Annotated in this window: 54 protein-coding genes, 4 pseudogenes and 5 riboswitches (1 of these 63 running past the window's edge); of the genes and pseudogenes, 45 read left to right on the plus strand and 13 right to left on the minus strand. The window is 29.8% G+C overall.

The genetic code is table 11. From position 1 onward, the window contains the following. The first annotated feature begins 112 nt into the window (after window positions 1-112). The 9 genes and pseudogenes from COL3_RS09645 (at window position 113) to COL3_RS09685 (ending at window position 7,441) form a co-directional block, all read left to right on the plus strand. Window positions 113-367, plus strand: a complete 255-nt coding sequence (locus COL3_RS09645) for an FMN-binding protein (protein ID WP_008424287.1) — start codon at window positions 113-115, stop codon at window positions 365-367. 156 nt (window positions 368-523) lie between these two features. Beyond that, a complete protein-coding gene (locus tag COL3_RS09650; RefSeq protein ID WP_008424289.1) occupies window positions 524-892 on the plus strand; it encodes a metalloregulator ArsR/SmtB family transcription factor in 369 nt (122 codons plus the stop codon). A gap of 297 nt (window positions 893-1,189) precedes the next feature. Then, window positions 1,190-1,342: pseudogene (locus COL3_RS09655) on the plus strand (transcriptional regulator); the annotation flags it as partial. Window positions 1,343-1,357: 15 nt separating this feature from the next. Further along, complete coding sequence (locus COL3_RS09660) at window positions 1,358-3,787, plus strand: heavy metal translocating P-type ATPase (RefSeq protein ID WP_008424294.1); 2,430 nt, start codon at window positions 1,358-1,360, stop codon at window positions 3,785-3,787. 454 nt (window positions 3,788-4,241) lie between these two features. Further along, entirely contained in the window at window positions 4,242-4,451 is a 210-nt protein-coding gene (locus tag COL3_RS09665; protein WP_008424296.1) for a FeoA family protein, read from the plus strand. A 13-nt stretch (window positions 4,452-4,464) separates the two neighbouring features. Then, complete coding sequence (locus COL3_RS09670; protein WP_008424298.1) at window positions 4,465-4,686, plus strand: ferrous iron transport protein A; 222 nt, start codon at window positions 4,465-4,467, stop codon at window positions 4,684-4,686. Between the two features lie 72 nt (window positions 4,687-4,758). Then, the gene (feoB, locus tag COL3_RS09675; RefSeq protein ID WP_008424300.1) at window positions 4,759-6,909 is read left to right on the plus strand and encodes a ferrous iron transport protein B; all 2,151 of its coding nucleotides are present in this window, start codon (window positions 4,759-4,761) and stop codon (window positions 6,907-6,909) included. A gap of 71 nt (window positions 6,910-6,980) precedes the next feature. After that, the gene (locus COL3_RS09680) at window positions 6,981-7,145 is read left to right on the plus strand and encodes a FeoB-associated Cys-rich membrane protein (RefSeq protein WP_008424302.1); all 165 of its coding nucleotides are present in this window, start codon (window positions 6,981-6,983) and stop codon (window positions 7,143-7,145) included. Between the two features lie 95 nt (window positions 7,146-7,240). Continuing rightward, the gene (locus COL3_RS09685) at window positions 7,241-7,441 is read left to right on the plus strand and encodes a hypothetical protein (protein ID WP_008424304.1); all 201 of its coding nucleotides are present in this window, start codon (window positions 7,241-7,243) and stop codon (window positions 7,439-7,441) included. A 25-nt stretch (window positions 7,442-7,466) separates the two neighbouring features. On the opposite strand, the gene COL3_RS09690 is transcribed toward COL3_RS09685, so the two are convergent. The 3 genes from COL3_RS09690 to COL3_RS09700 all read right to left on the minus strand — a co-directional run bounded on the left by COL3_RS09690 (window position 7,467) and on the right by COL3_RS09700 (window position 9,661). Further along, entirely contained in the window at window positions 7,467-7,871 is a 405-nt protein-coding gene (locus COL3_RS09690; protein ID WP_008424307.1) for a YkvA family protein, read from the minus strand. 66 nt (window positions 7,872-7,937) lie between these two features. Then, entirely contained in the window at window positions 7,938-9,134 is a 1,197-nt protein-coding gene (locus COL3_RS09695; protein WP_008424309.1) for an MFS transporter, read from the minus strand. Beyond that, window positions 9,134-9,661: a Chromate resistance protein ChrB gene (locus tag COL3_RS09700; RefSeq protein ID WP_008424311.1), complete on the minus strand. Its 528-nt coding sequence runs from the start codon at window positions 9,659-9,661 to the stop codon at window positions 9,134-9,136. The genes COL3_RS09695 and COL3_RS09700 overlap by 1 nt, the downstream gene beginning before the upstream one ends. 447 nt (window positions 9,662-10,108) lie before the next feature. After that, window positions 10,109-10,173, plus strand: a riboswitch (Fluoride riboswitch). Window positions 10,174-10,421: 248 nt separating this feature from the next. On the opposite strand from COL3_RS09700, the gene eno reads away from it, so the two are divergent. From eno to crcB, 5 genes are all read left to right on the plus strand, one after another. Then, window positions 10,422-11,687 (plus strand): phosphopyruvate hydratase, encoded by a 1,266-nt coding sequence (gene eno, locus COL3_RS09705; protein ID WP_008424314.1) that lies wholly within the window; start codon window positions 10,422-10,424, stop codon window positions 11,685-11,687. 98 nt (window positions 11,688-11,785) lie between these two features. Further along, a complete protein-coding gene (locus tag COL3_RS09710) occupies window positions 11,786-12,421 on the plus strand; it encodes a DUF190 domain-containing protein (RefSeq protein ID WP_008424315.1) in 636 nt (211 codons plus the stop codon). Between the two features lie 58 nt (window positions 12,422-12,479). Continuing rightward, on the plus strand, window positions 12,480-13,685 hold the full coding sequence (locus COL3_RS09715) for an MFS transporter (RefSeq protein ID WP_008424317.1): 1,206 nt from the start codon (window positions 12,480-12,482) through the stop codon (window positions 13,683-13,685). Between the two features lie 65 nt (window positions 13,686-13,750). Continuing rightward, window positions 13,751-14,842: a hypothetical protein gene (locus COL3_RS09720; protein ID WP_099716607.1), complete on the plus strand. Its 1,092-nt coding sequence runs from the start codon at window positions 13,751-13,753 to the stop codon at window positions 14,840-14,842. A gap of 632 nt (window positions 14,843-15,474) precedes the next feature. Then, window positions 15,475-15,852, plus strand: coding sequence for a fluoride efflux transporter CrcB (gene crcB, locus COL3_RS09725; protein WP_008424322.1), 378 nt, complete (start codon window positions 15,475-15,477; stop codon window positions 15,850-15,852). A gap of 865 nt (window positions 15,853-16,717) precedes the next feature. Here the strand turns inward: crcB and COL3_RS29260 are convergent. Then, window positions 16,718-18,010, minus strand: a pseudogene (locus COL3_RS29260) (voltage-gated chloride channel family protein); the annotation flags it as partial. Between the two features lie 107 nt (window positions 18,011-18,117). Next, a riboswitch (Fluoride riboswitch) is annotated at window positions 18,118-18,177 on the minus strand. 221 nt (window positions 18,178-18,398) lie between these two features. Next, window positions 18,399-18,471: riboswitch (Fluoride riboswitch) on the plus strand. A gap of 84 nt (window positions 18,472-18,555) precedes the next feature. Between COL3_RS29260 and COL3_RS09735 the strand changes: the two are divergent. Both COL3_RS09735 and COL3_RS09740 read left to right on the plus strand, forming a co-directional pair. Next, window positions 18,556-20,082: a mismatch repair ATPase (MutS family) gene (locus tag COL3_RS09735; RefSeq protein WP_008424325.1), complete on the plus strand. Its 1,527-nt coding sequence runs from the start codon at window positions 18,556-18,558 to the stop codon at window positions 20,080-20,082. Then, the gene (locus COL3_RS09740; RefSeq protein WP_008424327.1) at window positions 20,079-21,578 is read left to right on the plus strand and encodes a mismatch repair ATPase (MutS family); all 1,500 of its coding nucleotides are present in this window, start codon (window positions 20,079-20,081) and stop codon (window positions 21,576-21,578) included. Before COL3_RS09735 ends, COL3_RS09740 begins: the two co-directional genes overlap by 4 nt. A 122-nt stretch (window positions 21,579-21,700) precedes the next feature. Here the strand turns inward: COL3_RS09740 and COL3_RS09745 are convergent, their stop codons facing one another. Then, on the minus strand, window positions 21,701-22,309 hold the full coding sequence (locus COL3_RS09745) for a hypothetical protein (RefSeq protein ID WP_008424329.1): 609 nt from the start codon (window positions 22,307-22,309) through the stop codon (window positions 21,701-21,703). Window positions 22,310-22,575: 266 nt separating this feature from the next. Here COL3_RS09745 and COL3_RS09750 point away from each other — a divergent pair, with 266 nt between their 5' ends. The 6 genes and pseudogenes from COL3_RS09750 to COL3_RS29270 all read left to right on the plus strand — a co-directional run bounded on the left by COL3_RS09750 (window position 22,576) and on the right by COL3_RS29270 (window position 28,206). After that, a complete protein-coding gene (locus COL3_RS09750) occupies window positions 22,576-23,034 on the plus strand; it encodes a helix-turn-helix domain-containing protein (protein WP_008424332.1) in 459 nt (152 codons plus the stop codon). Between the two features lie 21 nt (window positions 23,035-23,055). After that, window positions 23,056-24,255: an MFS transporter gene (locus tag COL3_RS09755; protein ID WP_008424334.1), complete on the plus strand. Its 1,200-nt coding sequence runs from the start codon at window positions 23,056-23,058 to the stop codon at window positions 24,253-24,255. 317 nt (window positions 24,256-24,572) lie between these two features. Then, window positions 24,573-25,409: pseudogene (locus tag COL3_RS09760) on the plus strand (ABC transporter substrate-binding protein). 550 nt (window positions 25,410-25,959) lie between these two features. Continuing rightward, the gene (hcp, locus tag COL3_RS09765; protein ID WP_207655443.1) at window positions 25,960-27,615 is read left to right on the plus strand and encodes a hydroxylamine reductase; all 1,656 of its coding nucleotides are present in this window, start codon (window positions 25,960-25,962) and stop codon (window positions 27,613-27,615) included. Window positions 27,616-27,759: 144 nt separating this feature from the next. Further along, window positions 27,760-27,969: a substrate-binding domain-containing protein gene (locus tag COL3_RS29265; protein WP_242982119.1), complete on the plus strand. Its 210-nt coding sequence runs from the start codon at window positions 27,760-27,762 to the stop codon at window positions 27,967-27,969. Between the two features lie 9 nt (window positions 27,970-27,978). Then, a complete protein-coding gene (locus COL3_RS29270) occupies window positions 27,979-28,206 on the plus strand; it encodes a hypothetical protein (protein ID WP_008424340.1) in 228 nt (75 codons plus the stop codon). Window positions 28,207-28,270: 64 nt separating this feature from the next. Here COL3_RS29270 and pgaD read toward each other — a convergent pair whose 3' ends face one another. Continuing rightward, entirely contained in the window at window positions 28,271-28,699 is a 429-nt protein-coding gene (pgaD, locus tag COL3_RS09775; RefSeq protein ID WP_008424341.1) for a poly-beta-1,6-N-acetyl-D-glucosamine biosynthesis protein PgaD, read from the minus strand. A 2-nt stretch (window positions 28,700-28,701) separates the two neighbouring features. Further along, complete coding sequence (pgaC, locus tag COL3_RS09780) at window positions 28,702-29,925, minus strand: poly-beta-1,6-N-acetyl-D-glucosamine synthase (RefSeq protein WP_008424342.1); 1,224 nt, start codon at window positions 29,923-29,925, stop codon at window positions 28,702-28,704. Between the two features lie 501 nt (window positions 29,926-30,426). Then, window positions 30,427-30,509: riboswitch (cyclic di-GMP riboswitch) on the plus strand. A 277-nt stretch (window positions 30,510-30,786) separates the two neighbouring features. Between pgaC and COL3_RS28670 the strand changes: the two genes are divergently transcribed. The 4 genes from COL3_RS28670 (at window position 30,787) to COL3_RS09800 (ending at window position 36,344) form a co-directional block, all read left to right on the plus strand. Further along, the gene (locus COL3_RS28670; protein WP_207655444.1) at window positions 30,787-33,858 is read left to right on the plus strand and encodes a hypothetical protein; all 3,072 of its coding nucleotides are present in this window, start codon (window positions 30,787-30,789) and stop codon (window positions 33,856-33,858) included. A 27-nt stretch (window positions 33,859-33,885) separates the two neighbouring features. After that, a complete protein-coding gene (locus tag COL3_RS09790) occupies window positions 33,886-34,371 on the plus strand; it encodes a hypothetical protein (protein ID WP_008424344.1) in 486 nt (161 codons plus the stop codon). A gap of 293 nt (window positions 34,372-34,664) precedes the next feature. Beyond that, window positions 34,665-35,507: a tyrosine-type recombinase/integrase gene (locus COL3_RS09795; protein WP_008424345.1), complete on the plus strand. Its 843-nt coding sequence runs from the start codon at window positions 34,665-34,667 to the stop codon at window positions 35,505-35,507. Between the two features lie 384 nt (window positions 35,508-35,891). Further along, complete coding sequence (locus COL3_RS09800) at window positions 35,892-36,344, plus strand: hypothetical protein (RefSeq protein ID WP_008424346.1); 453 nt, start codon at window positions 35,892-35,894, stop codon at window positions 36,342-36,344. Window positions 36,345-36,894: 550 nt separating this feature from the next. Here COL3_RS09800 and COL3_RS09805 read toward each other — a convergent pair. Both COL3_RS09805 and COL3_RS09810 read right to left on the minus strand, forming a co-directional pair. Then, window positions 36,895-37,212, minus strand: a complete 318-nt coding sequence (locus tag COL3_RS09805) for a hypothetical protein (RefSeq protein ID WP_008424348.1) — start codon at window positions 37,210-37,212, stop codon at window positions 36,895-36,897. A 99-nt stretch (window positions 37,213-37,311) separates the two neighbouring features. After that, complete coding sequence (locus COL3_RS09810) at window positions 37,312-37,629, minus strand: hypothetical protein (RefSeq protein ID WP_008424349.1); 318 nt, start codon at window positions 37,627-37,629, stop codon at window positions 37,312-37,314. A 169-nt stretch (window positions 37,630-37,798) separates the two neighbouring features. Here COL3_RS09810 and COL3_RS09815 point away from each other — a divergent pair, with 169 nt between their 5' ends. From COL3_RS09815 to COL3_RS09845, 6 genes and pseudogenes are all read left to right on the plus strand, one after another. Then, window positions 37,799-38,866: a galactose ABC transporter substrate-binding protein gene (locus tag COL3_RS09815; RefSeq protein WP_008424351.1), complete on the plus strand. Its 1,068-nt coding sequence runs from the start codon at window positions 37,799-37,801 to the stop codon at window positions 38,864-38,866. 345 nt (window positions 38,867-39,211) lie between these two features. Next, a complete protein-coding gene (locus tag COL3_RS09820) occupies window positions 39,212-40,459 on the plus strand; it encodes an ATP-binding protein (RefSeq protein WP_008424353.1) in 1,248 nt (415 codons plus the stop codon). A gap of 291 nt (window positions 40,460-40,750) precedes the next feature. Beyond that, a complete protein-coding gene (locus tag COL3_RS09825; RefSeq protein ID WP_008424354.1) occupies window positions 40,751-41,794 on the plus strand; it encodes a galactose ABC transporter substrate-binding protein in 1,044 nt (347 codons plus the stop codon). A gap of 528 nt (window positions 41,795-42,322) precedes the next feature. Then, a pseudogene (locus COL3_RS09835) lies at window positions 42,323-42,511 on the plus strand (hypothetical protein); the annotation flags it as partial. A gap of 76 nt (window positions 42,512-42,587) precedes the next feature. Beyond that, window positions 42,588-43,061 (plus strand): flavodoxin, encoded by a 474-nt coding sequence (locus COL3_RS09840; protein ID WP_008424356.1) that lies wholly within the window; start codon window positions 42,588-42,590, stop codon window positions 43,059-43,061. A 75-nt stretch (window positions 43,062-43,136) separates the two neighbouring features. Then, entirely contained in the window at window positions 43,137-43,679 is a 543-nt protein-coding gene (locus COL3_RS09845) for an SMI1/KNR4 family protein (protein ID WP_207655445.1), read from the plus strand. Window positions 43,680-43,939: 260 nt separating this feature from the next. Here COL3_RS09845 and COL3_RS09850 read toward each other — a convergent pair whose 3' ends face one another. Further along, window positions 43,940-44,599 (minus strand): GGDEF domain-containing protein, encoded by a 660-nt coding sequence (locus COL3_RS09850; protein ID WP_008424358.1) that lies wholly within the window; start codon window positions 44,597-44,599, stop codon window positions 43,940-43,942. Between the two features lie 192 nt (window positions 44,600-44,791). Between COL3_RS09850 and COL3_RS09855 the strand changes: the two genes are divergently transcribed. Beyond that, window positions 44,792-45,130, plus strand: coding sequence for a helix-turn-helix transcriptional regulator (locus COL3_RS09855; protein ID WP_035283497.1), 339 nt, complete (start codon window positions 44,792-44,794; stop codon window positions 45,128-45,130). 103 nt (window positions 45,131-45,233) lie between these two features. Here COL3_RS09855 and spo0A read toward each other — a convergent pair whose 3' ends face one another. From spo0A to COL3_RS09870, 3 genes are all read right to left on the minus strand, one after another. Next, window positions 45,234-46,046 carry a sporulation transcription factor Spo0A gene (spo0A, locus tag COL3_RS09860; RefSeq protein ID WP_008424360.1) on the minus strand — a complete coding sequence of 271 codons (813 nt, stop codon included), beginning with the start codon at window positions 46,044-46,046 and terminating at the stop codon, window positions 45,234-45,236. A 598-nt stretch (window positions 46,047-46,644) separates the two neighbouring features. Beyond that, the gene (locus COL3_RS09865; protein ID WP_008424362.1) at window positions 46,645-46,896 is read right to left on the minus strand and encodes a hypothetical protein; all 252 of its coding nucleotides are present in this window, start codon (window positions 46,894-46,896) and stop codon (window positions 46,645-46,647) included. A gap of 553 nt (window positions 46,897-47,449) precedes the next feature. Then, window positions 47,450-48,322, minus strand: a complete 873-nt coding sequence (locus COL3_RS09870) for a LysR family transcriptional regulator (protein WP_008424363.1) — start codon at window positions 48,320-48,322, stop codon at window positions 47,450-47,452. A 287-nt stretch (window positions 48,323-48,609) separates the two neighbouring features. Here COL3_RS09870 and COL3_RS09875 point away from each other — a divergent pair, with 287 nt between their 5' ends. The 12 genes from COL3_RS09875 to COL3_RS09925 form a co-directional block, all read left to right on the plus strand. Beyond that, window positions 48,610-49,059 carry a pyridoxamine 5'-phosphate oxidase family protein gene (locus COL3_RS09875; protein WP_008424365.1) on the plus strand — a complete coding sequence of 150 codons (450 nt, stop codon included), beginning with the start codon at window positions 48,610-48,612 and terminating at the stop codon, window positions 49,057-49,059. Window positions 49,060-49,198: 139 nt separating this feature from the next. After that, a complete protein-coding gene (locus tag COL3_RS29275; RefSeq protein ID WP_008424368.1) occupies window positions 49,199-49,510 on the plus strand; it encodes a hypothetical protein in 312 nt (103 codons plus the stop codon). A gap of 226 nt (window positions 49,511-49,736) precedes the next feature. After that, window positions 49,737-49,922, plus strand: a complete 186-nt coding sequence (locus COL3_RS29280) for a hypothetical protein (RefSeq protein WP_242982120.1) — start codon at window positions 49,737-49,739, stop codon at window positions 49,920-49,922. Between the two features lie 204 nt (window positions 49,923-50,126). Then, complete coding sequence (locus COL3_RS09885; protein ID WP_008424370.1) at window positions 50,127-50,624, plus strand: HD domain-containing protein; 498 nt, start codon at window positions 50,127-50,129, stop codon at window positions 50,622-50,624. 91 nt (window positions 50,625-50,715) lie between these two features. After that, the gene (locus COL3_RS09890; RefSeq protein WP_008424372.1) at window positions 50,716-51,567 is read left to right on the plus strand and encodes an alpha/beta hydrolase; all 852 of its coding nucleotides are present in this window, start codon (window positions 50,716-50,718) and stop codon (window positions 51,565-51,567) included. A gap of 36 nt (window positions 51,568-51,603) precedes the next feature. Continuing rightward, complete coding sequence (locus COL3_RS09895) at window positions 51,604-51,921, plus strand: hypothetical protein (protein WP_008424374.1); 318 nt, start codon at window positions 51,604-51,606, stop codon at window positions 51,919-51,921. A 118-nt stretch (window positions 51,922-52,039) separates the two neighbouring features. Further along, on the plus strand, window positions 52,040-52,942 hold the full coding sequence (gene rarD, locus COL3_RS09900; protein WP_008424376.1) for an EamA family transporter RarD: 903 nt from the start codon (window positions 52,040-52,042) through the stop codon (window positions 52,940-52,942). Window positions 52,943-53,057: 115 nt separating this feature from the next. After that, window positions 53,058-53,153, plus strand: a riboswitch (guanidine-I (ykkC/yxkD leader). An 85-nt stretch (window positions 53,154-53,238) separates the two neighbouring features. Beyond that, window positions 53,239-53,667, plus strand: a complete 429-nt coding sequence (locus tag COL3_RS09905; RefSeq protein WP_008424378.1) for an EamA family transporter — start codon at window positions 53,239-53,241, stop codon at window positions 53,665-53,667. A 237-nt stretch (window positions 53,668-53,904) separates the two neighbouring features. Then, window positions 53,905-54,612, plus strand: a complete 708-nt coding sequence (locus COL3_RS09910; RefSeq protein WP_008424380.1) for a B3/4 domain-containing protein — start codon at window positions 53,905-53,907, stop codon at window positions 54,610-54,612. 15 nt (window positions 54,613-54,627) lie between these two features. Next, window positions 54,628-55,284, plus strand: a complete 657-nt coding sequence (locus COL3_RS09915; RefSeq protein ID WP_008424382.1) for a radical SAM protein — start codon at window positions 54,628-54,630, stop codon at window positions 55,282-55,284. A gap of 952 nt (window positions 55,285-56,236) precedes the next feature. Then, on the plus strand, window positions 56,237-57,223 hold the full coding sequence (locus COL3_RS09920) for a LacI family DNA-binding transcriptional regulator (RefSeq protein WP_008424384.1): 987 nt from the start codon (window positions 56,237-56,239) through the stop codon (window positions 57,221-57,223). Between the two features lie 174 nt (window positions 57,224-57,397). After that, window positions 57,398-57,671 carry the 5' portion of a PTS transporter subunit EIIC gene (locus tag COL3_RS09925; protein WP_008424385.1) on the plus strand. Its footprint extends 1,142 nt past the window's final position, so 274 of the gene's 1,416 nt are visible here — the first part of the coding sequence; it begins with the start codon at window positions 57,398-57,400; its stop codon lies beyond the right edge, outside the window.

The following is a 57,671-nucleotide window of genomic DNA, read 5'->3' on the forward strand; positions in this document are numbered from 1 at the left end:
CGACTCGCATACGCTCGCTGAGTAAGCGATTCACACCAAATCATAGATTTGGGTTCACTGCTCATGTCGCCCAATTGACCTAATAGGCCCACTATGAGGGCAATTTGCCTCCTTGCCTGATGAAAAAATTAAAAAGATTACTTTAAAGAGACTTGATACCAATGGTCAAGAAGTAGACTATGATCAGTGGACAGGTGCAGAAGTAGACGGAAAGAAGAGACCAAATCTTAAGCAGTTCAGAGTCGATATGGCTAAGACAATGGTAGACAAACAGACTGCAGAGGTTGATACAATTACTGGAGCAACTACAACTACTAAAGGGTGGGTGCAGTCAGTTGAAAGAGCTTTAGAGAAAGCAAAAAATTAAATAAGAAAGTATAAAGACTGTTATGAAACTGCTGGCAAATATATTTTGTCAGCAGTTGTTTTACTGATTATAGGTGTATAGTTTTATTGACAGTACAATCTGAATTAAATACAATGAATATATGAATGAATGTTCAGAAAAAGAGGTGAAGCAATTATGGAAGAAAAAAATGATATAGAAAATTGTAGATGTACGATTATACATGAAGATGTAGTTAATAAAGTTAAAGAATGCATACCACAAGAGGAAGCACTTTATGATTTGGCTGATTTATTTAAAGTTCTTGGAGATAGTACAAGGATTAAAGTATTATGTGTATTGTTTCAAGCTGAAATGTGTGTTTGCGATATAGCAGCACTTTTAAGTATGACTCACTCAGCTATTTCACATCAGCTAAGAGTTTTAAAACAAGCGAGACTCGTAAAGTATAGAAAGGAAGGTAAAGTAGTTTATTATTCCTTAGATGATGAGCATGTTAAGAGTATCTTTGATCAAGGTATGATTCACATAGCCGAAAATCAATAATATTATCTCAATAGTTATTATTATACTTATATTCTGTCTAGTTAAAAACTTTAAAATAACAATTCACCATTAGATCTATCTTACATTTTTATTACTGCACCTTTACATGCAGGTATTGAAGCCTTAGCAGTAATACCATAAATCATTAATATAATTCATAAGAAACTGCTTAATTAGTTAAAGCAGTTTTTTATTTTGAAAAAATATTTATATAAGTTGGTTGACAAACTAGGCTAATCTGCATACAATGAACGTATGAAAAGTTATTCATATATTCACGTAAAGAGGAATGATATTATGGAAGAAAAAATAAATATTGATAATTGCAATTGTACAATTATACACCAGGATGTAGTTAATAGAGTAAATGAAAATATACCACAAGATGAAACTCTTTACGATTTAGCAGATTTATTTAAAGTGCTTGGAGATGCAACGAGAATAAAAATTTAAGGAGGGAAAACTATGGCAAATAATATAAAGATAGTTAACAGTTCTGCTGAAGCCAAATTATCAAATAAAAACAGTAGGAAAAAAGTAAAAAAAGAATTTATTTTAGAAGGACTTGGATGTGCTAACTGCGCAGCTAAAATGGAGCAAAAGATAAACGAATTAGATGGAATTCATTCTGCTAATGTAAATTTTGTTACTAAAACTTTAGCATTAGAAATAGAAGAAATTAATAGGCTAGATGAACTAATAGGAGCAGTGATTAATATTGTAACCAATATAGAAGCACATGTAAAGGTTAAAGAAAAACAATCAAACAAAGTGATGAAAAAAGAAATTTTGCTTGAAGGGTTATGCTGTGGTAACTGTGCTGCAAAGATAGAAAGAGAATCTAATAATATTGATGGTGTAAAATCTGCTACTGTTGATTTTGTATCTACAAAGCTTATTATGGAAATAGATAGTCCATCTAAAGAAAATACTATTATTGAGAAGGTTAAAGAAATAGTTAAAAGAATTGAGCCAGATGTTAATGTAATTGTATCTGAAGGTAAAGATAAATTATTAAAAAATAAAAATCAAGAATCAGAAGAGGAAAGTAATAAAGGTGAAATAATTAAGCTGGCTGTTAGTGCGGGGATATTCAGTATTGCTACTGCTTTTAAATTTTCATTTGGATTAGAACTTGTTCTTTACCTAATAAGTTATATACTTGTTGGTGGGAAAGTAGTGTTAAGAGCATTAAAAAATATAAGAAGAGGTCAAGTATTTGATGAAAACTTTCTTATGAGTGTAGCAACTATTGGCGCTTTTACTATCGGTCAGTATCCAGAAGGTGTAGCAGTTATGCTGTTCTATCAACTAGGAGAAATTTTCCAAGGTATGGCTGTTAATCGTTCAAGAAAATCTATTTCAGCCCTTATGGATATAAGACCTGATTTCGCTAATTTGAAAATAGGACATGACATTAAAAAAGTATCACCAGAAGAAGTTAGTATAGGTGATATTATAGTAGTAAAACCAGGTGAGAAAGTTCCACTAGATGGTAAAGTAATTGATGGTAGATCTATGGTAGATACATCTGCTTTAACTGGTGAATCTGTTCCTAGAGAAGTAGAGGTAGGAGATAATGTCCTAGGTGGAGTTATTAATAAAAATGGTCTTTTAACAATTGAAGTAGAAAAAGAATTTGGTGATTCTACTATTGCAAAGATACTTGATTTAGTTCAAAATGCAAGTAGTAAAAAGGCTCCTACAGAGAACTTTATAACAAAGTTTGCTAGATATTATACCCCTATTGTTGTATTTTCAGCATTAGCTTTAGCTGTAATACCACCTCTTGTTATAGACGGAGCAACATTTTCTGAGTGGATATATAGAGCATTAGCATTTTTAGTAGTATCTTGTCCTTGTGCTTTAGTTGTATCTATACCTCTTGGTTTCTTTGGTGGAATAGGTGGAGCTTCAAAGAATGGAATACTTGTTAAAGGTGGAAACTATCTTGAGGCATTAAATGATGTTGAAGTTGTAGTGTTTGATAAAACTGGAACACTTACAAAAGGTGTTTTTAAGGTAACAGTAGTTAAGGCACAAAACAATATTTCAAAAGATGAACTTATATCTTATGCAGCTCATGCAGAAAGTTATTCTAATCATCCAATTGCAACGTCTATAAGAAATACCTATGGTAAAGAAATAGCTAAAGAGGAACTAGAGAACTATGAAGAAATATCAGGGCTTGGTGTTAAGGTTGTGTTTGAAGGAAAGGAAGTATTAGCAGGTAACTATAAATTAATGGAAAAAGAGAATATATCTTATGAGAAAGTAGAAACAATAGGCACAGTAGTTCATGTTGCGGTAGATAAAAAATATGCAGGATATATAGTAATATCTGATGAAGTAAAAGAAGATTCTGCAAAAGCTATAAAAGCTTTAAAATCAATTGGTATTAAAAAGACAGTAATGCTAACAGGGGATAATAAAACAGTTGGAAATAAAATCGCTAATGAACTAGGATTAGATGAAGTTCATGCTGAATTATTACCAGATCAAAAAGTCGAAAAGCTAGAATTGTTATTTAAAGAAAAGTCAGCTAAAGGCAAGGTGGTATTTGTAGGAGATGGAATAAACGATGCTCCGGTTTTAGCTAGAGCTGATATAGGAATAGCAATGGGTGGTGTTGGTTCAGATGCTGCAATTGAAGCTGCTGACGTAGTTGTAATGACAGACGAACCTTCAAAGATTGCTTCAGCTATAAAAATAGCAAGGAAAACAAGAAGTATAGTAATGCAAAATATAGTCTTTGCTTTAGGTGTTAAACTTATAATATTAATTCTTGTAGCTTTTGGTATGGGGACTATGTGGGAAGCAGTATTTGGTGATGTTGGAGTAGCGCTTGTTGCAGTTTTAAATGCTATGAGAGCTATGAAAGTAGAAAATATGTAGAATATATTAAGTGTGGTCATAATGTTATGGCCACACTTTTTTATTATAGATATATAGACTTCACGAAGAAGATAGTAAATGTAGTGGTTAAAAAAATGTTAAAAATTATTAAATAAATTATCTAAATAAAATTAATAAGGAAAAACAAAACGTTATCATTGATAAAGTGATATTTATTTCAAGAAACAATGAAAATCATTTTCAATAAGTGAAAAAAGTGTTATTATATTTTATATAAAATAGTTAATTAAAAATCATTATCAATTGAGTGCTGTTTTTATTAGTATTTATATAATAGAGATAGTTAAATTAGTTAGTAAATGATTTTTAGTGAGTTTATACCTATTTCGCTAATATAGTTTTAAAGAAATTATAAACGACAGTAATTTAGAAACATTAATATATCAGGGAATGGGCGTATCAATTTATGCAATTAAATATAAGGAGGATATATATGCCATTAATATTAGCAACTAAAGGAAGCGAAATAAATATTAAAAAGATAATTGGGAATGATGAAACAAAAAGGTTTCTAAATAGTTTAGGTTTTGTAGTTGGGGAAACAATTAAAATTATTTCTGAACTTGGAGGAAATCTCATAATAAACGTTAAGGACAGTAGAGTCGCATTAGATAAAGGGATGGCAAGTAGAATAATAGTTTAGGAGGAGTATCAAAATGAGCACATTAAAAGAAATAAAATGCGGACAAACTGTTAAAGTTAAAAAGGTTGAAGGCCTTGGAGCTGTTCGCAGACGTATTATGGATATGGGAATTACAAGAGGGTGTGAGGTTTATGTTCGTAAGGTGGCACCGTTGGGAGATCCAATAGAGGTAACAGTTCGTGGATATGAATTAACACTTCGTAAAGCTGATGCAGAAATGATAGTTATAGAGTAATTTATTGGAAAACATATATACTATAAATCTGTTTAATTGAAAAGTATATAGTAGTGACAAGGAGGAATAAAAATGTCAATTAAAATAGGTCTTGCAGGAAATCCTAACTGCGGAAAGACGACTATGTTTAATGAACTTACAGGGTCATCTCAATATGTTGGGAATTGGCCAGGGGTTACAGTTGAAAAAAAGGGTGGTAAGTTAAAAGGAAGTAAAGATGTTGAAATAGTTGATTTACCAGGGGTGTATTCTTTATCACCATATACTCTTGAAGAAGTTGTAACACGTAATTTTATGATAAATGACAAACCAGACGCAGTAATTAATATAGTTGATGCGTCAAATATTGAAAGAAATTTATATTTAACTACTCAAATTTTAGAATTAGGAATTCCAACAGTTATAGCACTTAATATGATGGATATTGTAGAAAAGAATGGTGATAAAATAGATATTAAGAAGTTATCAAAAAGCTTGGGGTGTCCGGTAGTTGAAACAACAGCGCTAAAAGGTAATGGAATTAAAGCAGCAGCAGAAAAGGCAATAGAAGCTGCAAAATCAAAAAATAAACCTAATTTTATATTGCAATATTCTGATGAAGCAAAAAAAGCATTTGAAGAAATTGAAAAAGTAATAATTAAAAGTATTCAAACTGAATATATAGAAAAGTCTTGGCTTGCAATTAAACTTTTTGAGCGAGATGAAAACATCATTGAAAAGCTAAATGTTACCCAAATAGCTTTAGATGAAATAGAAATAATAATAAAAAAATATGAAGATGAAGTTGATGATGATAGTGAAAGTATTGTTACAGGCGATAGATATGCATTTATAGGTGACGTTGTTTCAAGTGCTGTTAAGAGAATTAATAATGGAAAAGAAACAACTTCAGATAAAATTGATAAAATTGTTACAAATCGTTTTTTAGCACTTCCAATTTTTGCGACTATTATGTTTAGCGTATATTACATAGCAATAAGTTCGATTGGAACTATAGTAACTGACTGGACAAACAATGTGCTATTCGGAACGATAATACAAGGAACTGTTTCAAATTGGTTAGTATCAGCAAATGTTGCTGATTGGTTACAAGGATTAATAATGAATGGAATTATTGGAGGTGTTGGAGCAGTACTTGGATTTGTTCCACAGATTATGGTTTTATTCTTCTTATTATCAATTCTTGAAGATTGCGGATATATGGCTCGTGTAGCTTTTATTATGGATAGAATTTTCCGTAAATTTGGTCTTTCAGGTAAATCATTTATACCAATGCTAATTAGTTCAGGTTGTGGTGTACCAGGTATTATGTCAACTCGTACTATGGAAAATGATAGAGATAGAAAAATGACAATTATGTTAACTACATTTATTCCATGTAGTGCTAAATTGCCAGTTATTGCATTAATAGCAGGGGTATTTTTTAGTGGAGCAGTTTGGGTAGCGCCAGCAGCTTATTTTCTAGGAATAACTATGATTATTGTTTGTGGTATTATCTTAAAGAAAACTAAATTATTTTCTGGAGATCCTTCACCATTTGTTATGGAACTTCCTCAATATCATGTTCCAAGTTTAAAAGGTGTTTTAATGCATATGTGGGAAAGAGCAAAATCATTTATTATTAAGGCAGGTACAATTATATTTGCTTCTTGTACAACAATATGGTTTTTACAATCATTTAACTGGTCACTTGAAATGGTAGATGCTGGAGAAAGTATATTAGCAAGCATAGGTAATGTAATAGCACCTATTTTTGCACCTCTTGGTTTTGGAAATTGGCAATCAGCTGTTGCAACAGTTACTGGACTTATTGCGAAAGAAAATCTTGTTGGAACATTTGGAGTTCTCTATGGAATAGCTGGTGCAAATGAAACAGATCCAACACTTATTCAAAATATTTCAGTAATGTTCACAGCAGCGAGTGGATTCTCATTTATGGTATTTAATCTGCTTTGTGCTCCTTGTGTTGCAGCAATTGGCACAATGCGACGTGAGATGGGATCATGGAAATGGACATGCATTACTTTAGGATTCCAAACAGTTACTGCTTATATAGTTGCACTTGTTATTAATCAGGTTGGTAGTTTTTTGTTAGGTAATGGAAGTTTAATTGGAGCTGTAACTTCTGTAGCAATAGCTATAATAGTTGTAGCAATAGTTATATTAACAGGAAGAAGTTCAAAAGAAAAACAAGTTGGCGGGAAACTAAGTTATACAAAATAGCAATATGAAAATTAAGTAGGTAAACTTAAATATAATTACCTACTTAAATTCAAAAATAGGGAGTGATATTTATGATAGCAACAATTGTTTTAGGTGGTATTATATTTGGTTTAATGGCACTTGTAATAGTAAATCAAATAAAAAAAGCTAAAAATGGAGAGAGTGGTTGTGGCTGCGGTTGCTCTGGATGCTCTTCAAATAATGCATGCCACGGAACAGAAGCGCAAAAGAAGTAAATCAACTAAAATAAAAATGAGAACTTTGATGTACAATACTCATAATTTGCGTAAAAAATAAAAAGTATCAGGACAATATATAAGTATATTCTTAAATGAGCAGAGATTTAGATAAATTGAATCATGAAATTATTGCATACATAACTATTGATAAGGATAGGGTACAAAATGGAAATCCATTGATACTTATTGCAAAAAATATCGAAGAACAAAAGCAGTTATCACTGGAGATAGCAAGAACAATTAAAGCAGATGTAGTTGAGCTCAGTAATGGTGATTATATGGTTGTAAGATGATACCGAAGCATAAAGAACATCAAATTTAAATTATCTTTATTAAAATATAGCTAATTATTATAAGCCAAATACATATTATAATACCTCCAGCAACCCAGTTTTTAGGCTTACCTTCTTTAAAAATATTTTCTGATTGTTGTCTACATTCATTCATAATATTTGCTGGTATTAGTTTTATAGCAAATGCAATGCCAAGTGGCAGTAAAACCAAATCATCAAGGTATCCAAAGACAGGTATAAAATCAGGTATTAAGTCAATAGGACTTAAAGCATAAGCTACTACTAATATTGAAACTAATTTTGCATAAAAGGGTACATCAGGTCGTTTGTATGCTAAATATAATGCTCCAATATCCTTTTTTATTTTTTTTATTTTTTGCTTAATCGTTGAAAACCAAATTTTCAATCTTTCGCTTAATTTATTTTCCATAAAACACCTCAAATTTAACTGACTTCTGTCGTAACATCTTACTAAATCCAAATTAACATTATAAATTTATTTATTTATATTATTTTTAAATATAATATAAATTACAAGAGCAAGTATTTCTATTATAACTACATAAATAAGAATAGAGTGTGGTGAATACTCGTATAAGTATCCCATAATCGTGCTCCCTAAAAGCATTGCAATACCATAAATAGTATTGAAAAGACCATATGCTTTACCTCTACTTGAAATGGTTGTTATGTCAGCAATAGCAGCTTTCATTATAGTTTCATGTATACTCATCACACAACCCCATAATATTATGGCAATAATTGCAAAGACAGAGTTCATGGAGAATCCTAAAATCGCTACAGGAACACTTAAGATAGGTATTAACATTAAAGAAAATAATCCTTTTTCATCATAATATTTACCTATGAAAATAGCAAACACTCCATCTACTGCCATTGCTATTGCGTATAAAGTAGGGATTAGCGCTTCACTTAATACTTTTTGTGACATAAGGTGATAAGATATTATAGGAAAGTTAGCAAAGCCAAGTACGCTAAAGAAAATAAATAGTGAATAATACAAAAAGTTTTTAGAGAAATGTTTTTTAGAAATATTTTTTTCTTCATTTGCCTTTATGCTGCTTTCTATATTTTCCTCTAACATAGATGGTTTTGGAACTTTATATCTTGTATATGATACCACCATTACAGCTAAAATTGCTGGAATCCACATAATTTTAAATCCTTGTTTATATCCACCCATATATGAAAGGGACATAGTAAATATTAACGGTCCGATAAATCCTCCGATTTGATCGAGAGCTTCACTTATTCCAAAACCAATCCCTGTACCAAGATGTTTTGTTGCATGAGAAAGCATAGTATCTTTTCCCGGACTTCGTATTGCCTTACCTATTCTTTCAAGAATAATAAATAACGCTGCTATTTGCCAATTACCTGCTAGTGCCAATAGTGGAACTGAAATAAGCATAGCATAACCTAAAATAGTTACTAGCCAACTATCACCAGTTTTATCAATAAAGTAACCAGATATAAGTCGCAGAGCATAACCTAAAAATTCCCCAAACCCTGTTACAAAGCCAATGGTAATTGCGCTTGCTCCTAAAAATCCTAAATAATCTCCATAAACACTTCTTGCTCCCTCATAGGTTATATCTCCTAAGGCACTAATTAATCCAAATAAAAGTATAAATTCAAGTGCAATTTTTTTTTTATTTACATTTTGATTCATTATATATCATTCCTTTCATACACTTGATTACTAAATTCATTTAACATGTTTTGGCACTTTTCTAAATTTTTAATAATAGTATTCTTAAATTCACAATGAAAATAATCTTTTTTTTCAATCTTCTTTAGCCAGTTATAAAGTTTTTCAAGTTCTTGTTCATTTTCTTCAAATTCAGCAAATATGAAGTTTTCATTTTCAGTTTCTCTATTTATTTCGTCTACAAAATCTCTACATTTGCCAAGAAGTTCCCTATAATCTAATTCTCTTTCTTTATTAAAATTAGATATTAAGGTACTATTTTCTTGTTCGTCATCAATTACCATAATACAAGTAAAAGCGTGACCTCCAATATTGTTAACTTGGCTTGTAAGTTTCATAAATTCTTCTTGACATTCGTTTGTATCCGGTAGTATCCAAATAGATTGGAGTACATTTAGAGAGCCAATTGATTTTAATTTTCTCCATACGGACATTCTATTTTTTTGTGGTTCTCTTGGAATTTGATATATGAGAGTTCTCCAATTCAAATGATCATCTCCTTTACATTATATGTTATACTGGTTACATGTTATACTGGTTACAAAAATTATAAAGTAATAAAAATATTTTGTAAAGTAAATTCATAGTATTCTTAGATTGCGTAAAAGTATAAGTAATTAAAATTAAGTATGAAAAATAATCAAGTGTAATATACTATTACTACATATTAACAATGGAATTTTGATGAAGAATTTAGTGGAATGAACGATATTGTAGTAATATAACTTAGAAGAATACATAAAATGAAAAAATAGATTTCAGCATTTTTCGAATTTATCTTTTAGAGCATATATAATAACTTAGTCATAATAGTTGAAGAAGTAAGGTATGTCAGGTTAAAATAATTAAGAATAGTATTTAATGCTTGAAAGTTATTGGAATTTAAATTATAATTACAATAAATAGAAAATATATCTATAACAGTGTAAAAAAGAAATTTCATAGGTGATGAAGTTCGCCTTTAAACATCTCTTTGGAGATTAATGACTTCTACTATAATAAAAATATAGTAGGGGTCTTTTTGTTTTTTTAGATTATTTCTCCAATAAGTGTATAAATTATAGTTTTGAACTGATAGTGTTTTACAAAAATATTTTTGATTGCCTTTTATATAAATTAGGATTGTGAATTATATTAGTACTTAAGTTATGAAAAAGTATTAGAGCATAATAAATAAAAATTTAGGGTAAACTGCACTTATAGTATGTCAAAAATTCTTATTATAATTTACTTTTAGGAGGATAAGTTATGAGTAAAAAAATTCAAATGGTCACTGCAAGAGAAATCTTTGATTCAAGAGGGAATCCTACAATTGAAGTTGATGTTGTATTAGAAGATGGAAGCTTAGGCAGAGCAAGTGTTCCATCAGGTGCATCAACTGGTGATAAAGAAGCAGTTGAACTTCGTGATGGGGGAAAAAGATTAAATGGTAAGGGGGTTTCAAAAGTCATCGAAAATGTAAATGGTCCTATAAGAGAAGCATTAATTGGTTTATTACCTTTTAATCAAGAGCTTATAGATAAAATACTTATTGATTTAGATGGAACAACTACTAAAATGAAATTAGGTGCAAATGCTATTTTAGGTACATCTATGGCTGTTTGTCGTGCAGCCGCTCAATCAGAAAAAATTCCGATTTATCGTTACCTTGGTGGTATTGATATTGAATTGCCACTTCCATTTTTTAATGTTATTAATGGGGGGAAGCATGCTGACTCTGGAATTAATATTCAAGAATTTTTAATTACGCCTATAGGATTTTCACATTTTCGTGAAGGAATGGAAAGTATTTCTGAAGTATATCATATGCTAAAACGTTTGTTAGGAGAAAGAGGATTAGTGACTTCTGTTGGGGATGAAGGAGGATTTGCGCCTCATCTAAAATCTAGTGAAGAAGCCATAGAATTACTTATTCAGGCAATTGAAAAGGCAGGATATATTCCACAAAAAGATATTGCTATTGCTTTAGATCCAGCTGCTAGTGAGTTCTATGAAAATGGAGTATATGACTTTGAAGGAAAAAAACTAACATCTGAAGAAATGACTCAATATTATAAAAAGCTAGTAGATAATTATCCTATTATTTCAATAGAAGACGGACTATCTGAACATGATTGGGATGGTTGGGATGTATTAACTAAAGAGTTAGGAAATAGAATTCAGTTAGTAGGTGATGATATATTTGTTACTAACCCATCAATTTTACAACAAGGTATTGAAAAACAAATTGCAAATTCAGTTTTAATTAAATTAAATCAGATTGGAACTATTACAGAAACAATTGAAACAATAAGATTAGCACGTAAAGCAGGCTATACAACTATGATTTCTCATAGATCTGGAGAAACAGAAGATACATTCATTGCAGATTTTGCAGTAGGATTATGTGCAGGTCAAATTAAAACTGGTTCAATGGCTAGGTCAGAACGTGTATCTAAATATAATCAATTTTTAAGAATTCAAGAGGAATTAGGAAAAGACGCAATTATGACACCATTTAAATTAAAAAAATAAGACTTATTATGGGAGATGCGCTGATTATGATAATGAGTATGTAATTATAATTTATATACTCATTATTTAAATATAAATGGCGAGGGGGAATTAATAAAATGAATAGTTTATTAAGAATAATTGTTGGAGAACAGGAATTTAATTCTAATTCACGTAATGTTTATAAAGATATAAGAGAATTTCTATGGAAAGAAGGTTTTCCAGGGGTCACAGTTAGACGAGGAGAGTTAAGTCTTGATCATAAAAGTGCTATTCACTCAATTGTCCTTGAAGATATACAATTTAATGATTTAGCGATTATCATAGAAACAGTTGCTGATAACAACCAAATAGAAAAAGTTAAACAAGATATTATTAAAAAGATACCGCATGGACAAGTAAGTGTTATTAGGGGGATGGAGGAAAAAGATATGGAAATGCATAAATATTTTGTGGTTAAAGTTTATACCAAAGAAGATAATTCATGGTTTAAAAAGGAAGAGTATGAAAAAGTTTTAGAATTTCTTCGAAAGAAAAAGGTTATATGGGCTACTGTAACTAAAGGAATTGTTGGATATGGTAAAGATAGAGTTGTTCATAAACAAAAGATATTTTCTTTTAGTGAAAAAATGCCGATTGTAGTAGAATGTATTGTTCCATCTGAAAATCTACAAGATTTATTGGACGAACTTAAAAATATTGTTGAGGAGGGTGCCGTATTTACAACACCAATAGATTTAATAATTAATAAATAGAAAGAAATGATGAAATAATTAAAGATTTAATTTATATGAAAAAAAGGAGATGATGATTTTGTCTAAGAATAATATTGAAAATGATCTTACTAATAAAAATATTGTGAGATTAGGTTGGGTAGCATTTTTTGGTGGCTTAAGCCAAGATATGATTTCACCTGTTTTACCAACATTTTATTCTCAAGTTTTAGGGCTAAATAAAAGTACTATAGGACTTATTGAAGGCTCAGTTACTACTATAGTAAGTATTTTCAAAATTTTATCTGGAATTATTTCAGATAAAATAGGAAAAAGAAAGTCAATAGTTTTTATAGGATATTTACTTTCAGCAATAGGAAGATTAATTTTGTTTTTAGCAACGGGTACTTTTAGTGTTCTAGGATTAAGATTACTAGATGGTGTAGGTAAAGGATTAAAAGATGCACCAAGAGATGCACTTGTAGCAAAATCATCTGAAAAGAATAAGACAGGCTTTGCCTTTGGGTTGCAAAGAACATTGGATACGTTGGGTTCCTTTATAGGACCATTAATTACAACATATTTGCTTTTAAAATTTGCGGTATATGGAGACATAAAAAAATATCAATATTTGTTTATAGTTGCAGGAATTATCGCATTTATGACAATCGTTATAATTGGAATATTTGTTAAAGAAAGAGTCGGTGAAGATGTAGGAACAAAGTTCAAATTTGATGATTCTATACTAAAAGGTAAATTCATGTTATTACTTATTATTATGTTTATATTTACATTAGGAAATAGTAGTGATGCATTTTTAATTTTAAGAGCTGAAAATTTAGGTATATCTCCTTTTGAAATTCCAATAATTATAGCTGTATTTAATTTGTTTTATGCCTTGCTTTCTATACCAAGTGGAATTCTTTCAGACAAGATTGGAAGAATTAATGTTATGAGATTAGGATGGTTTTTATATGCATTAACTTATATAGGTTTTGCTATTGCTAAATTACCTTGGCATATATGGGTATTATATATCATATATGGAGTATATTATTCAACTACAGAAGGTATAGCAAAATCTCTTATAGTTCACTTAGTAGATGAAAAAATGAGAGGAACAGCCTTTGGACTATATAATGCTTCTGTTGGATTATTAGCTATTCCGGCAAGTGCTATTGCTGGTTTGTTATGGGATAAAGTATCTCCATCAGCACCATTTTATTTTGGGGCAATATGCTCAATTATGGCAATAATATTAACTATGATGTTTAACATTGAAACAACTTATAGTAAAGAGAGTTAATATTAATACTTAAAAAGTTGGAATTAGTCTATAAAATGTATATTTTCATAGGGGGTATTGACTAAATGAATACAGTAAAAAAAATAAGAATAATAATCAATAATCCTGATGATGAAATAAGAAAAAGTCAGTATAGATTTATTCGTGATAGTCAATATGCACAATATCAAGGTCTTAATAGGTGTATGGGCTATTTAATTAGTGGATATTATTCAAATAATATGGATTTAAGTTGTGAAAAATTTAAGGAACATCAAAGGAGAATTACTAATTCTTCTAGCATTTTTCAGGGAATTAATTTTGGAATTGGTATAGATAGTAAGTCTAACATAATTCAAAGGGTTAAAAAAGATTTTAAAAGTGCAATTAAAAATGGTATGGCTCGTGGAGAAAGAAATGTGAATAATTATAGAAGAACATTTCCACTTATGACAAGAGGACGAAACTTAAAATTTATATATGATGAAAATAAAAAAGATATATTAATTAACTGGGTAAATAAAATTCAATTTAAATGCATATTGGGTGAGAATAAAAATTTAAAAGAAGTTAAAAATATTTTAGATAAAGTAATTAATAAAGAATATAGTGTTTCACAAAGTTTAATGTATTTTAATAATAAAAATGAATTAATATTGATTCTTACACTGAATATCCCGATGAAAAAAGAAAAATATACACCTATAAAAGATCGAGTATTAGAAATTGATTTTGGAAAGGAAGTTCCTGTTTATATGTCTATAAATGACAAGCCTTATATAAAAAAATCATTAGGTGATTTTTCGGAATTTAATAGAATGAAATTACAATTTAAAGCTAGAAGTAAAAGATTATATGAACAATTAAAATTTTCAAAAGGTGGGAGGGGGAAAAAAGATAAATTTAAATCTATTGAAGGATTTAGAGAGAAACAAAGAAATTTTATAAAAACATATAATCATTTTTTATCTAAGAATATAGTTGAATTTGCATTAAAACATAGATGTGAATACATATGTTTGAAAAAGTTAGATAAAAGCAGGGAAAATAATAGTTGGAGCTATTACGAGCTGGAAGAAAAAATAATATATAAGGCTGAAAGAAAAGGCATAATAGTAAAGAAGATAGACTCTTCAGATATGTGCGATAAATTTAATGAAAATGAATATGTTAATTAAATATTTATCTGATGTCTAGCCACTGTAACACTCCCATCCGACCAAAAGGAGAAAGTGAATCACACAAAATCAAAGATTGCACTGTGTGAAAGTTCTGCTAACCAAATACAAGATGCCCACAAGGGGAAAGTTCGAGAACCTAAATGTAAAAATTTGGACTCTCACTTTTGGAGCATCACTTTTGGTTCTCTACTTTTCTATTAAGGTGAGAGATAACAGTGGCACGACCCTAGATAAGTTCAACTAAGATTCAGATGGAGATCAAACTTCACCTGAATCAAGTTTCACTTGATACGGCTGATTCAATCTATTAGAAAATAGGTATACTTTTAAGTATATAAGCCGAATGATGAGGGGATTTAGAAAAATATATTAGGCGATAGAGTGCCAAGAATATAAAATAGCCACTCATTAAGGGTTAGTCTAGATGTTGTGTTACCATCTAGCGTATTATATAGTGCTTTATTAAATTAACTATATAATGTGTGAATGCGTTGACCAATTGCGCATATATAAATAATTTTGGTATTGAAGATTAATTTGATAATATATGCTCTAATTGATGCTTGAAATCATAGCATTAGATTTACTATTGATAATTATGATGATTCATTTTTATGGGAGGGATTAATTTGCAAAGAATTATTTATGTCGGTATTGGAGGATGTATAGGAGCATCAATTAGGTATTTAATTACTAAACATTCAGCAAATTTATTTAATTCCAGCATTCCATTTGGGACATTAATTGTAAATGTAGTTGGTGGATTTCTTATAGGGATGATAATGGAATTAAGTGTGTCTACAGAATTTATATCACCAAATTTAAGGCTTTTCTTAACTACAGGAGTTATGGGGGGACTTACAACATTCTCCACATTTAGTTATGAAACAATAGGCTTAATAAGTGACGGAAAATATTTTCTTGGAGCAGTAAATGTTCTTCTAAATGTTTTTTTGAGTTTAGGAGGAGTTGTTTTGGCTACATCAGTAAGTAAGGTTATTGTTTAATATTTACTATATTAAAAACTCAAGTAATTTATTTTCATAATTACTTGAGTTTTTAATTCTCTCTTTTTAATTTATTAGTATTATTGTTTGTTTAGCTAAGGTTTTCTAAACTGTAATCATCAGCTGTTTTACTAACATTATAGGCTATATCAACGCTATTTTTAAAACTAGTATTAACTAAAGTGATTTTATCTTTTCGCCCAAAATGTTCTTCAACAGATAATTTTATTGTATGCTCACCTTCATATAAATCTATATGTTGTTCTTGATCTCTACTTGGAGGAGCTGACCATGTACATCCATCAGGATTATATGATTTATGGTTTAGTCTAACTTTATCACCCTTAACTGAAATTTTATAAATATTTTCTCCCTTAGGGTTTGGAAGTTCAATGCTAGATTTTAAAAGTTTAAATTGATTTTGCAGTGTAACTTGATTAGATTCACTATTATATTCAGTATAGTCATCGTCTTCAATATTATTATATTGGTAATTATTTTTATCATGATGCTTTTGAACTGCATATTGAATTTCAATACTGTTAAATAAATTGGTGTTTATTAAAAATAGCTTATCTTTTTGTCCATGAGATTTAGCCACATTAATAGCATGGATTTCCTCAGTGTTATCTTTTAAATGAATATGTTTTAGCTGTCCTTTAGTTGGATTTGCAGACCATGCACCGCCATCAGGATTAAATGATCGATGAACTAGTCTAATACCTTTTTCACTACATTTTATCTTATAAATATTTAGTCCTTCAACACTAGGCAATTCTATACTTGAAATTCCAAATTTAAATTGACCTACAAGAATTTGATTATCTTTAGATTTTTTTTCTTCGATTTTCTTTTTTCTATAGTAAGCAAGAGTAGATTCTTGAGGGACTTTAATTAATCTACTTTTGCTTATACCAATCTTTTGAGAGGTATAAATACCAGAATGGCCAGAGAATAAATAGCTTATAGCACAAGTCATAAACATAAATTCCATACCTGCTGAACCAAACATTTCTAAGCCTAAAACAAAAGAAGTTATAGGTGCATTTGTAGCACCAGCGAATACTCCAATAAGGCCTAAGGCAGCTAAAAATGAAGGTGAAATATTAAGTATACTTGATAGAGTATTTCCGAATGTAGATCCTATTACAAATAAAGGAGTAACCTCGCCACCTTGAAAGCCTGTACCCAAAGTAAATGAAGTAAATATGATCTTACTTAAAAATGCAAAAGAACTAACATGTCCAGTAAATGAATCATTAATTAATGGGATACTTAGACCAAGGTAATCTCGTGTTCCTATTATGTATGTAAAAGCAATTATGATAATTCCACCAATAAAGCTTTTAATAGAAGTATTTTCAAAGCCAGAAGAAAAAACTTCTTTTAATTTATGTGTTAATTCACTAAATAACTTACTAATTAATCCAAATAAAATTGCAGCAATTACAACTTTTAATACTACTCCATATGTGATATCAGGAATTTCTAAAATACTATAATGAGTATGATGAATTCCCAATACTTCAGTTATAAGATTTCCTACAAAAGCCGAAATAAAGCAAGGAATTAGTCCAGCATAATTCATAGTTCCAAGAGCAGCTACTTCAAGTCCGAATATAGTACCAGCAAGGGGAGTGCCAAATACAGAACCAAATCCACTGCTGATACCACACATCAGAATAATTTTAGTATCCGTTTTATCTAATTTTAATAACTTTCCAATGCTTTCTGCTATACTGGAACCAATTTGTACACCTGTTCCTTCTCTTCCAGCAGAACCCCCAAATAAGTGAGTTATAAAAGTTCCAAGAAAAACTAAAGGTGCCATACGTAAAGGAATGTGATCTTCACTTGTATTAATTTTATCTATGATTAAATTATTACCTTTGGATGAATTTTTTCCATATTTAGAATATAAGAAGCTCACGAAAGCACCACCAATTGGTAAAAGGAATAATAACCAAGGATTATCATTTCTCAAAGTTGTAGCAATATCCAAGCTTTTTAAAAAGAAAGCAGCAGCAGATCCTATTAGTGATCCTATAATTGTACTAATTACAATCCATTTTAAAAATGAGAGACCAAGGATTGTGCTCATGTTTAAATTTCTAATAAATAAAATAGTTTTTAAAGTTTTTGAATTACTTTTCTGCATTATTGTTCTCCTTTTCTTATTATTTTTATTGATATGATTTGCCATACGTAATTATTGTGTATATTTGGAAAATTAAAAATGGCTCCTACAAAAAAGCGGATTACCACTATTTTGTAGGAGTCATTAGCATTACGCAGTTAAAGGCGAACTCCATCACCTGAAAATATATTAGTAATATTATCATAATTAATTTATTTGAACAATTTGTATAGATGCTGAGAATTCAAAATAGATTAATTTAGTTTTATTACTAAACGATATCATTTCATATAGCTATAACCTTTGAAAAATTATTATGAGATTTTATAAATTAAAAATTTAGAAATTTATGACTTGGAAGTTATGATATAAATTGAAATTTATTGCATTTAATGATAAAATTAAATAAATAAATATTGGGAATGAAGTACTCCCGTGGTTTATACCTAAAACGCTAACAAGCTAATGACTTCTGTGATGTTTCGCAGAAATTATTGGCTTTTTTTTATTTACCTGAAAGCTATAATAACTTCTGTTTAGTTTTATCTAAAGAAAGGATGTTAAGTATGAGTTTTGAAAGTATATTATACCTTAAAGAGAATCCTATAAACGATAATGAAGAAATGCCAAAGTATTTTAATGATTTACACTTAGATCAAATTATTAACAATATTACTTTAGGAAAACAAGAGTATAATTTGAAACCTTTTTTCTTTAAGCCTTTAAATAACTTAGATGAGATTTTGTATCGTCATGAAATAATGAAAGATTTAGAAAATCAAAATTTATTTTCTAAAGTTAAAGAATTTTGTGAGAATATGAGTACTATAAGAAATAAATTAGAAGAGATGAGCAGGCTTAATTATGAGTTACAAAAAGATAGTTGCTTTTTAGATATTATAGAATTCTATTGCAATTCAGTGGAAAATTTTGTGTGGAATTTGATGGATATAGAAATTAAATCTAGTGGTTTCAAAAAATTTTTAGAATATGTTAAGGAATATATAAAATCTGAAGAATTCGCTATATTAAAAATAGACTTTATTGATTTAAAGGAAAAATTGTTAAAAGTAAAATATTGCCTCTCTATAAAAAGTAATTGTGTTAAGATCAAAAAATATGAAAATGAGAAAGATTATAATATTGAAATAGAAGAAGTATTTAAAAAGTTTATACAAGATTCTAATAAGGATTATAAATATAAATTTAATTCATCATTATATATGAATCATGTCGAAGCAAAGATATTAGAAATAGTTTCTATATTATATCCAGACATTTTTGAAACTATAAAAGAGTATCGTATAAAGAATAAGGAGTTTCAAGATATTAAGATAAAGGAATTTGATAGAGAAGTTCAATTTTATATGTGTTATTTAGAATATATAAAAAGATTTAAAAGGATAAATTTAAATTTCTGCTATCCTGAAGTATCCACTGAGAATAAAGAAATTTTTATAAAAGATGGATTTGATTTATCATTAAGTGAAAAATTGATTAATCAAGATATGCCTATTGTATGTAATGATTTTTATTTTAAAAATAATGAACGTATTTTTGTGATTTCTGGTCCTAATCAAGGAGGAAAGACAACCTTTGCTCGTATGTTTGGACAATTGCATTATTTATCAGCGATAGGATGTCCTATACCAGGAAGTAGTGGAAAAATGTTTTTGTTTGACAATATATTCACTCATTTTGAAAGAGAAGAAGATATAAAAACTTTAAACGGAAAATTACAAGATGATCTTATACGTATACATGATACTTTGATTAAGTCAACACCTAAAAGCATTATTATTATGAATGAAATATTCTCTTCAACAACATTACATGATGCTATTTTTCTAGGAAAAGAAATTATGAATAAAATAATTAAATTAGATGCCTTATGCGTATTTGTAACTTTTGCATATGAGTTAGCTGATATAGATGATAAGGTTGTCAGTATGGTAAGTGCAGTCATTCCAGAAAATAATAATTCGAGGACTTTTAAAATTATAAGAAAGGACTCTGATGGACTTGCATATGCAATTTCCCTAGTGGAAAAATATCATCTTACTTATAAATGTTTAAAGGAGCGGATATTATGATAAAATCATTTCTTTTATATAAAAATAAAGATTTTACTGTAGTTAATAAAGAGGATTTTAATGAAGAAAATTTAATACAGGATTTAGAATTGGAAACTTTATTTTCTTATATGTCATGCAATGATAAATTTATTTATGAGACAGTAAAAAATGTTGTTTTATCAAGTTTAAAAGCTCCTAGTGATATATTGTATAGGCAGGATATATTAAAAGATTGTATTAAAAATTATACTATTATTAAGGATATTTACGATATTTCAATACAAGCTATTGAAAACGAAAAAAAAAATTTCTTAGGTATTTTTAGTAATAATCCTAGTTCAATTTTAAGCAGATCTGCAAATGTATTAGAAATGTTTATGAGTATGATAAAAAAATTAAGAAATATTGCGTATGAATATAACGAAAAATTTGAATCAGAAGGCTTTAATAATTTTTTCTCTATGCTTAAAAATGAATTTAATGATGAATATTCTTCAATAGTTGAGAGTCATTTAAAAGAGTGCAGATCTTGGAATGAAATTTATATAAGTGTAGAGCTTGGTCAAGGAAACAAAGGAATAAATTATATACTAAGAAAACCAAATGAAAAAAAGAAAACTATAATGAGTAAATTATTTAATAAAGATGAATTTATATGGAGATTTTATATTGGGGAACGCGATGAAAGAGGAATAGATGCTTTAGCAGAATTACAGGGCAGAGGAATTAACATTGTTGCGAATATACTTGCACAGTCAGTTGATGGTATTTTAAGTTTTTTTAGTAATTTAAGAATGGAATTGGCTTTTTATATAGGATGCATGAATCTGAAATTAAAGCTTGAAGAAATAGGAGAGCCAACAACTTTTCCAATGCCTTTATCAATAGAAAGTAGAGAATTTGATTTTAATGAATTATATGATGTTTGTCTTGCTTTAAATATGAAAGGAAATATAGTAGGTAATAAATTGAAAGCACAAAATAAAAATCTTGTAATTATTACAGGAGCTAATCAAGGTGGAAAATCAACTTTCTTAAGAAGTCTTGGTTTAGCACAAGTAATGATGCAATGTGGAATGTTTGTGCCAGCAGATAATTTTTCAGCAAATATATGTGAAGGTATTTTCACTCATTATCGTAGACAAGAAGATTCTACAATGAAGAGTGGTAAATTAGATGAAGAACTTAATAGGATGAACAAGATTATTGAACACATTACACCAAATTCTATAATTTACTTTAATGAATCGCTTGCAGCAACAAATGAAAGAGAAGGTTCAGAAATAGCAAGGCAGATTACTAATGCTTTAATAGAAAAGAATATAAAGGTTGTATTTGTTACTCATTTTTTTGACTATGCAAGTAGTTTTTATAATAAAGAATTAGAAAATGCAGTCTTTTTGAGAGCTGAAAGAAAAGAAAATGGAGAAAGAAGCTTTAACTTAGTAGAGGGAGAACCTCTAAAAACAAGCTTTGGAGAAGACTTGTATAAAGACATATTTGATATAAATTAATGTAGCATAATTTTAAAAATATTATAAATATAAAATAAGGATGGAACTTATAGTACACTGTAAGTTCTATCCTTATTTGTTATGTAATTATATATATCGTTATCGTATATTAGAATAAAACTTTAATTACCATTAAAAAACATAAAATATATAATATGAATTATCAGAAGGGCTATCAAAATAATACTTGATACTAAATGCAATTTATGTTTTGCCATATATCTTCGTATACCAGAAATGGATACAAGAATAAATGTTAATAAAGCAATAAATCCTGTAATATAGCCAATATTTAACTTGACTCCATTTAATATATCAATATAAGCGTGAACAAATGCAAAACCTAAAGCAAGAATGGCTATCGGAACATGATACAATCTTGCTATTCTGGCAAATGATATTAATAATTTGCTTGACGGTATATTTTCCTCTTTATTCTTTTTTAGCAATTTAGTCACTACATACCACCCCATCGCAAAAGCAATACCTATTATTGCAGACCATTTTGAACCGAAGTTTAGAACTCTGTTCAATAAGCTATAAATGCTTACTGATATTGGAATGTGCTTGGCAATAGGCGGTGTAGCGAAAAGAAAACTAAAGATAACGAATATTGTGGCAAGAACTATTGATAATCTTATAATTCTCTTTTCTTTAGGATTTTTAATAATAACTTTTATATTTTTTTTAGCATTATCGTTATTATAGTTTGAGGTATCATTTTGTAACATAATCATTATCTCCTTTTGTAACGTACGTTTCCTTCTAAATTAATAAATACTTAATTAAATAACATCACTTAATTATAGCGTTTGATTTTTATGTTATTTTTCTCTACTTGCAATGTATGTATTCCATTGAATATTATAATTTAAATAGAAATATAAATCAATTAAAAAGACATTAAATTCGTTCAAAATGATATTAAATTCATTTATTTTGCATAAATCATTTTGTGTTGTATAATTATATTATAACTAAAGGAGGGATCGTAAGTATGGAAAATGAAATTTTAACGCTTGAAGAAGCTTGTGAATTTTTACATGTTAGTGATAGAACAATGATTAAATTACTAAGGGAAGACCATTTACCCGCAAGAAAGATAGGAAGAGAATGGAGATTTAGCAGAAAAGCTTTAATTGACTGGATCGGTTCTGGGGACTCTGTCAGCTACACAAACCAAGATGAAACATATGCAGTTTACCAAGATAAAGAGGGAAATTATAAAGACATAATAAATGATATTTGTAACGAGGCTTCAAAGTTAAAAGAGAATAATGACATAAAATCATTAATAAAGGATTTGAATTTCAATATCAATATACCCGATGATGTTAAGCTAAGTATTAGTTATAAGCAAAAAAGGGATATAGAGAAATTAGAGTTTAAAATATTTTGGTCTTTAAGAGATGAAGTCAAAATAACAACAAAAAAACAGACCAACAAGTATTATTAATTAAAAGGAGCATAAGAGACTATGAGTTCAAATGAATTTGAAGATGTAGATTCTAAAAGGATAAATTCCAATGTTAAGTATTTAAGTTTTGCTACTTTTTTAGCAGATATAGGCGGAGGTTTGGTAAATGTGGTTCTTCCACTTTTTCTAACCTCTTTAGGTTTAAATAAAACATTCATAGGAACAGTTGAGGGGATTGCTGATTTTACGGCAGGAATTGTACGTATATTTTCAGGATGGTTTTCAGATAAATTAAGGAAACGAAAGATATTTGTTATCTTGGGATATTTATTAGCAGGAATAAGTCGCCCTATTTTAGCATTTGTAAATAGTGGTTTTGCTATTATATTTTTTAGATTTTCAGATAGGCTTGGAGGAGGTATTCGTTTAGCACCTGCAGATGCACTTATAGCAGATGAGTCGAGTAAATCATCAAGGGGGAGAGCTTTTGGACTTAATAGAGCAATGGATGCTTTTGGAGCAGTAGTTGGACCAGTTTTAGCTTATGAAATTCTAAAAGCTCACCCTGGTAATTATAAACTTATTTTTTCTTTAACTGCTATTCCAATGTTTCTAACGGTAATGGTAGTAACTTTTCTATTAAAAGAAAAGACAGATAGAGTTGAGTCTAGAATAATGCCTCCTTCAATGAAGGGATTGAATAAAGACTTTAAGAGTTTTCTTTTAATAGTAATATTATTTTCATTAGGTAATTCAAGTGATGCATTTTTAATACTAAGAGCACAAAATTTAGGGATAGATCCAACCGTGATTCCTATTTGGTGGGCTGTTTTCAGTTTAGTGGCTACTATTCTTTCTATCCCATCAGGGATAATATCAGACAGAATAGGTAGAAAACTATTAATAATAATTGGATATGTAGTTTTTTCAATTGTTTATTTTGGATTTGCCTTTGCTCATGACTCAAGTATTTTATGGTTAATGATTGGATTATATGGTATATACAAAGGACTTGCCGATGGTGCTCAAAGAACATTGGTTTCTGACCTTGTACCTTCGCATCAAAGAGGTTCAGCATTTGGGGTATTCCATACATCAGTAAGTATGGCAACATTACCGTCAAGTATAATTGCAGGGTTGCTTTGGGACAAGGTTGGAGCGTCAGCACCTTTTTTGCTTGGAGGAATTTTAGCTTTAGTATCAAGCCTTCTAATGATTATGATGACATTTTCAAAAGAAGATATTAATATATGGGTTTAGAGGATATTAAATTCATATGAAGTTTTATGTGATGGGCATGTGATTTCTATAAGGTTTTTTGTTTTAAAATAGGGTTATAAATACAATTATTTTTACAATTTAAGGTTATAGTTGAAAGTAGAAATATTGGTGAAAATGATTATTATTCAGATAAAGATTAGCAAGCTAGCACGCTGTACTTAAATTAAGTAAATTTGCTATTTTAAGAAAAAGTTGTACTTTACAATCCAACTACTGCTTTATTCTGCATGAATAAATTAAATAACATTAAAGATAATAACAATAAGAGTAGTTATGTTTGAAAGGAAAAATTTTTCATGAAAAAAGTGTTGTTTAATTTAATTGTTGCCATAAGTATTATTGGAATAATTGTATGTGTTTCAGATATTATGAAGACTAGAACAGTTGAAAATCCGATTGATAAAGATAGATTGCAAGAAATAAAAGAAAAAGGAGTACTAACTGTTGCTTCACCATTATATGATATCCCATTTTTTTATGTAGATCCTAAAACAAATAAGATAAGTGGAATTGATGCTGATATCATTAATGAAATAGCAAAGAGGATTGGAATTAATAAAATTGAAACGAAGGAAACGCTATTTTCAAATTTATTAGAAAAATTAATAACTGATGATAGTATAGATATGGCAGCTGGTGGAATATATATAACTCCTGAACGTGAAAAGCTAGTAGCATTTACTCAACCATTGTATAAAGAATCAGAAACTGTTGTTGTTCCCCAATTTTCAAAAGTTAATTTTGTGATAGATTTAAAAGATACAGTAATCGGAGTAGAAAAAGGAACAGTATTTGAGAACCTAGCACAAAAGTGGAAGAAAAATAACTTAATAAAGGATGTAGTAACATTTAAAGATATATCTTAATTATTGAATTCTATAAATAGTGGGAAAATTGATGCAGGTATAGTTGATTCTACTGAGGTAAATTATTTATTAAATCATAAAAATTTTTCTTTAAGAACCCTAAAAGATTATACACCTGAAATTCATGGAAATATAGGAATAGCAGTTGAAAAAAATGACATTTCTTTATTGAATGCATTAAATGAAAAAATTAATGAGATGAAAGCAGACGGTACACTATATGCTATTCTTCGACAAAATGGATTAGACAAAAGCAATATGCCATAGATTGATGATATAAATATCTATTAAAAAATATATAGTATCCTAAATATTATGTTTTATAGAAAATATAAAAAGCAGTTCAATTTATCAATTAGATTTTTTTGTATTATTATCAAAGTATATTTATCTATTTTGATAATACTTGTATTTTGTAGTAGAAATCGTATTTTCATTAACTATGCAAGTATTTGAAAAATATAAATATTTCTGACTTTTTAATGTTGACGAAGAGATTATGACAAGGACTGTTATTCAAGACTCTCACATATTGAACTTTGCTTTTAGTGTAGGGCATCTTTTCTAAAAATACATGCAAAAGCAATAATAAATTATATACAAGAAAGTAAATTTAATTATAACAAAGAGTATCTGCAATGAATTTGTGGGTACTTTTTTAAGAATATTTCAATATATATTTGCCTTTTTTATTTATGAAATTATGTTACTTTAATGTAAGGATAGGTAGTGTAATTATATATAATAATTTGAAAAAGAATATTATCTAATTTTATGAAGATAATAAAATAGACTAATATTCTAAGGAGTGATATTTATGGAGGAAAATCCTATGTTTTGTTATCAGTGTGAGCAAACAGCAGGGGGAAAAGGATGCACAAAGAGTGGTGTATGCGGAAAAACACCAGAAATCGCAAATTTACAAGACTTATTAATATATCAATTAAAAGGAATCTCTTGTTATGCAAAGCCTTTAATTGAACAAGGTAAAACTATAGATAAAGAAATAGTTAAATTTGTAGAGAATGGTTTATTTACAACATTAACAAATGTAAACTTTGATGCTGAAGTTCATGTAAGATTGTTGAAGGAATCGCAAAAGATAAAAGAATCTTTAAGAGATCAAGCACCAGAAGGACAATATCCAGATGCAGCCACATATAATTTAAGTGATTCAAAGGAAGAGATGTTAAAGGATTCAGTAAAAGCAGGGATAATGTATGATCAGAATCTAGATGCAGATATTCGTTCCTTAAGATCAACTATACTATACGGATTAAAAGGTGTAAGTGCTTATGGACATCAAGCAAGGTTTATTAGTTACAATAATGACCAAGTAGATAATATTTATTTCCTAGGATTAGAAGCTACTACAAATGATAATTTAAGCTTGGAAGATATGATACGTATGACTATGAGAGTAGGAGATATGAGTGTACAAGTAATGCAGCTTTTAGATGAAGCTAATACTAGTAGATACAAAAATCCTTCACCTCATAAGGTAAATGTTAATATTAAAAAAGGCCCATTTATTATAGTATCTGGTCATGACTTGAGAGATTTAGAAATGCTTTTAGAGCAGACAGAAGGTAAAGGAATTAATATTTATACTCATGGTGAAATGTTACCATCCCATGGATATCCAGAATTAAAAAAACATAAACATTTAGTAGGTAACTTTGGTTCTGCATGGCAAAACCAACAAAAAGAATTCGATGGAATTTCAGGATGTATTTTAATGACTACTAACTGTTTAATGAGACCAAGAGAAACCTATAAGGATAGAATATTTTCAACAAGTGTTGTAGGTTGGGATGGGGTAAAGCATATCGATGTTTTAGAAGATGGAACTAAGGATTTTAGTGAAATAATAAATAAAGCATTAGAATTAGGCGGCTTTAAAGAAGATGAAGAAGAAAAAGAAATACTAGTGGGCTTTGGTCATAATGCAACATTATCCAATGCTGAAACTATAGTAAATGCAGTTAAGGAAGGAAAGATTAGACATTTCTTCTTAATAGGTGGTTGTGATGGGGCAAGACCAGGAAGAAGTTATTATACTGAATTTGCTCAAAAGGTCCCAAAAGATTGTATTATCCTTACACTAGCATGTGGAAAATATAGATTTAATAAATTAGACTTCGGAGAAGTTGCTGGACTTCCAAGATTATTAGATGTAGGTCAATGTAATGATGCATATTCAGCTGTTAGAATTGCAACAGCACTTGCAGATGCTTTTAATACAGATGTCAATGGATTACCATTATCTATGGTTCTTTCATGGTATGAACAAAAAGCAGTTGCTGACCTTTTAGCATTACTTTCATTAGGTGTAAAAGGAATCTTCCTTGGACCATCACTTCCGGCATTTATAAGTCCTAATGTATTACAATATTTAGTGGATACATTTAACATAAGACCTATAAGTGAACCGGATGATGATTTAAAGACTTGCTTACAACAAGGAGTATAAGTATAGATTAAAATATAAAAAATATATTTAAAAGGATTTAATTGATGAAAAGTATATTATCAATTAAATTCTTTTTAAATTGCGATCTAAAGCATATTCAGTTAGTTGTTTTATAAGAACTGTATTTTGCAGTAATGAAAGTCTTTGTATTCAGTTTCAACAATTAACTCAGGAGGAATTAAAACACAAGAAATTGCTCTTGGAGTATGTGATTGGAATAGGAAGATGGCTAGAAATGCTATGGATTCATTATTTGCTACTAATGGTAACAGAATTGAAGTGGTAATTTCTAATAATGATGAAATGGCAATAGGTGCCATTTCATCATTACAGAAATACAGATATAACAAATGAGATAAAGCAATGACTATTCCAGTTGTTGGTGTTGATGCTATACCAGAAGCTCGAAAATTAGTTGATGAAGAGATTATGACAGGTACTGTTATTCAAGATCCTCACATCATGGCAGGAGTAATTTATGATATGGGGATGAACTTAGTTTATGAAAGAAAACCTCTTGATGGTATACTATATAATTTTGATGAAACAGGAGTAGCGGTTAGATTACCTTATAAGGAATATATTGGTTAATAATATATAACAACCTACATGTAATTTAAAGTAAGAACACATGTAGGTTTTTTATTATAATATTTTACACTATAGTCTTATCTAAAATAATAATCTTATCATTTTGCATCTTTTCTATAGTGGAAGATGGTAAGTTAAAATAACGTTCAATTTCTTCTTCTGTTACAGCTTTAGGAAATTTACGTCTTCTTAAATGTGCGTATCTTTTATAGTTATATTTTCCCCAAAAATATATTAATATAAAACTACTACTTGCAATAACAATCGTGATCATAAAAGTATACATTGTTATACTTACGTCACTTAAAGTAAATAACTTATTATAAAAATTAGGTAAATTAAATGACCAAAACACTATATATAATAATGATAAAAATATCATAGATGATAAAGTCTGAATTATATAATACAGCATAATAAGCCATCCGACTGTAGTTATTAATATTTCTAATATTCTAATGCCTTTCTTTTGCAATCCATCAATAATATTCATGTTTAAAGCCCCCTATCTGGACTATCCCATGTTGCAAATTTTTTTCTGTTTCTAAATAATGCTTTAGGGATAGCTCTTAATATAACCAAAGCACTAAAGTACCAAAAAAAAGTTGGATACCAAATTGCCCATAAATAATATTTTAATAAGTCTTCATCATATTGTTTATCTAATGCCATTGCAATAATGAATTGAATTAAGCAGATAAAAGATAGATATTGACCTTGCCAAAATATAGAGGAAAATGTCTGCATTCCAATAGTGATTTGTATAATCATTGTTATAAACAATATAAACCATGTTATTGACCAAAATATGCTAAATATTTGTTCTATGTATACAGGCATCAAACGTCTATATTTCCAGCTTAAAAATATGTTCCAGTGACGCATTATGACTTCAAGACCGCCTTGAGCCCATCTTACTCTTTGCTTCCATAATCCAACCACTGTTTCAGGAACTAACATCCAACAAAGTGCTTTGGGTTCATATCTGATATCCCAAAAACGCTTTTGAAGTTTCCACGTTACTCCTATATCTTCGGTAATTAAGTCTCTGTCCCATAATCCACAATCTATTAATGCTCTTTTTCTAAACACTACAACAACACCTGAAACAGTCATTACTTTACCAAGTAATCTTTGTGTTCTTTTAATTAAGCTGATAATACTTGATGATTCACATAGTTGTATTTTAGCTAATAAAGAACTACGATTGCGAACTCTAGGATTTCCAGTTACAGCACCAACTCTTTCTCCGTAGTTTGGAGTAATAAAATGAGGTATCATGTAATTTAAAGCATCACTATCAAGATACGCATCTGCATCTATTCCAGCCAAAAACTCTCCCTTTGATGCAACTAAGCCTAGATATAGCGCATTTGCCTTACCTGCATTAGTTTTAAGTTGAATAACTCTTAATTTTTCATATTCTTCTGATAGGTTGTTTAATATTTCTTCAGTTTTATCTTTACTGCCGTCATTAATAGCTATAATTTCATAGTTAGGATAGTTTAGATCATTAAGACGTTTAATTGTATTTTCTATAGTATTTTCTTCATTATGACATGGTACTAAAATTGATACCATTGGACTCTCATTTAGAGGTAATCCAGGCTTTTTCTCTCTTCTATAATAAAATAAAACACCGCCAATTATCCAAACTGTACTCATTATAAGTGGATACCAAAATACAAATGATGAAGCATATGCTATTAATTTACTCATAAGAACTCCTTTGAAATTAATATAGAATATTCTGATATTCAATAACTATTATGTGGAATCTAAAAGGAAATATTCAAACTATAATGTGGTGATTTATGTAAAATAATGCTATGTTACAATATTTACAGTATGTCCAATAAAAAGTTCTTTGTAAGTAAGGGAGTAAGAAATTAATGGAATTAATTCAGTTACGAATCACTATTATGTAAATTTAATTAAAATTTTATATTTTTTTATATAAAAATATGTTTTAAAGTTAAAGTTAATTCGAGGTAATACGACAATATATGGGGTAGAATTCATAATGCTCCAGAGTATGCTTATTATTTAATAAAAATTAAAAGTTTATATTTGAATATAAAAGTATAAATGTATTTAAAAATATATGATAATACAGCGATATAGAATTATGAAATGACAATTATTCAGGCAATACAATAAAAATATTAAGTGTACATAGTAATTTATTGTTTATGCAAAAGTCAAGTTAAAAAAGAATAACTATTTATAGGAAACTGTGATTCATATATTTATTTGGGCACTTTGTATATGATGAGTTAGTAGTGCAACCGACCTTTATTTAATAGAGGTCGGTTTTTTATATTAAAAAAATAGCTTTGTTGGTATAAATAATAAAAATTTCAGAAATTATTTGTTATAGTTCAATATGTTAATTATGTTACAAGATTAGGTTGAAAAACATATGGTAACTAAAATGCTTAGACCACGTGTTTTGAAATGTAAAAGTTAATATAGGAGGATATGAAAATGAAAAAATTTAAGTGAAATTAGAATTTGAGTTGATAGATGAATATTTTCATCTTACGTTTGTTAGCAAAAGAAGAAAGGATGTTATTAAATTTGAAGAACTACATAAATAAATCAATTGTACATTTTTTGGTAATTTTAATGATATTTTCATTAGTACCTTCTAAAACTGTAAAAGCAGATGAAGTAAGTGGAACTGTATCAACATCTGATGCAGTAGATAAAGCACTAGACTTTCTATGTAAACAACAGGATACACCTGTATATCAAACCAGTATAGAATTTGATGAATCATATGATAATGGTTATGCAGGAGAGGTCTCAGGAAAAGTAGATTTATCAAAGATAGATATTTCATCAACTTTTCCTAGTCCTGTTCTTATGTTAGATGGCTCATATGACGCAGGATATCAAGGTACTATAAGCGGACGAGCATCTGGAATAAGCAATTATGACGATTATAAAGTTAGAATTTATGATGAAACGGATATTGAATATTTAATTGCAACAGTTAATTTAGATAGTGATGGGACTTGGAGGACAGGCAATCGTACTATTCACGGTACATTAAAAGCATACCTTGTTTCGAAAGATGATACAATAGAAGCTGATGCTTCTAATAACACTAAGATACCTCAATTATCCGGGTATGGAGTTGAAATTTATAGCGCAACAGATGTTCCGTATTATCAATGTAATGCATATTTATATGCAGATGGTACATTTTCAACTCGTAGTAAGCCTCAGTATGATGGTGATGGAAATATATTAAGTTATCTTAATTCAATACATCCGGGCGTTAAAATTGCAAGGTTGGTTAGAAATTCTGATCACAAAATTTTAGCTTCAACAGAAATTCCAAAGTACAATCTTGTGAGATCGTATTATGTTCCTAGTGATGATCCAGCCAAAAAGTATGTTTCAAGCAGGAGTTGGATATATGATGATGCTTTGGCAGTAATATCATTTTCTATTGCTGGAGAGCAAGACCGGGCTGAAAAAATTTTAAATAGCTTGAAAGAGTTACAAAATTCAAATGGTTCATTAGAATTTAGTTATGACGTATATAGTGGATCAATGCAACAAGTTATTAGAAGTGGTTCTATGGCTTGGGTTGGTTATTCTGCAGTATATTATGCCAAAAAGTTTGGCGATAATTCATACATTCAATTTGCAGAAAGTATGGCTGATTATTTATTATCATTAAAAGATCCAAATACAGGAAGTATTAAAGGCGGTCCAGATGTTAGTTGGTACTCTACTGAACATAATATTGATAGTTATTTCTTTTTTAGAGATTTAGGTGCTTTGACAAATAATAGTAGATATATTAAAGCTGCTCAAGAAATTAAGCAATCTCTGTTAAAAAACCATTGGAATAATGAGAAAATGCAGTTTAATCAAGGTATTAATGATGAAGAAACTACTCTTGATGTAAATTCTTGGGGAGGCATTTTTCTAAACTCTATAGGAAGACTTGATCTTAGTAGTTATTGCAAAAATGTTATTAATGCTTTTAAAGTAGATGGTAAAACAATATCAAAAAGTTCAGACGATAGTACATATAATATGACCTATTCCTTAGGTAAGGAACTTTCAGGGTTTGAACCTTATTTACAAACTGGAAGCTATGCAGATTCACCTAATGTTGTATGGGCTGAAGGTACTTGGGGCGCAATAAATTTTCTTCAACGAGAAGGACAAAATGCAGATGAGTATATAAATTCTATGTTAGACATGCAAAGTGTTGATCAAAATGGAGGAACAGTTTATTCTAATTTAGGAGATAATGATTCTGCAGGGATATATTCATTTCACGTATGGCCAGCAGTCGCAGCTTCAGGCTGGGAATATATAACCATGAAAGACCCGAATGGATTATGGGCAAGCGATGATAAGGTTATTCCTACATCAACAGAGGGAACAATTACAGATGTAGATTTCAAAAATGGAGTAATTCCAGATGCTATTGCAAATGATGAAACTTACCAACAAATAAAAAATTCATTTATATATTATGTGGTGGGAATAAGTAAGGATAATGCTAAGGTGCTAAAATATATATTTACAACTAGTCCATATAAAGAGGACTCTTATATTGAGAACAATAGCTTTACTACAGTCACTCCGGCATATTGTTTTGAGTATGATACAGAAACCAAACAGATACGCCCCCCATCAAGATCAGATAGCTTATGTCAACAGATTAATTTAGATGATAATAACCAAGGAATTTATTTCACTAACTATGATTTATATGATAATGCTGGTAATCTTTTTATGGCTAGTAAAATATCTGTTAATATCAAAGTTGCGAATACGGGCATTGATAATGTTGATGAAACTTTGAATAAGTGGTATAATTCAAATCCACAGTTAAGGTACGGAAATGATCAAGGATATAATGTAAATTCTATTCTAAGTTTCCAGAGTGTATTACTTAAAATGTCATCAGAAGGCGTTGATGTTTCTCAAATGACAATAGAAGAGTTGAATGAATTGTTTGTATTTGAGATGAAAAGCGAAGTAGATAAGATATTATCATTAAGTATGGCTGGTGACATAATTACAATAAAAGCTGGTGGAGAAGTGATAGTTGCTAAGGGGGCGGCTGAAGCTGTTGAAACTATAATGACTAAAGCTAAGTCAATAGGTATAACTAGTGAAACAGAGCTTTCTAGAATAAGTAGTAATATCTCTGAAGCTATCGGTAAGGGAAGCAAGTTTACAAAACCTACGTTACCAGAGGACGGTGTACCAAGAGGAGTTTATGAGTCTGCTACTGGTGATGCAGATACTATTAGGTCAATTACTAGACAAAATGAAGCTGCTGATTTATTAGCGAAAGAAGGATATGATATTGAAATGTTGCCATATAAAGTAGATGGAAATGGTGAAGGCTTAATTCCAACTGCAAACCCAGATTATAAGATAATGAATAATGTATTTGATTGTTATTCGCCGAGTACAAGTAATGTTAGAAATATATGGTCTACGGTTCAAGAAAAAACTCTTTCACAAGGAAGACGAATAGTTTTAAATTTAAATGATTATACTGGTTCAATGGATGGTTTGGTGAAACAGTTTTATGATTGGCCAATAGAATCTTTAGATGAATTAATAGTTATTAAGGATGGTAAGATAGTCACATTGTTTATTAGATAACCAAAGAAAATAGGAGGTTGATATATAATGAGTGTATTTCATGTGTTTTATTTAGCTTCAGAGAATAGGAAAAATTTTGAGGAACTAAAGCAATTAATTATTGATACTACACCTAAGGCGTCATCAAGCATTGCCAATGGCAAAACTCAGATATCTGAAAACACAGACATTCTATTGAATATTTGGTGTGAGCATTTTTCGCTTCGTGTTAAAAATGGAGGTCAGCCAGTTAAGTTTAGGAGTGAGGATTATGGAATGAACTTCCAGTATCAATTTTGGTTTGATGCAAATACTGCAACAAGTGGCTGGTTTGAAGAATTACTAACTTTTGTGGGGAAGATAATGAAAAACTGCGATAGTGATTGTGTTTTAGAATCAAACGGAGAAACACCTTTAATCATGCGGAAGAATAGAATGATAACTGTGGATGTCAGGAAAATGAGCGATGAGCAGATACTCTTAGTCAATAACGCTGGATTAGAGTATAAAGAAGGACATTTGGAAAGCGTATGAAAAAATGAGAAAGAAGTAATCTATGGAACCAATCTTTGTTGAAAATTAACTACATAATAATGTGGAACTGACTAAAAAATCTTGAATTCAAGAGTGTTAGTAGTACTAGGTTTGGTACTGTAAGGGTTATAGAAAGTTAAGCTAATAAAAATAGACTGCATAATTATCATTATGCAGTAAGCAGTAACAAAAGTAAAAATAAAGTATATATTATAGTAATGATGAAGGCTAATGTTGATAAAAAGGCATTAGTCTTTTTTCTATGCCAAAAACAATGAAAGGAGTAAATAAGCATGATAAATGAACTGGTACAAAGATTCAAGATACATCTAGAGGAGGACGGTAAGAGTCCTAAAACAATAGAAAGCTATGTGGGAGATGCATCTGCTTTTGTATCATTCCTTGAAGGTAAAGGAGTTGATTTTAACGGAGAAATGAAAAGATTCTACATCACCAGCTACAGGAACTACCTAATTGAGAATCAGTACGAACTATCAACCATCAATAAAAAGGTCAACAGTATTCATTCTTTCAATAGGTACTTGGTGGACAATGGCTGTTCAAAAGATATTGTTGTAGATATTACTAAGGATAGAGTAAAGCTGGCATATGGTTCTGAAAGGCAGGTAGAGGTACTTACAGATAAGCAGGTAGAACGAATCTTACTCTACATCCAAAACGATGAGAAGGTCAGCAAAAGGAATAGGATGATAATTCTCCTGCTTGTCTACACAGGGTTAAGGGTAAGTGAACTTTGTGACATCAATACTAAGAACATAGATTTTCTAACAGCACAACTAAAGGTCTTTGGAAAAGGAGGTAAAGTAAGAGAAGTTCCGATGAAATCAGAGGTTGTAGATGCAATCAAAGAATACTTAGTTGAACGAAGTACAAATCCATTTGCAGATTCTGAATATCTAATTGTAGGTCAAAGGGGTGTTCTTCAAAGGGATGCAATCAATACAATGCTTGAGAAGCTAACCTTAAAGATTGGCATAGATGCGAGGCTAAAGCCACATACCTTCAGACATACGTTCTGTACAAAGCTTGTAAGCAAAGGAGTAGCACTAACAACTGTAAGTAAACTAGCAGGACACAGCAGTATTGATACCACTGCAAGGTTTTACATCAATTAAGTAAGTTGGTTCATTATTTTTTGAGTAGTTAACACATTCTATAGATACATCGTTCAAAGGAACTATATTAAAAAGTGATGATAACACATCAGAAAACGGGGTTTCAAAAGACTGTGAATAAGAGTGGTGTTGAATTTAAAAAATAATAAATAAAGGCTAAAACGACTGGTTTAATAGAAATCGATATGTGATTAAAATTTATCTAGCAGTTCCTCAAGTATAAGCATCTGATAAAGGATTTCCTAGAATTTATGGATAATAATTACAATATAAGAAAATGCTAGAAATAATAGCATCAAATCAAAATTTAAGTAATTTACAAGATTATATAGATTTAGCTAAAAATAAGTATAATATTGAAATACGTTTTATGGAGGAATAAAAATGGAGTTTAAATCAGAAGTTATGGAAGTATTATTAAAAATAAATTTTTCAGAGAGAGCTAAAAAACTTGCTGGAAAACATTCTATTGATAGTAAAGATGCACCTGAAAACTATGATACTGAAGAAGTTATCAAGATATTTAGTGAATTAGGATACGATGCTAAGTTTAATAAGAAAGAGAACTTTTTTAAAGTTACTGAAAAACTAACGCAATATAGGGTTCAATGCCATATATCTGTGAAATATAGTTATGTAGAAATTGGTTGGTACTTATTTAAAGATAATAAGTTCTACGAAGGTGATGTGTGGTCTGCAATGAAAAAAGCTTTAGAAGGTGATGATGAACAGTTAATGAAGCCAGAGTTTCATAGCTACGAAGAGCTTAAAGAAATATTAGCAGAGGCATTTGAAATGTATGAAGATTTTAAAAGAGAACTAGAGATCTTAAAATAACTTGTGGTTAACTATAACAATGATAAGAGTCAATGTTTCTAATGAAGAAGCATTGGCTCTTTTCATGTAAAGAAATTGAAAGGGGTGAAGATGATGTGTCAAATTATGAAGAGAATTACTATGTTACTACTGAAATTATGCATAATGGAGGACGTCTAATAGGCATGAAAAAGCGATATTTGGACGCTAAAAGATATTACTTTGAATTTAGATAATCGTAAAACTCCTCTAAACTTACTTCTGTAAGCCCTCGAGCTTTCATATACTTTGTGATCTCATACAATAAATAAGTACCGCGTATGGCGATTATTAGAATACATAATCCTATGGAGAGCAAAAATCCACTAATAAAATATAGCATAGTATCACTTCCTTTACATGTACAGATCATCCAAAAATCTATTAATTTATTCTAATAAATAAAGTAGTAGCAAGGTGGAAATTACTGTTTTGTTAAAAATGACCATATTTAACTGAAAAAAGATAATTTTATATTTAACGACCTAACTCCTATTAATATATAGTATTAAAAATTCATTATAAGATAGCACTAGGATATAATAACTTCTCCATCTCCTATTAATACAAATTTATATCCAGGTTGAAGAGGAATCAAATTAAATTTTTTAGATTGTGGTTTTACACGTATTCCTTGAAGTGGTGTTGCATGAGAATCAAAAATGATTACATAAATCCGTTCGCTAAAAGAAGGATTTTGTACAGTATAAGATATACCTGGTGAAAGTTTTAAATTCTCTACCTTGTAAAAGCCTTTTGTAAGAGGCTGCGAAATAGCTATAGCTGGTATTAAAAGAATTTTAAAAGAAAAACAAAGTAAAAGTAAAAATATAATTATAGCTCTTTTCAAGAGTATGTGCCACCTTTCTATTTAAAGTTCGATAAGTAAAATGTGTATATATATGAGTATCGTAATGAAAACAAATTATAAAATATGTTGTATTTAAGATTAATCTATAATAATTTCATCATTAGTAACCACTAATAGTTGATATCCCGGTTCAAGGGGGGTTAAAATATATGCTTCCGAATTAGGAATCAATTGCATATATTGTTGTGTAATTTGGTTTGAATCAAAAGCCATTATAAAAGCATACTCATTATTAGAAGGATTTTTAATAGTATGTGTCATATTTTCAGATAAATTTAAGTCTTCTGATCTATATACTCCCTCCTTAATAGTCTTTTGCTGAGCCATCGAAGGTATTGAAAGCAAATTAAATGACAAATATAAGCATAATAAAAACATAAAAAAGAATTTTTTCATTAGATTAACCACCTTTCGATTTTAGTTTATACAAAAAATATTATGTTATTCCCAAGATGTTTTATATTAACTTACACAATTCTAACCTTTTATTCATAGAATAATTATATTTTTAAGAGACAATCTATCCTTAGATTATAATTTAGACGATACTACAGGAGGATTGCGGATGAAAATAATAAAAAGAATGATAATATTTATTGTAATTATAGTTATAGCAGCAGAAACATTAATAGGTGCTATTCCAAATAATATCTATATTAGATCAAAGTTGAATTCTAATAATCAGGGAAATCCAATTAGAGTGGGAGTAATATTTTATAGTTTTGATGATCCTTATGTTATTTTATTAAAACAAAGTTTAGAAAATATTGAGAAGAAAAATGAAGGAAAAGTTAAATTTAATTTTTATGATAGTAAAAATGATCGGGCTATACAAAATCAAACTATTAATACATTGCTGGTAAGTGGAGATGTTGACCTGCTCATATTAAGCTTAGTGGATTTGGTAAATGATCCAAAAGAAATTATTAATCTAATTAAAGAAAAAAATATTCCAGTAATTTTTGCTAGTAAACGAACAGTTAAAGTAGATGAAAATATTGTTAAATCATATGATAAAGCTTATTATGTAGTGCCAGATTCAGAGCAGGCAGGAAGATTACAAGGGAAAATGATAGTTAATCTATGGAATAAAAATAAAAAAACTATAGATACAGATAAGGATGACATTATGCAGTATATGATATTACAAGGTGGAGTCAACAATAATGAAACAACTGATAGAACTAAATATTCTATTGAGACAATTAAAGATGCGGGAATAAAAGTAGAGCAACTTGCATCAGCGGTGTGCAATTGGAATGAAGATTTGGCTAGGGAGGCAACGGAAGGCTTATTAACACAATATAGTAATAAAATTGAGGTAGTAATTGCTAATAATAATGCTATGGCTATAGGTGCCGTAAAAGCACTACAAAAACATGGATATAATAAAGGCGATAATACAAAAACTATACCTGTTGTTGGAATTGATGCACTACCAGAATCACTAGATTTCATAAAAAAAGGATATATGTCAGGTACCGTGCTGCAAGATCCTGATGTTATGGCAGAAGCACTTTATGAAGTTGGAACGCACTTAGTTAGTAACACGCGTTTTGATTGTACAAAAGAATATAAATGCGATGAAAGTGGAAGAATTATTGAATTGCCTTTTAAAGAATATATGAGTTAAGAATAATTCTACTGTTTGTAGATTAAGTTTAAAAAGGAAGATAGAAAAATCCAAAGACAAACATAAATTACTTTCAAAGATAGTCAATAGCGGTGGAACAAATTAGTGTCTATAAATCATATGTTTATTATAAAGTTAGTATTCATAGGATGCAGACATAATAAACTAAATTTTAAACCATTTTATTGAAATAGAGGATTTTTAATCTAAATGTCGAATTTAACATATATTACAAAAAAGAGGTGAGATACAGATGGGGCGGTTATTAAGGCAAATGATAGATTAAAGGAATGGGAAAAATTTATATCAATTATAAATGAAAATTCTTCAGGAAGACAAGTTACATTGGAATCATGGGAAAGGTGCAAAAAATTAGGATTAGAGTCGGACAAAATAATATCTAAATTTCTTTCTGATGAAGAACTTGAACAAAAGTTGCAAGAAAATTCGCAGTTAATTAAAATTTCAAAGTTCTATATGGACTTTTTATCCATGAATCTAACCGATACACCACATATGGTTGCTTTATCAGATAACGAAGGGTGGATTATTGATTTTAGAGGGACGCCAGAAGAATTAGGCGGAAGAGAAGCTGGACGTTGTCTTGGAGCAAGTTGGGCTGAAGAAAATATAGGAAACAACGGTATTGGGACAGCATTAGTAATAGGTCAACCAGTTCTGGTTTATGGAGTAGAACACTATGTAATGGCTTTTAGAGGATGTGCCTGTATAGGTGTACCTATAAAGAGGAATGGAAATATTATAGGAGTGATTAATATAACTGTGCCTGTTCAGTATGATCATCCTGAAAGAGTACATATACTTATAGCTTGTGCAAATTCTATTGAGTTCGCAGTTAAATCTATTAATAATGATAATAACCCTACAAATATTTCATCTGAAATAAATTTATCAGTAACAAGTGAATTAATTGCAACAGCAGTCCATGATCTGAAAAATCCTTTATCTGTAATTAGAGGATTGGGCCAATTAGGAAATTTAACTTCTGATAAATCTAAAATTAATAATTATTTTACTAGAATAATCAAACAAGTTGATGAAATGAATTATATGGTTATGGAACTTTTAAGTATCTTTAAGCCGGAAGAACTTATATATCAAAAGGTAATTCCTATAATAGAAGACGTTTTATACTCATTTGAGCCTATTTGCGATTCTAAAAATATTAAATTATCGTTAATTAATGATGCAGATGAGTATGTAAATATGTCTGAAAGGCTCTTAAAGAGGGCAATTCAGAATCTTATAAATAACGCAGTGCAAGTAATGGATAACGGTGGGATGATTGAAGTTAGAACAAAACTAGATAAAAATTTTATATTAATTTTAATTAGGGATACTGCAGGTGGTATACCAGAAGAATTAAACGAGACCTTATTTGAGCCTTTTTCTTTTAGAAGAAACGGTGGGACAGGACTTGGATTATTTATGGCATATCATACAATTACTAATATTCATAAAGGTAAGATATGGTTTGAAACAGAATTAGATCGAGGAACTACATTCTTTATAAAATTACCAATCACACAAGAGTTTGAAAATTCATCAATACAACAATATAAATTTGTTTGAGTTATCTCATTCTTGTGCTTATATTTATTAATAGAAACATTGAAGATTGATTATATAGAATTATTAAAAGATATATATAGTTATAAAATCAATCGAAAGAGACAGTGAATTATATTTTAAATGATTCACTGTCTTTTGCTATCATTGAAAGCGTATTAAAAGTGTATCAAGAGAAAATACATGATAATATTCTATAATTTGAAATTATAGTACAATATTACAAGAATAAATAAATCTATTTATAAGAAAATAATATTATTAATTCTTATAATAATGAAGGACTGATTTAGAATGAGGTTATTTAGAAAAATATTAATAGTTGCAGAAATTATAGTCATTATAATTTTTGTAAATAGTAATAAAAGAATATGTACTCAAGTAATAACTACAAAAGAAAATCCAGTAAAAGTAGCTGTATTATTATACAGATTTGATGATGATTACATTTCGTTGGTTCGTCAAAGCCTAGAGGATATTCAAAAGAAAAATGAAAACAAAGTTCAATTTACTTTTTATGATGGAAAAAATCAACAATCCATACAGAATGCAAGTATCGATAAATTACTTAAAAATGAAAATGTTGATTTTATATTACTAAATTTAGTAGATACAAAAAGTACAAAGGAAGTTATTAATAAAATTAAAGATAAAAATATTCCAGTAGTTTTGTTTAATAGAGAGCCTGTGGATATAGATGCTGTTAAGTCTTATAACAAAGCTTATTTTGTAGGAACAGATTCAAAAGAGGCTGGTGAATTGCAAGGAAAAATTCTTGTTGATATTTGGAATAAAGATAAGGAAGCTATAGACGAAAATGGAGATAATATAATGCAATATATTATGTTGATGGGAGAACAAGATAATATAGAGGCGATTGATAGAACAAGATATTCTGTTGACACAATTAATAATGCAGGAATAAAAACACAAGAACTTGCGCTTAAAGTTGGAAATTGGAAAGAAGAAAACGCTAAAGACATTGTAAAATCACTCTTTTTACAATTAGGAAATAAGATTGAAGTAATAATTTCAAATAATGATTCTATGGCAATAGGTGCTATAGAAGCTTTACAAGAATATGGATATAACAATGGAAGTAAAACAAAAACAATACCCATAGTTGGGGTTGATGCATTACCAAAAGCACAAGAGCTAATTAAAAAAGGTTTTATGACAGGTTCGGTGCTTCAAGATCCTTATAAAATGGCTGAAGCTATTTACATTATTGGAATGAATTTTGTTGAAGGGAAAAGTCCTCTTGACGGTACACAATATAAAGCTGATGATACAGGGGTTGCAATTCGTATACCATATCAGGAATATATAAGTAAATAATAGTTAGTATTTTATAACTTATAATGCAGAGATTATACTAAGTGGAAATAGAATTTATTGGAGTAAAGCTATAAATGGTGATCCTGTAGAGTATTTTATAAAAATAAAAGAAAAAGAGGAAAGAACACAGCCAATTGCTCATTGTAAAGCTTCTGTACTTAACTTTTTTACTGAAATAACAGAAGAGCAATACTTAAAATTAAATAAATAAACTAATTTTAAAGTTATAATATAAAGCTATAGTAGTATCAATTATATTATTATAGCTTTATTAATAAAATAGTATTTCATAACAATATAAATTAAGTAAGAAGGAAATTATTTTTGGTGATGCGATTTCTTTTCTCTTCAATAACACTCAGTACTAAAAAGGACAGGCAGAAAAGCAAGTACATTGACGGCACCCAGCTATGTTACAATTGTAGAATAATTCAAAATGAAATTATCCATTTTAGAAAGTAGTGATATAATATGACATATGAATTATTTATAAACTAACCGATAAATCGAAATTTGAGGTGAAATGCTATGGACAAATATACAAGAGAAGAATTGATAGAAGCACTACGCCCTGTATCTTCAATTATCAGCAAATGTGAAAAAGCACAACTAAAATTTGCGGAGGGTACATCTCACCACACCCGCTTTAAGAACATAATAAAAGCGATGCATATTTCAAAATCATTAATAACAGATGAAATTAGTAAAAGGGGTTAATTCCAGTTTTTCGGTGAGATTATGAGTATAACGTGAAGCTTGACAAATTCTAATTTTACGAAAGGAGATAATACATATGAACAATACACTTATAGTTTATTATTCACTTTTCCAACACACAAAGAATTTAGCATCAGAAATAGCAAGGCAGACTGGTGGTACTATGAGAGAATTAATTCTTGATAAGAATTACTCTTTTGACTATAATACGGCTGCTAAAGAAGTAAGAAATGAAATTTCTAGAGGATATTGCCCTAAACTAATATCTGGAAATGAGTCAATATATGATTATCAAACAATATTTATAGGTACACCTAACTGGTTTAAAACATTAGCCCCACCAGTTATGAGTTTTCTTAAACAGCATAATTTTGAGGGCAAAACAGTAATTCCTTTTTGCACTCATGGAGGCGGTGGCTTTGGCCAAATTGAAAATGATATAGCCAAAGAGTGTCCAAAATCCATAATTTTACCTGGTATTGCTTTAAACGGTACTATTGCATCAGAAGAGGTCACAAATTGGCTTGAAACAATTGGATATGAATTATAATAAAATTCTAATTTGAAGTTAAGTATTATAAATAGTAATTTAAAATAACTGGATTTTGGAGGTTTTATATTGGATATGGAGACAGAGATGAATTTTAATGATAAGTTTTTGAATGAATTTTGGAATGATAGTGACTATTCAAAGAAAGAATATATATCTGAGTTTCCTATAGATGAACTAATAGTAAAAGTGGAAGAAGAAATACACTACAGGTTGCCAAAAGCATATGTAGAATTAATGAAATTACATAATGGCGGTCTTGTTAATAAATGTTGCTTCAAAACAAGTACATCTACAAGTTGGGCAGAAGATCATATTGCAATAGAAGGAATATATGGTATAGGTTTTGATAAGCCCAATTCATTAGGGGGAGAGTTTGGAAGTCGTTTTTGGATTGAGGACGGATGGGGGTATCCTGACATTGGTGTTGCTATTTGTGATTGCCCATCGGCTGGACATGACATGGTATTTTTGGATTATAGAGAATGTGGAAAAGATGGAGAACCTAGTGTGGTACATATAGACCAAGAGTTTGATTATAAAATAACTAAATTAGCAGATTGTTTTGAAGAATTTGTTTTAGGACTTGTAAATGAGGAAGATTTAAATATGGAGTAAATCTTATTAGAGAACTATTCAATTGATAAATTCTAATTTATCAAGATGATGACTAAACGAACATAATTTTTAGCTTAAAGTATGTTGCATTATTCTTAAAAGCTAATTAAGGGAAGCCAAAATGACTTCTCTTAAAAATCATATATTTTCAACACTGTTCTAAAATATGACCTATTTTTAAAGTTGTAAAACACTTTGTTGATTCTGATTTGCCTGAGCTAAAATAGAAATTAGTTTTTGATGTTTACAATAGATATATATCACAAACATACAACACTATTCTTTTTTTCTTTAGCCTCATATAATGCTTTGTCTGCTAATGAAACAAACTTTTCGATATCCATTTTATTTTCTGTTGAAGTAATTCCAATACAGATGGTAACGTTACTACAGAAAGTATGCTCTTCAACAATATTCCGAATTCTTTCAGCTAATACTAAAGCTCCGTTGCTATCTGTTTGGGGGAAAATAATTGCAAACTCTTCACCGCCCCAACGTGCAACGGTATCATATGTCCTTACACTGTCTACAAAGATATGAGAAAGCTCTTTTAATACTTTATCGCCTTTAGTATGACCGAATGTATCGTTAATACTTTTAAAATTATCCACGTCAATAATAGCAAGGGATACTGTGGAATTGTCTCGACTCAATTTATTCATTTCATAGACAAGCATATCATAAAAGTATCGTCTATTTTGTAATCCAGTTAGTGGGTCTTTATATGAGTTCTGGTACAACTGTTTAATCAGTTTACCTAATAGCACACCTGAAAGGGTTAGAATAAGTATAATAGCCATCCATATTGAAAAATCTCCTTTATATGGCGAATATTTGTCCATTAAGAAGATAATTAAACTAAAAACAAACCCTGCTGCAGATAAAATAGCAGGAGTAAACTTGTAGAAATATTTTTTCATTTCTCAATCCCTCCATAAGGTCTATCCATTTATTCCACCAAAGTTTTCTATAATTTCAACTAAAATCATTCTTCAAATCCACTGATTTAGCTATATTCCATACCAAAATGACGCCAATTGTAAATATTGAATTAACCCTGATAGTTTGTTTTTTAATTGTGAGTATTGCCTGTAAAGTATATTTCAGGGGGAATGAGTATGAATTATAAGCAAATTGGACAAAGAATACGTAATGAACGAGCAAAATTAAACTTGAACCGTGAAAAATTTGCAGAAATCCTTGAGTTATCAACCAATTTCGTTGGGCAAATTGAACGTGGTGAAAAGAAAATGAGCCTTGATACCCTAGTAAAAATATCTGACTGCCTTCACATATCACTTGATTTCTTAATTAGAGGAAAAGATATTTCACCAGATAAAACAGATACAAATAAATTGCACATGCTGATAAATAAATGCTCACAACATGAAATCTCACTTATTACTGATGTTATAAAAGCAATGTTACCTCACTTAAAAAACGACAAGTAAATATATATTCAAAAGAGCTTAATAAAAATAAGAAACTACTTTTAATCTTGTAGTTCCTTAACACTAAAAGTATTGTTGATTTTAATACATCTATTGGGATAATTTAGGATATTTTGTTCTTAAGTCTTAATAAATCAGCTACTACTGCAATAAACTCACTATTCGTTGGCTTTCGTTTATCATCATTTAAAGGATATCCTAATATATTATTCATTGTTTCAGTTTGCCCTCTAGTACATGCAACTTCAATAGCATGTCTAATAGCTCGCTCTACCCTAGGCGCTGTGGTATTATGTTTTGTAGCTATAGAAGGATATAATTCTTTCGTAACTGAAGATAATAGAGTTACGTTATTAACAATCATATTTATGGCTTCTCTTAGATATACGTATCCTTTTATATGAGCTGGAATACCCACTTCATGCATAATATTTGTAATTTGCTCGTCTATATCTACTAATTCTTCCTTATCTAAATTGCAATCAATATCTTTCTTGTCTATGTCAGTAGTTTTAATTTCATCAATATAAGTGTTGCTATTGAACAACTGCCTTATTCTTGATACAAACACGTCCATGTCAAAAGGTTTTACCACATAATAATCTGCACCAAGAGAAATAGCTCTTTGAGTAATCTTATCCTGACCTACAGCAGAAAGAACTATTATTTTGGGCATGAAATCAATGCTCATAGTATTAAGACTTTCAAGAACCCCTAACCCATCTAACTGTGGCATGATTATGTCCAAAATCACTAAATTTGGCTTCTTATCTCTGATTAATTTTAGACATTCTATTCCATTACTAGCGATTCCTACAACAGATATATCCCTTTGGTTAAGTAAATAGTCATAAAGAATGTTACAAAATTCCTTATTATCATCAACTATAATTGTATTGATTTTTGTTTGCTCCATCTAAATACACCTCTTACACTATAGCAGCCTAAACATTCGATAATATTGTAAATTATTCTACAAAACAATTAAAGTTCCTGCTTTTATAAAAATCATTTGCATTTTATTAAACAGAGTATAATTAGATGAAACTTCTGTTAATATACTCTTATGACTCATTTTATCACTTACTACTGAAAAAAGTCTACGTCATTTGTGATACGGTTTACCTTGTCAAATTCTAAGTGGTGACGCTCTAAACTAAACATTGCTAGAGTCTATCATTTTCCAATGTGAGAGATTACACAAAGTTCATTTGCATAGCTTAAAATCAGGCATACCATTAGTTAGTAGTATAAATTAAATAGTACAAAGTCTCACTCCTACATTTGAAACATGAGGTTTTTCAACATCTATTGTATTTTCATGTCGGATTTGACAACTAATTTGCACAGGAAAACATTTAAAAACCTAACTGCTTTCCTGTATAAATTAATTATTAATTATCACAAATATGATTCATATCCTCTTTTATTATTCAGCTTTAATCAAGCATTGATATAAACTTATTAGCAAGACGTTTTGCATACACTTCAAGGAAATATGCTTCTATATTATCCTAATATTCTTTAATTAAAAAATATGATGCTGAAGCTGTACCTACACAACCGCCATTGGTTTGAAATTTTATCATCCATTCAGGGTCATCTTCCTCTGTTTCATCAAAAAAAGCTTCTAAAAACAATACAGCTTCTCCAACTTTAACATCTGTGGAATGGTCACGACTTGATTTTGGTATGTCCGGATAGAAAAAGAAATTAACCATGCAATAAATTACATCTCTGAGCTTACAATCTAAGACTTCCGACATAACATCTTCCTCCTATAGATTCAATATTAAAAGTAATTATTTACGGAACGACTACGCTTCATACTATTAATTTTATAAAGGTGATAACTCTCCTCTATGTCACTTATTCTAGTATAAATGAAAGTCATTCAGATATAATCAATATATCATATAATTCTAAAAGTATCAATAAATAAATTCTATAAGTCAATATTCCGGACGTACTTTATTTTAGTAATGATGACGTAATAGTTAAAAACATGTTAGTATTTTAAAGGGGTGGGGCACGAAACTACAAAATAGTATTTTATAAATATAGCCTAATGCTGGGAGTTTTTATGTATAGTTTTTTATGTATATAAGTATTTTAATAAATTGCTTCCAAATAAAAGAGAAATATTTTAAATATATAACCTCTCTATATAATCTTTATATTTCTTTGAAGAAAGATTCCGGATAATTATCATTTGGAGGATTTGCCTGCATTTCAATTCAGTCATAAAATAAAGGGATACTATTTCTTGTTGTCGTACCCCCTCTTGTTTACCATTAATGGAGTGTTATAATATTGAGCCTAAGAATTTTCTTTATCACTAAATGTATCAATAAATTTTACTAAGGCTTTAGACATAAACCTGTCTTTTCGATAAATGAATACTATTGGTACATTTGCATGTGAATTTTGAATTGGATGACATCTTAGAGTTCCAGCTTGTACATATTTTTCTACCACAGAAGCTGGAAGCAGACTTATACCTAAACCTGAGCATACACTGGCAATGATAGCTCCAAGAGAGTTAAATTCTATAATTTTATTTGGTATCAATCCCTCATTATGCAACGACTGTTCCAGTTTCTTTCGATAAGAACATCCAGTAGGAAACACTAACAAGGTTGGAGCTTTAATATCTTTGATAGATGATATTGTCGGATGCGAAGTATCTGTAATGAATACCAACTTTTCATCTATAACTGTTTTTTGAACCAATTCAGGATGGTCAATTGGTCCTGCCACAAAGGCTCCATCTAAATTATATTGAAGAACCTCATTAATATTTTTTTCGGTTGTTCCTGTTTTTAAAGTCAGATCTACGTTGGGGTAATTTTTATGATACATTGAAAGCAGCCTTGGTAAGTGGACTGTTGCAATTGTTTCCATAGATCCGATACACAAAAGGCCTTTCGGAATATTATCATCTCTCATTGCATAAGTAGTTTCATCTATAAGGTGAAATATTTTCTCAGTGTATTTAAGCAGCATTTGTCCTTTAACTGATAATGTAATACCTCGATTATGCCTATAAAACAAAGGAGTTTGCAGATAAGCTTCCAACTGCTGAATTTTATTAGAAACATTAGACTGTGCATAATTAAGTTCTCGTGCTGCCTTTGAAATGCTTCCTGTCTCAGCAACCACCTGAAAAATCTTTAATGCTTGTAAATCCATAAAGCTATCCCCCATATATGAATTATTTTTACTTGTATCTTGATATCTTTATTACAGATGGCAATCATCTGCTTTTCGTATTATATCATATAGCTAAATAAATGTATAATATTAAATATATTATATTTTTGAAAAAGGTAAAAGCTTGATTAATCAGTTTTTTATTTCAAATTGATGAAATATTAGCGTTAATTATTGCTATGAAAGTTGGAAGATTTATCTTTATCCCAATGCTTTCAATTAAACAAAATGATATCTCTTATTAAGAATAAGGAAGGATGAATTAAATGAGTAAAATTATAGGAAATGAATTATCTGAAGAGGTTGTTGAATTATTTAATAAAGAATTAACAACAGTTATTTTATCAACTGTTACAGATGAAGGGTTTCCACACGCTATGCCTGTTCATCTAATGGCGGCTCCTAACAACAAAACTATTAAATTGGCATTAATGAAGATGCATAAAACCACAGCAAATATTAAACATAATGCAAGAGCATTTATTTCAGTTATAGAAAGTACTGATATAGCGATTAGCATAAAAGGAAGTGCAAGAGTTGTTAAAGAACCTATGGAAGGTAATTCTGCCATGAGCATAGTTGAATTTATAGTTGAGGAAGTAAAAAGTGACACAACTCCTAAAGTAATAGTTACTGAAGGCATTCGAAGTAAACATAGAACGGATAAAACTAAAGATTTCTTTAGAGTGATGTTTGATGAACTATACAAAGGCTAATGAATATAGAAAACTAAAAGATTAAACTATTATAAATCTTTAAATGTAACTTATAGAGACAAACTAATCTCTAGTGGTTTACACAACTATTATGATTAGAAAGACGAAAATAATATTTATAATGAATGGGAGGAATGGGATGGTGGACGTTAAAAACTATATTTATGTAGCAAGCTGTGTGTTTACAAGAGAGGAACCAAAACTGAGTGCTAAAATTCAGGATTATTTGAAACAGCGATTTCATATGCAGATAATAAGGTGCTGTGTCCCCAACTACAAGATCGACGAATTTACGGTTGCTATGCCGAAATGGTTGCAGCCTCAATGGAAAGATATTGCTCATTATAAAGACTTTACTGCATATAACACGATGGTATATTTGTTCAGCCATTTTTCAGGAAACGATGCCGGAAGTAAAGAGGCTTTCGTTGTGGGAACTCATCTTGAATGATAGAGAATTTCCTTTTCTCGATTATTCGCATGAAAAAATGACATTACAGGATTGCTGGCGTTCCTATGATAACCGCTCAGAGCAAGAGGCTGTTCGTGCGTTGCTGCGAAAAATGAATGTGGACATTGTGGAACAAGAGGAGAATTACGAAAAAACGCAGTTCTGCGGCGTATCTTTGTACGCACCCTCTCCGAAATGAAATTTAGATTTAGCACCGAAAAGATTCATGGAAAATGCAAAGGGAAAATTTATTTCTCGCACAAATGAAGAGCAACTAAAGTTGATGTGGGAACATTGTCAAAATATTACCACTGATAAAGTGGTGGCATACTGTCACTATTGTGTCAAAGGACTCAAGCTTGGCGGAAAACAAATAAAGCATTTAGCAAGTTTACTATTTGACACCAAATAATAGCGAAGATTAAGGCAGTTCGTTCTGATCTGTTTCTTGTACTCTTATGCTGAAGACTTAGCTTCGAAAGCTAGTTCAGAATTTTCATATAGAACTAAACTGCGGTACCAACGATTGTAGCAATGGGTTTAAGTATATATAACTAAATAAACTTTTTAAAGATATAATTTAATCAAGCAAAATAATAAGAAAAGAGGTGCAAATATGAATAAGATAGATAATTTAATTTTAGAAATGGTTAGTTTCAATTCTGGTGAGCCAAAGTTAATTCAACATTTAATAAAGGTATACGAGTTCGCAAAACTTATTGGCAACATGGAAAATATTCCAGATGATAAAATGGAAATTTTAGAGGTGGCAGCTGTTATTCATGATATTGGGATTAAAGTATTTATAGAGAAATACGGAAAATATAACGGTAAGCTTCAGGAAGAAGAGGGACCTATTTATGCAGAGAAATTGTTAAATAGACTTGGATTTAAGCAAGAGGCAATTGATAGGGTAAGTTACTTAGTAGCACATCATCATACTTATTCAAATATTGATGGGATTGATTATCAGATTTTAGTAGAGGCTGATTTCCTTGTGAATTTATATGAAAAGCAAAATAATGAAGAGACCATACAGAATACATACAAGAAAATTTTTAAAACTGAGTCTGGAAGAAAACTTTGTTGTCAAATGTTTAAGATAATAGATTAAAAGTTTACCTATGTGTACTCCAGTTATCATGAAAGTTATCATATTTTCTATGAGATAGAGTATTAAAAATTTAAAAATGGGAGGAAATAATATGACCACATATCATTCTATAGAAGTAGAGAATTTAAGTGTATTTTATCGTAAGGCTGGTGATCCAAATAAACCAGTAATTTTATTGCTTCATGGTTTTCCATCCGCAAGTCACATGTTCCGAAAGCTAATACCTATCCTAGAAAATGAATATCATGTGATCGCTCCTGATTATCCTGGTTTTGGAAATACATCATCACCTGATAGATCGGAGTTTACTTATACATTTGATAATATCACTAAAGTTATTGAAGCTTTTGTTGAGCTGCTAGGGCTTACGAAGTATTCACTTTATGTTTTTGATTATGGGGCCCCCATTGGTTTTCGTTTAGCTATGCATCATCCAGAGCGCGTAACTGCAATAATCAGTCAAAACGGAAATGTTTATCATGAAGGTTTGGGAGAAAAGTGGGCTGCTCGAGAAGAATATTGGCATAATCCAACAAAAGAAAAAAGAGAAAGTTATAGAGTAGCTTTTGCGCAAGACACAATTATACATCAATATATTGATGGAACGCAGAGTAACAAAGTTTCTCCAGATGGTTATACTCTTGATATTGCATATATGTCTCGACCTGAAAATGATGAAAAACAATTAGATTTAATATTTGATTATCAAAATAATGTTAAGATGTACCCACAATTTCAACAGTATCTTCGAGAATATCAACCACCATTATTAGCAGTTTGGGGGAAAAATGATGTTTCATTTATTCCAGAGGGAGCTAAAGCTTTTAAGAAAGATTTACCTAATGCTGAGATTCATTTATTAAATACTGGACATTTTGCACTGGAAACACATGCAGGTGAAATCGGTGAATTAATTTTAAATTTCTTAAAAGGCATACATTAGATTCATATATTTATTTTATTTATTGGAGGAATTAAAATGGTTGATGAAAAAATTATAGAAGCTTTTTATATGATGTGGGACAGTTTTCCAGGGAATGCTAGATTGATTCATAAGAATAGAACTGTACTAGCTGCAAATAAAATTGCTCGTAAGTCTGGCTTTGAAATTGGAACTCTATGTTCTAAAGTTGGAGCTCCTGAATTACATAAAGATTGCAAGGCAAATAAAGTACTTTCTACTAAAAACGGTCAAGCCGTAAAGTCAGCAGAAGGAAAAATCAGATACTGGCTTCCTGTGAAAGATTGCGATGACGTTTATGTTCATATTACATTAGACCCAAACACTATTAAGTAAGAGTATGATAGTTAAGGATATACTTATAGGGTGGCTTTTCAACAGTAGATTAGAGTTAGTAGATAGTATGTATATTTTGAAAGGTGAAAAATAGTTATTGAAGAAGGGGGGAAGGTAAATGCGTAGCGAAAAGACTATCGGGGTAATATATGCAGTTGCTGCATATACATTATGGGGGATTTTACCCGTATACTGGAAGTTAATAGATAGTGTGTTCTCAATGGAGATTTTATCTAATAGAATAGTGTGGGCCTTTGTTTTTACAATTGTAATTATTGGAGTGACAAAACAATGGGAAAAGTTGAAGCTTATAGCAAAGGATAAGAAACAAATGCTTTATATCTTTATTGCATCAATTTTGATTGCGTTTAACTGGGGGCTATATATTTGGGCTGTTAACTCAGATAAGATTGTAGACGCAAGCCTAGGGTATTATATAAATCCATTATTTGCAGTGGCTCTGGGAGTTGTAATTTTTAAGGAAAAGCTAAGTTTTTCGCAGGGAGGGGCACTTTTTATTGCATATATTGGTGTCATAATCAAAACTCTGCAGTATGGTAAAATTCCCTGGATTTCCTTAGGACTGGCTATTTCTTTCGCCTTATACAGTGCAACAAAGAAGTCAATTAAGGCTAATTCTATAGTAGGACTGACGCTTGAAACAACTATGCTAACTCCAGCTGCGTTAGCATATATAGCAGCAAGACAGTTTAGTGGAGTGGGTGCATTTCAGAAGGAGGGTGTAGCAGTAATTATTCTGCTTATAGGTGCTGGTGTAGTTACAGCAGTCCCATTACTGCTTTTTGCAAGTGGAGCAAGAAGACTCCCTATGTCAGTACTTGGCTTCACTCAATATATTTCACCAACTATAAGTTTACTTATTGGAATTTTTGTGTATCATGAAGGTTTTACAGCAGTGGATATGATAGGTTTTTGTTTTATATGGGCTGCACTAGCTATATATTCCATTTCACAGATGAGAGGGGTTAGAAGCAAAAACTACATAAAACAGGTTAGCTAGAATTAAGTAAATATTTTATATAGTCGAAGAATAAATATTAAGTTGATTTAAATCTACTACTATGATAAAGTAGATTTATAAGTTGCAACTTATAAATTACAAAAAAAGTTTATATAGTTTAGTTTTCTAGGGTTCCGCAGTCTATAACTGGCTGGTCCGAGAGAAGACGCACAGGAAACTGTGTACACGGAAGGATAAAAGCCTGGGAGATATTTTGAAAATATTTCCTTAGGCTTTTTTGTTTTTATTTATTTTAGAATGATGCTACAAAATTAGAAAAGTTAGGAGTGACATTTGTGAAATTACAGTACTTTTCAATATTGTTAGTAGTTTTATCTAGTTTATTTTATCATATATGTCAAAAATCAACGCCATCAATTCTAAATCCTATTGCTGGATTAATTGTTACTTATGCTTGTGCCTTAGTTGTATCTATTGTATCTTTCTTTATTTTTGTTCCTAAAACAAGCTTAATCGAGTCACTTAGAGCTGCAAATTGGACAAGTTTTATATTAGGAATTGCTGTAGTAGGTTTAGAATTGGGCTTTTTATTGTCATATAGAGTGGGTTGGAATATAAGTGTAGCTAGCCTTTTATCAAATACTTTGGTAGCACTTTTACTTATTCCTGTAGGAATATTGCTATATAAAGAAAAAATTTCCTTTACTACTATTTCAGGTGCTCTATTATGTATAACTGGCTTAATACTTGTTTCCAAAAGATAATAGTTATAGAAGTCGAGTAGGATAAGACAGATGGTGTAATGGCAAGAGGGGATTTAAAAATAATTTTTGATAATTTATCCTGAAAAAGGCAACACTAAACTATATTTAAATGTATGCTTTTTGGACAAGGTATTCATATTAGTAACTTACAGATAAATTTATAAAGTTTTTAAAGGTCAGTTGTACAGACTGGTTAATAGATATCAATAATCAAATTATACGAGTAGGAGGAAAATAATGAAGAATTTTGTAGTTGAAGATGATTTTTGGAGCTTATTTCCAAATGCTAGGATAGGAGTTGTTATCTGTAATGGCATAGATAACTCTATAAAGGATGAAAAAAAATATAAAGAAACGCTTTTAGAGGCAGAAAAGGAAGCCTTAAAATACTTGCAGAATGCAGAATTTAGCAGTAACGAAGTAATAAAAGTATGGAGAGAAACATTTCAAAAATTTAAAACAAAGAAGGGCGCAAGGTCATCTATTGAGGCATTACTAAAGCGAGTGCATAATGGAAACAATTTAGGGACTATTAATTCCATAGTTGATATTTATAACAGTATTTCATTAAGATATGCTTTGCCCTGTGGTGGCGAGGATATAGATACATTCGCCGGTGATATAAGGTTGACTAAGGCAGTTGGAAATGAAAATTTTATTACATTAGGAACAGATAAAGGTGAACCACCCTATGAAGGTGAAATAGTATATAAAGATAATGAGGGAGCAATTTGCAGGTGCTGGAATTGGCGTGAATCAGTAAGAACGATGCTCACTGAAAATACAAAGAACGCTTTTTTGTGCATTGAATTAGTTGATGAAAAAAGATTAGAAGAGTTTGAGAATGCTTTAAAAGATTTAGCGAAAACGGTACAAGATAATTTAGGTGGAACATGTAAGATTTCAATTCTTGATATTAACAATAATGAAGTAACAATAGAATAATTGGAGGATAAAGTGATGGGTGGTTTCAGTTATAAAGATATTTACATTGAAGATGGAAGAAGGATACTGGAAGTGAACATACTTCCAGAAAAGCATTGTAACTTTGACTGCATATTTTGTCCTATTGGAAGGTCGCAAAATAAGGTGGATACCCAGAAGTCATTTGATGAAATGGATAGTTCATTAAAAGAGTTAGAAAGTATGATAGAAAATACTGAAGCGGAATTAATTTTTATTAACTCAAAAGGAGAAGCCTTTGTTAATGATAAAATTGGTGATATTATTGACTTAATCAAAGACAAAGGCTTACCTGTAAGGCTGTTTTCTAATGGATATTTGCTAGGTAAAGATGAATATATAGAAATAGCCAATAGGTGTGATGAAGTTATTGGAGAGATAAAAACAATAACTGAAGAAGATTTTCAAAAAATCCAAAGGCCAACTGATGGGTATACAATAGAAGAATACATTTCAAACATGGTTTCCTTTAATAAACAATACAAGGGGAAATTTATATTTGAAATTACTATCATTAAGGGCTATAACGATGATGAAAAATCCATTCAGAAGTTAAAAAATATTATTAAGGAAATAGCTCCTGACAAGATAATTATTGCAAGAATGGACGATGAAAGATTTGAAGATATTTCAAAGGAGTTACTAAATATTTAGTAATGCTGATATATAATATTCTTATTACTACAATATATCTGCCGGTGAATGTATAATAGATATAAAGAGCTAATTAGTCTAAATTGTTTATTGCGTAATAGTATAAACTAACAAAATTCTACCGCCCCACTATACCTAAGGGGGTACTTCTTTATGAAAAGTCAATATTAATGCGTATTAGTATCATCTTTCTATCGAAACACAGGCTGTATGTGGAAACATAAACTAAAGACATATAATTACCTTGAGGGATCTAACTTTTATTTTGCAATTATTATACCTAAAATCTTATTTCATTTAGTTAACTAATTGCATAAAAATGATATAGAAGATCGTATAGTATTATATTGTATGATATGATAAGTGGGATAATGATAACCTTTATGGTATAAATATTGAAATTGCTCATGACAATTAAATGGCAATAGGAACTTATCCCTATTGCCATCATAATCATCTGTTATGCCTATAATCACTAATAGAAATTGTACATTTGATACGATACGGTTCGCCTCCACCATAAAATCCACGATTATTTGTATGCGGCTTGAATAGCTACTTACAGGTAGTCGTGGTTTTTTATTGTCACGGGTAGTGCGGCAATCAAACCCACAAAAATCTAAAAATCTACAATTTGGATTTTGTGGGTTATTTTAATTTATAGATAGAAGAAGTAGTGTAGGAAATAATAATAAAACTTATATTTCGCATGTATATTATTACTAATTTTTCGGTTTTGTTTCGCTATAAAAGTATTTTTATAACTGTATATTGAGAAATACTTATGTAATGTATACTTTTTATTGCATGGGAAGCATTGAGCATATATCGAGTGAATAAAAAATGCATTTGTGTTATAATAAAATGTAAAATTAATATGTGAATGAATATACATTTTATTATATTTAAATAAGAAAGTGATTTATTTTAATAATAAGTTTTAGAGGTTATTATGAGTAAGATAACAATTAACAATATTGCAGAGATAGCAGGAGTTGCTAAAAGTACTGTTTCAAGATATTTGAATGGCGGAAAAGTTAGCGAGGAAACAAAAGCAAAATTAAAGAAAGTAATAGAGGAAAACAATTATCAACCCAATGCGTTTGCACAAAGTTTAAAAGCAAAAAGGACAAAATTTATTGGTGTTGTTGCACCGTGTTTAGATTCAATGGTAACATCTAGGGTATTAATGGCAATTGATGATAGATTAAGAGAAAAAGAATATAATTCATTAATATTAAATACTAGTCTAAAAAAAGAGCTGGAAATTGAAAAATTAGAAAATTTGGTTAGACTGAAAGTTGATGGAATTATATTAGTAGCTACTGAAATAACAAAGAAGCATAAGGATATAATAAAGCGATTAAATATTCCAATTTTAATTGTGGGACAGCACTGTGAAAATGCAAATTCGATAATTAATGATGACTATAATGCTGGGTCTAAAATTGGAGAATATATTGCGCTTCATAATCATAAAAAAATATTGTACATGGGAGTAACTGAATCGGATATAGCTGTTGGAGTACAACGAAAAAAAGGGGTTTTAGATAAATTAAAAGAAAATGGGGTAATTGAAATTAGAGAGGCAATTACAGAATTCAGTGCGGATAGTTCGGAAAAAATAGCAGTTGATATATTAAAAGAATATAATCCAACAGCTATAATTTGCGCAACTGATAAAATTGCACTAGGAGCGTGCAGAGCAATTGTTAAATTGGGTAAAAAAGTTAAAGATGACATATCTGTAGTAGGTTTTGGCGGATACGATATGTGCAATATAGGAAGTATGGAGCTTACTACTATTAGATTTAATAATGATGAAGTTGGAAAAATATCGGCTGATACCATTATTAAAATGACAGAAGGGGAACCAGTTCCTATAATGCAAGTCATAGGATTTCGTTTTTTAGAAGGAAATAGTGTGAAAAGTATATAGAATAAACAAAGATTAAGTACTGTAATATAGTGGGCGCACATGACATTACAGTACTTATTTTTATTTTTGAAAATGAAAATGTTTTCTAAAAGACTTGTGTTATGAAAAATGATGTGCTATGATAATGTTATCAAGTGGGAACCGGTTCTACTGAAAAGGATAGGAGGAGTAATAATGAAAAATATTGAAAAGTATAAAAGCATTTCAGAGGAATTACTGGGTAATATTGGAGGGAGAGACAATATACAAGGTGTAGCTCATTGTGCTACCAGACTTAGAATTGTATTAGAGGATAATGATAAAGCAAATATTAAAGAGATTGAAAGGATTGATTTAGTAAAAGGTGTTTTTATAGCAGGGGATCAATTACAGATAATTTTTGGTGCAGGAACAGTAAATGATGTTTATGATGTATTTGCAGAAACTAGTGGAACAAAAAAGATGTCTT

Source organism: Clostridium sp. LS (genome assembly GCF_002760435.1).
Lineage (GTDB): Bacteria > Bacillota > Clostridia > Clostridiales > Clostridiaceae > Clostridium.

Bases quoted from the DNA above. Each gene is read 5' to 3' on its own strand.
- COL3_RS09650 (WP_008424289.1), top strand. From the start codon at position 524: ATGGAAGAAAAAAATGATATAGAAAATTGTAGATGTACGATTATACAT.
- COL3_RS09660 (WP_008424294.1), top strand. From the start codon at position 1,358: ATGGCAAATAATATAAAGATAGTTAACAGTTCTGCTGAAGCCAAATTA.
- COL3_RS09665 (WP_008424296.1), top strand. From the start codon at position 4,242: ATGCCATTAATATTAGCAACTAAAGGAAGCGAAATAAATATTAAAAAG.
- COL3_RS09670 (WP_008424298.1), top strand. From the start codon at position 4,465: ATGAGCACATTAAAAGAAATAAAATGCGGACAAACTGTTAAAGTTAAA.
- feoB (WP_008424300.1), top strand. From the start codon at position 4,759: ATGTCAATTAAAATAGGTCTTGCAGGAAATCCTAACTGCGGAAAGACG.
- COL3_RS09680 (WP_008424302.1), top strand. From the start codon at position 6,981: ATGATAGCAACAATTGTTTTAGGTGGTATTATATTTGGTTTAATGGCA.
- COL3_RS09685 (WP_008424304.1), top strand. From the start codon at position 7,241: ATGAGCAGAGATTTAGATAAATTGAATCATGAAATTATTGCATACATA.
- COL3_RS09690 (WP_008424307.1), bottom strand. From the start codon at position 7,871: ATGGAAAATAAATTAAGCGAAAGATTGAAAATTTGGTTTTCAACGATT.
- COL3_RS09695 (WP_008424309.1), bottom strand. From the start codon at position 9,134: ATGAATCAAAATGTAAATAAAAAAAAAATTGCACTTGAATTTATACTT.
- eno (WP_008424314.1), top strand. From the start codon at position 10,422: ATGAGTAAAAAAATTCAAATGGTCACTGCAAGAGAAATCTTTGATTCA.
- COL3_RS09710 (WP_008424315.1), top strand. From the start codon at position 11,786: ATGAATAGTTTATTAAGAATAATTGTTGGAGAACAGGAATTTAATTCT.
- COL3_RS09720 (WP_099716607.1), top strand. From the start codon at position 13,751: ATGAATACAGTAAAAAAAATAAGAATAATAATCAATAATCCTGATGAT.
- COL3_RS09735 (WP_008424325.1), top strand. From the start codon at position 18,556: ATGAGTTTTGAAAGTATATTATACCTTAAAGAGAATCCTATAAACGAT.
- COL3_RS09740 (WP_008424327.1), top strand. From the start codon at position 20,079: ATGATAAAATCATTTCTTTTATATAAAAATAAAGATTTTACTGTAGTT.
- COL3_RS09745 (WP_008424329.1), bottom strand. From the start codon at position 22,309: ATGTTACAAAATGATACCTCAAACTATAATAACGATAATGCTAAAAAA.
- COL3_RS09750 (WP_008424332.1), top strand. From the start codon at position 22,576: ATGGAAAATGAAATTTTAACGCTTGAAGAAGCTTGTGAATTTTTACAT.
- COL3_RS09755 (WP_008424334.1), top strand. From the start codon at position 23,056: ATGAGTTCAAATGAATTTGAAGATGTAGATTCTAAAAGGATAAATTCC.
- hcp (WP_207655443.1), top strand. From the start codon at position 25,960: ATGGAGGAAAATCCTATGTTTTGTTATCAGTGTGAGCAAACAGCAGGG.
- COL3_RS29270 (WP_008424340.1), top strand. From the start codon at position 27,979: ATGACTATTCCAGTTGTTGGTGTTGATGCTATACCAGAAGCTCGAAAA.
- pgaD (WP_008424341.1), bottom strand. From the start codon at position 28,699: ATGAATATTATTGATGGATTGCAAAAGAAAGGCATTAGAATATTAGAA.
- pgaC (WP_008424342.1), bottom strand. From the start codon at position 29,925: ATGAGTAAATTAATAGCATATGCTTCATCATTTGTATTTTGGTATCCA.
- COL3_RS09790 (WP_008424344.1), top strand. From the start codon at position 33,886: ATGAGTGTATTTCATGTGTTTTATTTAGCTTCAGAGAATAGGAAAAAT.
- COL3_RS09795 (WP_008424345.1), top strand. From the start codon at position 34,665: ATGATAAATGAACTGGTACAAAGATTCAAGATACATCTAGAGGAGGAC.
- COL3_RS09800 (WP_008424346.1), top strand. From the start codon at position 35,892: ATGGAGTTTAAATCAGAAGTTATGGAAGTATTATTAAAAATAAATTTT.
- COL3_RS09810 (WP_008424349.1), bottom strand. From the start codon at position 37,629: ATGAAAAAATTCTTTTTTATGTTTTTATTATGCTTATATTTGTCATTT.
- COL3_RS09815 (WP_008424351.1), top strand. From the start codon at position 37,799: ATGAAAATAATAAAAAGAATGATAATATTTATTGTAATTATAGTTATA.
- COL3_RS09825 (WP_008424354.1), top strand. From the start codon at position 40,751: ATGAGGTTATTTAGAAAAATATTAATAGTTGCAGAAATTATAGTCATT.
- COL3_RS09840 (WP_008424356.1), top strand. From the start codon at position 42,588: ATGAACAATACACTTATAGTTTATTATTCACTTTTCCAACACACAAAG.
- COL3_RS09845 (WP_207655445.1), top strand. From the start codon at position 43,137: ATGGAGACAGAGATGAATTTTAATGATAAGTTTTTGAATGAATTTTGG.
- COL3_RS09850 (WP_008424358.1), bottom strand. From the start codon at position 44,599: ATGAAAAAATATTTCTACAAGTTTACTCCTGCTATTTTATCTGCAGCA.
- COL3_RS09855 (WP_035283497.1), top strand. From the start codon at position 44,792: ATGAGTATGAATTATAAGCAAATTGGACAAAGAATACGTAATGAACGA.
- spo0A (WP_008424360.1), bottom strand. From the start codon at position 46,046: ATGGAGCAAACAAAAATCAATACAATTATAGTTGATGATAATAAGGAA.
- COL3_RS09865 (WP_008424362.1), bottom strand. From the start codon at position 46,896: ATGTCGGAAGTCTTAGATTGTAAGCTCAGAGATGTAATTTATTGCATG.
- COL3_RS09870 (WP_008424363.1), bottom strand. From the start codon at position 48,322: ATGGATTTACAAGCATTAAAGATTTTTCAGGTGGTTGCTGAGACAGGA.
- COL3_RS09875 (WP_008424365.1), top strand. From the start codon at position 48,610: ATGAGTAAAATTATAGGAAATGAATTATCTGAAGAGGTTGTTGAATTA.
- COL3_RS29275 (WP_008424368.1), top strand. From the start codon at position 49,199: ATGGTGGACGTTAAAAACTATATTTATGTAGCAAGCTGTGTGTTTACA.
- COL3_RS29280 (WP_242982120.1), top strand. From the start codon at position 49,737: ATGGAAAATGCAAAGGGAAAATTTATTTCTCGCACAAATGAAGAGCAA.
- COL3_RS09885 (WP_008424370.1), top strand. From the start codon at position 50,127: ATGAATAAGATAGATAATTTAATTTTAGAAATGGTTAGTTTCAATTCT.
- COL3_RS09890 (WP_008424372.1), top strand. From the start codon at position 50,716: ATGACCACATATCATTCTATAGAAGTAGAGAATTTAAGTGTATTTTAT.
- COL3_RS09895 (WP_008424374.1), top strand. From the start codon at position 51,604: ATGGTTGATGAAAAAATTATAGAAGCTTTTTATATGATGTGGGACAGT.
- rarD (WP_008424376.1), top strand. From the start codon at position 52,040: ATGCGTAGCGAAAAGACTATCGGGGTAATATATGCAGTTGCTGCATAT.
- COL3_RS09910 (WP_008424380.1), top strand. From the start codon at position 53,905: ATGAAGAATTTTGTAGTTGAAGATGATTTTTGGAGCTTATTTCCAAAT.
- COL3_RS09915 (WP_008424382.1), top strand. From the start codon at position 54,628: ATGGGTGGTTTCAGTTATAAAGATATTTACATTGAAGATGGAAGAAGG.
- COL3_RS09920 (WP_008424384.1), top strand. From the start codon at position 56,237: ATGAGTAAGATAACAATTAACAATATTGCAGAGATAGCAGGAGTTGCT.